Here is a 42,564-nt window from a genome sequence, read left to right as displayed (position 1 = left end):
CGGTCAGCGCGTCCGCGTCGACCAGCACCGGCACGTCGGCCGCCAGCACCTCGGGCAGCAGGTCCCGCACGCCCTCGCCGGAGCCGGGTCCGACCACCCAGGCCTGCACCCGGCCGGCCTCCGCGGGCCCGCCCGCGGTCACCAGCGCCTCCGGGAAGCGCCGCACCACCTCGGCCGCGGCCGTCCCCGCGTAGCGGACGGCGCCCGCCCCGCCGTGCAGCGCCCCGGCCACGGCCAGCACCGCCGCGCCCGGGTAGCGCGCCGAGCCCGCGGCGACGCCGACCACACCGCGCCGGTACTTGTCGCTCTCGGTGCCGGGCAGCGGCAGCAGCGCCGCCGCGTCCGCGTGCTGCAGCACCTCGACCGGCGCCGGCGGCAGCTCCAGGCCGATCCCGACCAGCTGGAGCACCCCCGCGTACGACGCACCGGGGTCGATCAGCAGTCCGGGCTTGTAGGTGCCGAAGCAGACCGTCACGTCCGCCCGCAGGGCCGCTCCCGGCACCTCGCCGGTGTCCGGGTCGACACCGCTCGGCACGTCCACCGCGACGACCCGGCCGCGCCGGGGCAGCGCCGCGTACGGCTGTGCCTCCGGCCGCAGCCCGCCGCGCCCGCCGATCCCGACGATGCCGTCCAGCACCAGGTCGGCCCGCTCGAACTCGCCCTGATCCGCCGTCACCCGGCCGCCGGCCGCGAGCAGCGCGGCGAGGCCGCCGGCGTGCGCCTTCTCCGGCGCGAGCAGCACCGCGGACACCCAGGCGCCGCGGCGGGCCAGCCGGGCCCCGGCGTACAGGGCGTCACCACCGTTGTCCCCGCTGCCCGTCAGCACCAGCACCCGGCTGCCGTACACCCGCGGCAGCAGCCGCGCGCAGGTCGCGGCGAGGCCGGCGGCGGCGCGCTGCATCAGCGTGCCCTCCGGCAGCCGGGCCATCAGGTCGGCCTCGGCGGCCCGGACCTGTTCGACGGTGTGTGCGCGGCGCATCGGCGGCCTCCCGTGGCGTTGGGGCGTGTCGCCCCCGGGCCGGTCGCGCTAGCCCTCGGCGATCACTACCGCCGACGCTACGCCCGCGTCGTGGCTCAGCGACACGTGCCACGACCGGACACCGAGGGCGGCGGCCCGCTCGGCGACCGTGCCGGTGACCTTGAGCACCGGCCGGCCGGAGTCCTCGGTGTGCACCTCGGCGTCCGTCCACCGCAGCCCGGGCGGCGCGCCCAGCGCCTTGGCCAGCGCCTCCTTGGCGGCGAACCGGGCGGCGAGCGAGGCGGTGCCCCGGCGCGCCCCGGACGGCAGCGTCAGCTCGGCCGCGGTGAAGAGCCGGTCCGCGAGGTGCGGGGTGCGCTCCAGCGACTCCCCGAACCGCGCGATCTCCGCGACGTCGATCCCGACCCCGATGATCACCCGTGGACTCCTTCTCCGACACCGGCCGCTGCCGGGGACTGTACGGCACACCTGCGAGTGAGAACCGCTGCGAGCCCCCTCCGGTACCGATCCGTACGCCTACCGTGTGCCCCTGCGCCGATCGGCAGGAGGGAGAAGGGCCATGGTTGCCATGCCGGCTGTCGAGCACCCGCTGCCTGCGGACGACCTGCTCCGGGCGTTCCTGGAGCTGGAGACTCCGCCGGGCTTCAAGGCCGAGCTCATCGAGGGGGAGATCGTCCTGACACCGCCACCGGACGGGGACCACGAGGACGCCGTCGCGCGATTCGCCCGGGCTGTCGCCCGGCACGCCGCGGAGGAGCTGTACGTCAGCGGCGGACGCGGGCTGATCACGCCCCACGGCAGATTCGTTCCGGACGCCGCCGTGGCGCCGGTCGGCACGTTCCGCGACCAGGGCCCGTGGACGGAACCCGCGGGTGTGGCGCTTGTCCTGGAGGTCACCTCGACCCACCCCCGGAGGGACCGCGAGGCCAAACGCCTCGGCTACGCCGCCGCGGGCATCCCCTGCTACCTGCTGATCGACAGTGACGAGGGCCGGGCCACGCTGTTCACCGACCCGGCGGACGGGGACCACACCGTCCACACCCAGGCGGCCTTCGGCAAGCCCCTCGACCTGCCCTCACCGTTCTCGTTCGCCCTCGACACGGAGCCCCTGCGGTAGCGCACGCCACCGCAGGGGCTCCGGGCGGAGCGGGCTCGGCTACTCGACGGTGACCGACTTCGCCAGGTTGCGCGGCTGGTCGACCTCGTGGCCCTTGGCGGTGGCCAGCTCGCAGGCGAAGACCTGCAGCGGGACGGTGGAGACCAGCGGCTGCAGCAGCGTCGGGGTCGCCGGGATGCGGATCAGGTGGTCCGCGTACGGGACGACGGCCTCGTCGCCCTCCTCGGCGATGACGATGGTGCGGGCGCCACGGGCGCGGATCTCCTGGATGTTGGAGACGATCTTGTCGTGCAGGATCGACCGGCCGCGCGGCGACGGGACGACCACCACGACCGGCAGGCCCTCCTCGATCAGGGCGATCGGGCCGTGCTTGAGCTCACCGGCGGCGAAGCCCTCGGCGTGCATGTACGCCAGCTCCTTGAGCTTCAGCGCGCCCTCCAGGGCGACCGGGAAGCCCACGTGGCGGCCGAGGAAGAGCACCGAGCGGGCGTCGGCCAGCGAACGGGCCAGCTCGCGGACGGGCTCCATGGTCTCCAGCACCTGCTCCACCTGCTTCGGCGCGTCGCCGAGCTCGCGGATGATGGTGAAGATCTCGTCGCCCCACTTGGTGCCGCGGACCTGGCCCAGGTACAGCGCGACCAGGTAGCAGGCGACCAGCTGGGTCAGGAACGCCTTGGTCGAGGCGACCGCGACCTCCGGGCCGGCGTGCGTGTACAGCACCGCGTCGGACTCGCGCGGGATGGTCGAGCCGTTGGTGTTGCAGATCGCCAGCACCTTGGCGCCCTGCTCGCGGGCGTGGCGCAGCGCCATCAGGGTGTCCATGGTCTCGCCGGACTGCGAGATGGCGATGACCAGGGTGCGGTCGTCCAGGATCGGGTCGCGGTAGCGGAACTCCGAGGCGACCTCGACCTCGCAGGGGATGCGGGTCCAGTGCTCGATCGCGTACTTGGCGATCATGCCGGCGTGGAAGGCGGTGCCGCAGGCCACGATGACGACCTTGTCGACCTCGCGCAGCACCTGGTCGGGGATGCGCAGCTCGTCGAGGGTGAGCCGGCCGTCGGTGCCGATCCGGCCGAGAAGGGTGTCGGCGACGGCCTTCGGCTGCTCGGCGATCTCCTTGAGCATGAAGTAGTCGTAGCCGCCCTTCTCGGCGGCGGAGGCGTCCCAGTCCACGTGGTACTCGCGGACCTCGGCCGGGTTGCCGTGGAAGTCGGTCACCGTGACGCCCTCGCGGCGCAGCTCGACCACCTGGTCCTGGCCGAGCTCGATCGCCTCGCGGGTGTGCGCGATGAAGGCGGCGACGTCGGAGGCGAGGAAGTTCTCGCCCTCGCCGCGGCCGACCACGAGCGGGGAGTTGCGGCGGGCGCCGACCACCACGTCCGGGGCGTCGGCGTGCACGGCGACGAGGGTGAAGGCGCCGTCCAGCTGCCGGCAGACCGTCCGCATGGCCTCGGCGAGGTCGCCCTGGTAGGCCTCGCCGAGCAGGTGGGCGACGACCTCGGTGTCGGTCTCGGAGCGCAGGGTGTGGCCGCGCTCGGCGATCTCGGCCCGCAGGGTGGCGAAGTTCTCGATGATGCCGTTGTGGACGACGGCGACCTTGCCGTCGTCGTCGAGGTGGGGGTGGGCATTGGCGTCCGTGGGGCCGCCGTGGGTGGCCCAGCGGGTGTGGCCGATGCCGGTGCTGCCCGCCGGCAGGGGGGTCTCGGCAAGGGACTTCTGGAGGTTGGCGAGCTTGCCGGCCCGCTTGTCGGTGGCGAGGCTCCACTGCCCGTCGAGCCCCTGGGTCTGCACGGCCACACCGGCGGAGTCGTACCCCCGGTACTCCAGCCGCTGCAGGCCTGCGATCACTACGTCGAGGGCCGACTGGGACCCCACATATCCAACGATTCCGCACATGCGTGCCAGCATATGCGGCGTTTCGTTCACCCAGGTCACGCTCATCACTCACCCCGGTCACGCCTTGCGGACACCGCGCGTGACCGATGCCACAGCATCCCGCCGCGCCCGGACGGACCACAATGGTGTTGTGCTGACCGAACTCTGTACGAGGGGCGCCGCCCAGGCGCCCACCCCCTCCCCGTACGTGGATCTGGACCGGGCCGAGTGGAGCGCGCTGCGCGAGCGCACCCCGCTGCCCCTGACCGCCGACGAGGTCGAGCGACTGCGCGGCCTGGGCACCGCACTGGACCTGGACGAGGTCAGGGACGTCTACCTGCCGCTGTCCCGGTTGCTGAACCTCTACATCCACGCGACGCACGAGCTGCGCGGCGCCCTGGGCACCTTCCTGGACACCCCGGACACCGAGCGCACCCGGACCCCGTTCATCATCGGCGTGGCCGGCTCGGTCGCGGTCGGCAAGTCGACGACCGCCCGACTGCTCCAGGCGCTGCTGGCCCGCTGGCCCGAGCACCCGCGGGTCGAGCTGGTCACCACCGACGGCTTCCTGCTGCCCAACGCGGAGCTGCGCCGGCGCGGCCTGATGGCCCGCAAGGGCTTCCCCGAGTCGTACGACCGGCGGGCGCTGATGCGGTTCGTCGCCGACGTGAAGGCCGGCAAGGAGCGGGTCACCGCCCCGGTCTACTCGCACCTGGTGTACGACATCGTGCCGGACGAACGGCTGACGGTGGAACGTCCGGACATCCTCATCGTCGAGGGCCTGAACGTCCTTCAGCCCGCCCTCCCCGGCACGGACGGCCGGACCCGGCTGGCCGTCGCCGACTACTTCGACTTCTCGATCTACGTCGACGCACGCACCGACGACATCGAGCGCTGGTACCTGGACCGGTTCCGCAAGCTCCGCGACACGGCCTTCCAGGACCCTAACTCCTACTTCCGGCGCTTCACCGAAGTCCCGGAGGAGGAGGCGATGGACTACGGCCGCCAGGTCTGGCGCACCATCAACAAGCCCAACCTGCTGGAGAACGTGCTGCCCACCCGCGGCCGGGCCACCCTGGTCCTGCAGAAGGGCCAGGACCACAAGGTCCGCCGCGCCCTGCTCCGCAAGCTCTGACGGCACCCTGACGGAGCGCCGCTCCTGACGGGGAACCACGAGGGGCGCGCGGGACCGGTTTCCGGTCCCGCGCGCCCCTCGGCGTTTCGGTGGGCCGTGTCAGCCCAGCTGGGTCTTCACCACGTCGGCGAGGCGCTCGGCGACGGCCTTCGCCTGCGCCTCGTCCGCGGCCTCCACCATGACGCGGACCAGCGGCTCGGTGCCGGACGGCCGCAGCAGCACCCGGCCGGTGCTGCCCAGCTCGGCCTCGGCCGCGGCGACGGCGGCGGTCAGCTCGGCGCAGGTGTCGACCCGGCCCTTGTCGACGCCCTTGACGTTGATCAGGACCTGCGGCAGGCGGGTCATCACGGCGGCGAGGTCGGCCAGCGGCTGCTTGGTGGCGGCCAGCCGCGCGCCCAGCATCAGGCCGGTGAGGGTGCCGTCGCCGGTGGTGGCGTGGTCGAGCAGGATGACGTGGCCGGACTGCTCGCCGCCGAGCGCGAAGCCGTGCTCCTTCATCGCCTCCAGCACGTAGCGGTCGCCGACCGCGGTCGCCACCAGGTCGATGCCCTCGCGCTCCATGGCCAGCTTGAAGCCCAGGTTGGACATCACCGTGGCGACCGCGGTGTTGCCGCGCAGCGTGCCCGCCTCCTTCATGGCGACGGCCAGGATGGCGATGATCTGGTCGCCGTCGACCTCGTTGCCGTCGGCGTCGGCGGCCAGGCAGCGGTCGGCGTCGCCGTCGAGGGCGATGCCGAGGTCCGCGCGGTGCTCCTTCATCGCGGCACGGAGCTTGTCGAGGTGGGTGGAACCGACACCGTCGTTGATGTTGAGGCCGTCGGGCTCGGCGCCCAGGGTGTAGACGACCTCGGCGCCGGCCCGGGCGAAGGCCTCGGGGGCGACCCGGGCGGCCGCGCCGTGGGCGCCGTCGATGACGACCTTGACCCCGTCCAGGCGGTTGGGCAGCACTGCGATCAGGTGGGCGACGTACTTGTCGAAGCCCTCGGTGTACTTGCGGACCCGGCCGACGGCGGCGCCGGTGGGGCGCTTCCAGTTCTCGTCGCCGACGCCGTAGCGGTTGTAGTGCTCCTCGATGGCGTCCTCGATGGCGTCGTCCAGCTTGTGGCCGCCGCGGGCGAGGAACTTGATGCCGTTGTCGGGCATCGCGTTGTGGCTGGCGGAGAGCATCACGCCGAAGTCGGCGCCGAGCGAGCCGGTGAGATAGGCGACGGCCGGGGTGGGCAGCACGCCGACCCGCAGGACGTCGACGCCGGCGCTGGCCAGGCCCGCGATGACGGCGGCCTCCAGGAACTCTCCGGAGGCCCGCGGGTCGCGGCCGACCACGGCCACCGGCCGGTGCCCCTCGAAGGCACCGGCGTCGCCCAGCACGTGCGCCGCGGCGACCGACAGGCCGAGAGCCAGTTCGGCGGTCAGGCCCTCGTTGGCCACACCGCGCACCCCGTCCGTACCGAAGAGTCGTCCCACTGTTCCCGTCCTTTTCGCCCTGCTCGTTGGTTCTTCACCCTCCCGCCGTCCGCACCGGGCGGGAGAGCACGACGCCCCGGAGTACACGAGGTACTCCGGGGCGTACGGGTTGCACCGGGGGTGCGCACCACCGGAGCGGCACGCACCCCCGGGGTGCAATTAGCGCTTGCTGTACTGCGGCGCCTTGCGGGCCTTCTTCAGACCGGCCTTCTTGCGCTCGACGGCGCGGGCGTCACGGGTCAGGAAGCCGGCCTTCTTGAGCGGGCCGCGGTTGTTGTCCACGTCCGCCTCGTTGAGGGCACGGGCCACGCCGAGGCGCAGCGCGTAGGCCTGACCGGAGACGCCGCCACCCGCGATGCGGGCCACGACGTCGTAGCGGCCGTCGAGCTCGAGGAGCTTGAACGGCTCGTTGACGGTCTGCTGGTGCACCTTGTTGGGGAAGTAGTTCTCCAGGGTGCGACCGTTGATCTTCCACTGGCCGGTGCCCGGGACGATGCGCACGCGGGCGATCGCCTCCTTGCGGCGGCCGAGGCCGGCGCCGGGGGTGGCCTCGCCGAAGCGGCCGGCCAGCGACTCGGTGGTGTACTCGGTCTCCGAGGTGTACTCCTCGACGTTCTCGTCGAAGTCGACCTCGAGGGTGTTCTCGATGGCAGTCTCGGCCACGGTGTTCCTCAGCTCTCGCTACTCAGTGATGGGGTCTGTCGGCCGGAATTACTGCGCGACCTGGGTGATCTCGAACGGCACCGGCTGCTGGGCAGCGTGCGGGTGCTGGTCGCCCGAGTAGACCTTGAGCTTCGAGAGCATCTGACGGCCGAGGCTGTTCTTCGGGATCATGCCCTTGATGGCCTTCTCGACGGCCTTCTCCGGGTTCTTGTCCAGGAGGTCGTCGTAGCGGACCGAGCGGAGACCGCCCGGGAAGCCGCTGTGGCGGTAGGCCATCTTCTGGGTCTTCTTGTTGCCCGACAGGTGAACCTTGTCGGCGTTGATGATGATGACGAAGTCACCAGTGTCAACGTGCGGCGCGTAGATCGCCTTGTGCTTGCCCCGCAGGAGGTTGGCGGCCTGGGAGGCCAGGCGGCCGAGCACGACGTCGGTCGCGTCGATGACGTGCCACTGACGCTGGACGTCGCCGGGCTTGGGGCTGTACGTACGCACGGTCGTAGCCTTCGCTTTTCAGTGAGTGGGTCCTGACAGGAGCACCGGACGAGGAGACCAGCCCGACCCACCTTGGACGCAATTCAAGGGGGGCCGCTGATCGTCAGCCTGATGTCTCCGGCGTACCGACGTCTCACGTGAGATAGAGCGAGCCAATACGCACAACAAGTGGTCAGCTTACCGGGCGCCCCGCAGGGGGTCAAAACGCCTCAGCGGTCGCGCACCACTCGCGTCTCGTCCCAGACCGGCTCGGGCGACTCGTACACCCGGCCGTCGGAGCCGAACACGAGGAAGCGGTCGAAGCTGCGGGCGAACCAGCGGTCGTGGGTGACGCACAGCACCGTGCCGTCGAACGCCTCCAGGCCCTGCTGCAGCGCCTCGGCGCTCTCCAGGTCCAGGTTGTCGGTGGGCTCGTCGAGCAGCAGCGCCGTCGCACCGGACAGCTCCAGCTTGAGGATCATCAGCCGGGCCTGCTGGCCGCCGGAGAGCGACTCGAACTTCTGCTCCTCCTGGCGGTCGAGCTCGTAGCGGCGCAGCGCGGCCATCGCGGCGCCGCGGCCGAGGGCGTGCTCCTCCTCCACGATGGTGCGGATCGTGCGGCCGAACAGCTCCGGGTGGGCGTGGGTCTGGCGGAAGTGGCCGGGCACCACGCGGGCGCCGAGCTTCCAGCTGCCGTCGTGCTTCACCGTGGCGTCGCCGGCCAGCATCCGCAGGAAGTGCGACTTGCCGGAGCCGTTCGAGCCGAGCACCGCGACCCGCTCGCCGTAGAAGACCTCCAGGTCGAACGGCTTCATCAGGCCGCTGAGCTCCAGGCGCTCCATGGTGAAGGCGCGCACGCCGGTGCGGCCGCCCTTGAGGCGCATGGTGATCGACTGCTCGCGCGGCGGCGCCTCCGGCGGGCCGGCGTCCTCGAACTTCTTGAGTCTGGTCTGCGCGGCGGCGTACCGGGAGGCCATCTCGTGGCTGACCGCGGCGGCCTGGCGGAGGGTGAGGACGAGCTTCTTGAGCTTGGCGTGCTCCTCGTCCCAGCGGCGGCGGAGCTCCTCGAAGCGCTCGAAGCGGGCCCGGCGGGCGTCGTGGAAGGAGTCGAAGCCGCCGCCGTGCACCCAGACGCTGCTGCCGGCCGCGCCGGACTCGACGCTGATGATCTTCTCTGCGGTGCGGGAGAGCAGCTCGCGGTCGTGCGAGATGAAGAGCACGGTCTTGCCGGTGGCCTTGATCGCCTCCTCAAGCCAGCGCTTGCCGGGCACGTCGAGGTAGTTGTCCGGCTCGTCGAGCAGTAGCACCTCCTCCGGGCCGCGCAGCAGCGCCTCCAGGACGAGCCGTTTCTGCTCGCCGCCGGAGAGGGTGTTCAGGCCGCGGAACTGGGCACGGTCGAAGGGCATGCCGAGGGCGGCGGTGGTGCAGACGTCCCAGACCGTCTCGTAGTCGTAGCCGTCGGCGTCGGCCCAGTCCGCGAGCGCCTGGGCGTAGCGCATCTGGGTCTTCTCGTCGTCCTGGGCGAGCATGGCGAGCTCGGCGGCGTCCACCGCGCGGGCGGCGGTGGCGATCCGCTCGGGGGCGACGGAGACCAGCAGGTCGCGGACGGAGGCGTCGGCGGGCAGGGCGCCCGGGGTCTCGCGCTGGTCCTCGCGGCCGGTGGTGCCGACGAACTGGCGCATCACGCCGAGGCCGCCGCTGACGGTGACGCTGCCGCCGTGCGGCTGGACGTCACCGGCGATCATGCGCAGCAGGGTGGTCTTGCCGGCGCCGTTGGCACCGACCAGGGCGACCGCGGCGCCCTCGCCGACCCGGAAGGACGCGTCGGCGAACAGCACCCGCCCGTCCGGCAGGTAGTACTCAAGGTGCGAAATCTCGACGTGTCCCATGGGTCGGATTGTGCTGCACGCCGAGGCCGGGGCCAAAACCCTTTTCGGCCCCGAACGGGGCCCTCGCCCCGGGCGCCGCACGGCCATGCCCTAGTCTTCGCGCACATGAACGATGGCTCGGAGACCACACCCGAATCCGGCGGACAGCAGCAGCCGCAGAACCCTGCTGCGCTTCCCTCCCAGGGCGCGGTACCCGATGCCGCGTTCCCGCCGCATCTGGCCCGGCAACCCGCCTACGGCTACCCGCCGCCCCAGGAACCGGGCCAGCCCGGCTACGGCTACCCGCAGAACGTCGGCGGCTACGGCTACCCGTTCGCGGCCGGCCCGGCCGAGCCGGACTGGCAGGAGCTGGCCGACCGGAACGAGCAGGCCCAGCGCCGGCGCAAGCGGCTGTTCCTGATCGGAGGCGGCGTGCTGGCGGCCGCGGCGGTGGCCGCGGCCGTGACGACCGCGGTGGTGATGTCCGGCGGCGACTCCGGCACGGGGGCGTCCGACCAGGCCTCGCCGTCGGCGGCCGCGTCCGACGCCTCGCCGTCGGCGAGCATCGCACCGCCGACAACACCGCTGGAACTGCTCAGCGACGCACGGCTGGACAAGGCCCCGGTCACCGTGAACACGCTCTTCCCGACGCCCACGCTCTCCGTCCAGGGGCGCCTGTACACGCTGCTCGGGACGGAGCTGGACAAGGGCTGCAAGGTCTCGCCGGTGAACGGCCTGGAGCAGACCGTGTCGGCGCTCGGCTGCTACAACGTCTACCGGGCGACGTACGTGAACGACAGCCACGTGCAGATCACCGTGGGCGTCGCCACCTTCGCCAGCGCCGCACGCGCGACCAAGGCGAAGTCCGGCACCAAGGGCAACGTCGCGCCGCTGGTGAAGGACCAGGCGAAGGACTTCTGCAAGACGGGCGTGAAGTGCGCGACCACCCAGTCGTCGCTGGGCCGGTACGCCTACTTCACGATCGCGGGGCCGGACAACGGCTCGGCGGTGGCGGCCGGCGACAAGGTCGCCATCCAGGCCGCCCGCGACATCTCCGGCTCGGTCTACGAGACCCTGCTGGAGCGCGGACGCACCGGGATGGCCAAGTACAACTGAGCCGGGCCGGCGCCCTGCCCGGTCAGTCCTGGCCGGGCAGGGTGCGCATCCGGCGGGCGAGCCGGTTGCGCTCGGCGAGTTCGCCGTCGGCCGGGTAGCCGACCTCCTCCAGGGTGAGACCGTGCGGGCGGACGACGTTGACCGCGGAGTTGCGGACCCGGCCGGCCAGCACCTGGCCGGGGAAGTCGAGCGGCCGGTGGCCGTCGCCGACCAGCAGCATCGCGCCGACCAGCGAGCGGACCATGTTGTGGCAGAAGGCGTCGGCGCGCACGGTCGCGACGGCGAGGCTGCCCTCCTGGGCGGCGTAGGTGTCGATCGGCACCCGCTCCCAGTGCAGTTCGAGCAGCGTGCGGATGGTGGTGGCGCCCTCGCGCTTCTTGCAGTAGGCGGCGAAGTCGTGCTCGCCGATCAGCAGCCGGGCGGCCTCGTTCATCTTCTCGACGTCGAGCGGGCGGTCGTGCCACAGGACGTGCCCGCGCAGCAGCGGGTCGACGCCACCGGGGTGGTCGGCGACCCGGTAGGCGTAGCGGCGCCAGATCGCCGCGAAGCGGGCGTCGAAGCCGTGCGGGGCCTCGGACACCCGGTAGACGCGGACGTCGGCGGGGAGGCGGCCGGCGAGCCGGCGCAGCAGCTTCTCGCCGTGTTCGGCCCACAGCTGCTCGGGGAGGTCGACGTGGGCGACCTGGCCGCGGGCGTGCACGCCGGCGTCGGTGCGGCCGGCCACGGTCAGCGGGAAGCCGATGGCGCTGCGGGTGACGATCTGCAGGGCGTTCTCGATCTCCTCCTGCACGGTACGGCGGCCGCGCTGGCGGGCCCAGCCGGAGAAGTCCGCGCCGTGGTAGGCGAGGTCGAGCCGGATCCGGCGGAAGCCCTCGGCCGGGCCGTCCTTGACGGGGGGCTGCTCGGCACAGTCGTTGGCCACTTCGTTCTCCTGGGAGGGCTGCCTGCGGGAAGTGCTCGGGCCCGCCCTCCCCACGGATGGGGAGGGCGGGCCCGGGTGACACCTTGGGGGCGTCAGGCCTCGGTGGTCTCCGCGGCCTCGGCCTCGTCGGCCTTGGTCTCCTCGACCTTGGCCTCCTCGGCCTCCTTGACCGCGCGCTTGGCGGCGGCCTCGGCCTCGGCGACGGTGGCCTTGGTGGCGATCTCGCCCTCGACCAGCTCGATCACGGCCATCGGGGCGTTGTCGCCGCGACGGGTGCCGATCTTGGTGATGCGGGTGTAACCGCCGGGGCGGTTCTCGAAGCGCGGCGCGATCTCGGTGAAGAGGGTGTGCAGCACCGAGACGTCGGTGATGGTCTTGCGCACCAGGCGACGGTTGTGGATGTCGCCCTTCTTCGCCTTGGTGATCAGCTTCTCCGCCAGCGGGCGCAGGCGACGGGCCTTGGCCTCGGTGGTGGTGATGCGGCCGTACTGGAACAGCTCACGGGCCAGACCGGCGAGCAGCAGGGGCTCGTGGTGCGGGCCGCCGCCGAGGCGGGCACCCTTGGTGGGACGCGGCATGGAATGACTCCTCGTATCTCCGACTGCGGCCGTACCAGGTACCGCAGCGGGCGTACGGGCACTGTGCCCGTACGACTTGCATGGTGACGGGGGCGGTCCGCTGGGGACCGCCCCCGGCCCAAATCCTTAGTACTGCTCGGTCTCCGCGTAGCCCTGGTCGTCCAGGTCGTCGGCGCCGAAGGCGTCGGCGGCGGCGGTCGGGTCGAACCCGGGCGGGCTGTCCTTGAGGGCCAGGCCCATGCCGGCCAGCTTCGCCTTGACCTCGTCGATCGACTTCGCACCGAAGTTGCGGATGTCGAGCAGGTCGGCCTCCGAGCGGGCGACGAGCTCACCCACGGTGTGGATGCCCTCGCGCTTGAGGCAGTTGTAGGAGCGGACGGTGAGCTCCAGCTCCTCGATCGGCAGCGCCAGGTCGGCGGCCAGGGCGGCGTCCGTCGGGGACGGGCCCATGTCGATGCCCTCGGCGTCGATGTTCAGCTCGCGGGCAAGGCCGAACAGCTCCACCAGGGTCTTGCCGGCCGAGGCCATGGCGTCGCGGGGACGCATGGCGGGCTTGGTCTCGACGTCGACGATGAGCTTGTCGAAGTCGGTCCGCTGCTCGACACGGGTGGCCTCGACCTTGTAGGTGACCTTCAGCACGGGGCTGTAGATCGAGTCGACCGGGATACGGCCGATCTCCTGGCCGGAGGCCTTGTTCTGGACGGCGGAGACGTAGCCGCGACCGCGCTCGACGGTCAGCTCCATCTCCAGCTTGCCCTTGCCGTTGAGGGTGGCGAGGACGAGCTCGGGGTTGTGCACCTCGACACCCGCCGGCGGGGCGATGTCGGCGGCGGTGACCACACCCGGGCCCTGCTTGCGCAGGTACATCACGACCGGCTCGTCGTGCTCCGAGGAGACGACCAGCTGCTTGATGTTGAGGATGAGGTCGGTCACGTCCTCCTTGACGCCCGGCACGGTGGTGAACTCGTGCAGGACGCCGTCGATCCGGATGCTGGTGACAGCGGCGCCGGGGATCGAGGAGAGCAGGGTGCGGCGGAGCGAGTTGCCGAGGGTGTAGCCGAAGCCCGGCTCCAGCGGCTCGATCACGAACCGCGAGCGGAATTCGTCGACGACCTCTTCGGTCAGCGAGGGACGCTGAGCGATCAGCATGAGAGGTGTTCCTCCAGTTGTCTTCGGCACCCACTATTTGATGCCGATGGACTCAAGCGTACGGCCTCCCGCACCAGGCGGGAGGCCGACGCACGTACTACTACGGACCCGTGGGGGCCTGCCGTGTGCCCGAAGGCGCTGCGTCAGACGCGGCGGCGCTTCGGCGGACGGCAGCCGTTGTGCGGGGTGGGGGTGACGTCCTGGATCGAGCCGACCTCGAGGCCGGTGGCCTGGAGGGAGCGGATCGCGGTCTCACGGCCGGAGCCCGGACCCTTGACGAAGACGTCGACCTTGCGCATGCCGTGCTCCTGCGCACGACGCGCGGCGGCCTCGGCGGCCATCTGCGCGGCGAACGGGGTGGACTTGCGCGAGCCCTTGAAGCCGACGTGGCCGGCAGAGGCCCAGGAGATCACGTTGCCCGAGGGGTCGGTGATCGAAACGATGGTGTTGTTGAACGTGCTCTTGATGTGGGCGTGCCCGTGAGCGACGTTCTTCTTCTCCTTGCGGCGGATCTTCTTCGCGCCGGCAGCCTGACGACCCTTGGGGGGCATAAGTCTGTTCTCCTGATGAGGTGGTCGGTCCGCTAACCCGCGGGCCGGAGGGATGTCCGGTTACGGGACGGACTACTTCTTGCCCGGCTTCTTCTTGCCGGCAATCGCGCGACGCGGGCCCTTGCGGGTACGCGCGTTGGTGTGGGTGCGCTGGCCGCGGACGGGCAGGCCGCGACGGTGGCGCAGGCCCTCGTAGCAGCCGATCTCGACCTTGCGGCGGATGTCGGCGGCGACCTCACGGCGGAGGTCACCCTCCACCTTGTAGTTGGCGTCGATGTACTCGCGCAGCTTGATGAGGTCTTCCTCGGAGATGTCGCGAACCCGGACGTCGGGGCTCACACCGGTCTCGGCGAGGGTCTGCTGGGCGCGGGTGCGGCCGATGCCGTACACGTACGTGAGGGCGATCTCGATCCGCTTCTCGCGGGGGAGATCAACGCCGGCGAGGCGTGCCATTCATGGCTCCTGTGGTTCTTCAGAGGTCTTGCGTGCCGCCTACTCCGTCGCCTCTCGGCGAGGGAGCCCCGGCCTCTGACCGGGGGTGGCAGTCCGTCCCTCAGGGGGGCGGATCGGGCAGCCCGCGTATGACGTTGTGCGCGTCGCGCGAAGTACTACGAGAAATGCTGGAGAGATCAGCCCTGGCGCTGCTTGTGGCGCAGGTTGTCGCAGATCACCATGACCCGGCCGTGGCGGCGGATCACCTTGCACTTGTCGCAGATCTTCTTGACGCTCGGCTTGACCTTCATGTTTCAGGTTCTCCGGGTCTAGATCTGACGGTTTGTTTACTTGTAGCGGTAGACGATCCGACCACGCGTCAGGTCGTAGGGGCTCAGCTCCACCACGACCCGGTCGTCCGGGAGGATGCGAATGTAGTGCATACGCATCTTGCCGCTGATGTGCGCGAGGACCTTGTGACCGTTCTGCAGCTCGACCTTGAACATGGCGTTCGGAAGAGACTCGATCACGGTGCCCTCGATCTCAATGGCGCCTTGCTTCTTTGCCATGAACTGCGAGATCCACCTTCCGGGGCCGGCTACCGCATGCGGCACGCTCGTGCGAGCCTGGGTCCACCCCACCCCTGCCTGGAAAAGCCCTCGCGGGGATTCCTGCTTGGGAAGAGGGCGTGCCGAAGCACGCTACGAGTGAGCCGACGCATCAGTCTACGACAGGCTCCAAGCGGACGCCAAAACGGCCCGGCCGGTCACCCTCAGTACTGGGCGGGCACCGGGACGACCGGCTGGACCACCGCGGTGCAGGCCGAGCAGCGGCGGGCCGCCTCGGGGATCTCGGTCAGGCATTCGGGGCAGGGGCGCTTCGGGGTCTTCGGCTTCTTCGGCATGTAGCGGGCGGTGGCCTTGGTCACCGGCAGCACGACGCAGAAGTACAGCACGGCGGCGGTCAGCACGAAGGCGATCAGGACGTTGAGGAACTGCCCGTACGGGAAGGTCACCCCGCCGACCGCGAACTTGTAGCTGGCGAAGTCGCCCGCGGCGCCGACCACCACGCCCACCAGCGGGGTGAGGAAGGCCGTGACGAAGCCGGTCACGACGGCGGTGAACGCCGCACCGATGACCACACCCACGGCCATGTCGACGACGTTCCCGCGCATCATGAAGTCACGGAAGCCCTTGAGCACTGTTCTCTCTCCTCCTCGTACGGCTGTCAGCTGACAAAAATAGGGCGAAGGACCCGGCGGGCGAAACCTCCGGGTCCTTCGCTCCTCGGTCTGCGGGTCAGGCCAGCGGGTCGGGCGCCGCGGTGACGCCCAGCTTCGCCAGCTCCGCCCGGCCGCCGTCGAAGGCGGTGAGCACCAGCGGGCCCTGCTCGGTGACGGCCACCGAGTGCTCCCAGTGCGAGGCCCAGCTCTTGTCGGTGGTGACGACCGTCCAGTCGTCCTCCAGCACGGCGGAGTGCGGGGTGCCGAGCGTCACCATCGGCTCGATCGCCAGCACGGTGCCCGGGATCAGCTTCGGGCCCTTGCCGCGGCCGGCCACGTAGTTCAGCACGTGCGGCTCCATGTGCATCGCGGTGCCGATGCCGTGGCCGCCGTAGCCCTCGACGATGCCCCACTTGCCCTTCGGGGGCAGCGGCTGGCGGCGGATGAACGACTCGATCGAACGGGAGACGTCGACCAGCCGGTTGCCCTTCTTCATCTGGGCGATGCCGGCCCACATCGAGCCCTCGGTGACCCGGCTCAGCTGGGTGTGCTCCGCGGCCACCTCGCCGACCGCGACGGTGATCGCCGCGTCGCCGTGCCAGCCGTCCAGGATCGCGCCGCAGTCGATGGAGATCAGGTCGCCCTCCTGCAGCACCCGCTCCCCCGGGATGCCGTGGACGATCTCGTCGTTCACCGAGGCGCAGATCACACCGGGGAACCAGAGGCCGCCGTGGTGGGCGCGGAAGTTGGAGGTCGCGCCGTGGTCGGTGATGACCTTGTCGGCGATGTCGTTCAGCTCCTGGGTGGTGATGCCCGGAGCGACCGCCTCCCGGCAGGCCTTGAGCGCCTCGGCGACGACCAGCCCGGCCGCCCGCATCTTCGCGATCTGCTCGGGGGTCTTGATCTCCACCATCTGGTCACGCCTTCCACTGTCGGTCGCCGCCCGGTCCTTGCCGGGGGCCGTGCACTCGCTACCACCGTACGACGCCGCAACGGCCGGGAGGCCCCGTCAGGGGGCTTCCCGGCCGTTGCGGGCCGTCTCAGGCGGTCTTCTTCTGCTCCAGAGCGCCGATCGCGCGCTCGGTCACCTCGCCCACCTTGCCGAGGGCGGAGATGGTGACCAGCAGGCCCTGGTCGGCGTAGTAGCCGATGATCGGCTCCGTCTTGGAGTGGTACTCCTCCAGGCGGACCCGCACGGCCTCCTCGGTGTCGTCCGAGCGCTGGTACAGCTCGCCGCCGCACTCGTCGCAGACGTCGTCGACCTTCGGCGGGTTGTACACCACGTGGAACACGTGGCTGCCGTCGTTGCGGCACAGCCGGCGGCCGGCGATCCGCTTGACGACCTCGTCCTCGGGGACCTCCAGGTCGAGCACGCCGTCGAGCACGATGCCCTGCTCGGCGAGGATCTCGTCCAGGGCCTTGGCCTGGCCCAGGTTGCGCGGGAAGCCGTCGAGCAGGAAGCCGTTCTCGGCGTCCGGCTGCAGCATCCGGTCCTTGGCCATGCCGATGGTGACCTCGTCCGGCACCAGCCGACCCGCGTCCATGTACGCCTTGGCCTCGAGCCCCAGCGGGGTGCCCTGGCTGATGTTGGCGCGGAACAGGTCGCCAGTGGAGATGTGCGGGATGGACAGGGTCTTGGCGAGCACGTGCGCCTGAGTACCCTTCCCGGCCCCGGGAGGTCCGACGAGGACGATACGCATCAGCGGAGGAACCCTTCGTAATTGCGCTGCTGGAGCTGGCTCTCGATCTGCTTCACAGTTTCGAGTCCGACGCCGACGACGATGAGCACGCTGGTGCCGCCGAACGGGAAGTTCTGGTTCGCGTTGAAGGCAACCAGGGCGATCATCGGGATCAGCGCGATAAGGCCCAGGTAGAACGATCCCGGCCACGTGATGCGGGTGAGCACGTAGTTCAGGTACTCGGCCGTCGGTCGGCCCGCCCGGATGCCCGGGATGAACCCACCATACTTCTTCATGTTGTCCGCAACTTCTTCGGGGTTGAAGGAGATGGCCACGTAGAAGAACGCGAAGAAGACAATCAGGACGAAGTAGGTCGCCATGTAGATCGGGTGGTCGCCCTTGACGAAGTGACCGCTGATCCAGTTCGCCCATCCGGCCTTGCTGTTGGTGAGCTGCACCACCAGCGCCGGGATGTAGAGCAGCGACGAGGCGAAGATGACCGGGATCACACCGGCCTGGTTGACCTTCAGCGGGATGTAGGTCGAGGTGCCGCCGAAGGCCCGGCGACCGATCATGCGCTTGGCGTACTGCACCGGGATCCGGCGCTGGGCCTGCTCGACGAAGATGACCAGGCAGACGACCACGATGCCGATCGCGATGACGCTGAAGAACTCGACCCAGCCGCCACCGATCTTGCCGGACTGCTTGATCGCCCACATCGAGCCGGGGAAGCCGGCCGCGATGGAGGTGAAGATCAGGATCGACATGCCGTTGCCGATGCCGCGGTCGGTGATGAGCTCGCCGAGCCACATGATCACCGTGGTGCCGGCGGTCATGGTGATGACCATCACGGCCACCCGGAAGACGCTGGTGTCCGGCACGACCTCGTTGGCGACCGAGCAGCCGGAGAACAGCGCGCCGCTGGAGGCCGTCGCGACGATGCCGGTGCCCTGGAGCACGGCGAGCGCGATGGTCAGGTAGCGGGTGTACTGCGTGATCTTCGCCGTACCCGCCTGGCCCTCCTTCTTCAGCGCCTCGAGCCGCGGGATCACGACCGTGAGGAGCTGGAGGATGATGCTGGCCGTGATGTACGGCATGATGCCGAGCGCGAAGATCGTCAGCTGCAGCAGCGCATTGCCGCTGAACAGGTTCACCAGGCCGAAGAGGCCACTGGACGAGGTGTCCTTGATGCACTGGTTGACGGCAACGAAGTTGACGCCCGGGATCGGGACGTGTGCGCCCAGCCGGAACAGCACCATGATGCCCAGCGTGAACAGCAGCTTCTTGCGCAGGTCGGGCGTCTGGAACGCCCGCGCGAACGCACTGAGCACGGTGCCTCCTGCGCCTCCCGCGCTTGACGGCGGGAGGGTCGGTCCTGATGGGGGGGTGTGGGGCTCTTGTCGGCTGCCGGACGACTGCACAGGCACGCCTGACCCGCAGCCTACAAGGGAACCCAACGGACTCTAACAGTGTGCGGCAACGGTCGAGAAGCGAGTGCCGGCCCCGGTACCGGCCGACCGGCCGGGATGCCCGGTTTTGGCCGGTGTTGAGCACACGTCAGATCCGCGGCCGACCCGGCGGGTCGGCGAACGGAACGGAGAAAAGCAGTGGGCCCGCACCTCCCGAGAGAGGTACGGGCCCACGTAGGTCAACGAGCTCAGAGGAGCTCGGTGACGGAGCCGCCGGCAGCGGCGATCTTCTCGGCGGCCGAGCCGGAGACGGCGTCGACCGTCACCTGCAGCGCGACCGAGACCTCGCCCTGGCCGAGGACCTTGACGAGCTCGTTCTTGCGAACGGCACCCTTGGCGACCAGGTCGGCCACGGTGACCTCGCCACCCTGCGGGTAGAGCTCGGCGAGCTTGTCCAGGTTCACGACCTGGAACTGCTTGTGGGCCGGGTTCTTGAAGCCCTTCAGCTTCGGCAGGCGCATGTGGAGCGGCATCTGGCCACCCTCGAAGCGCTGCGGAACCTGGTAACGGGCCTTGGTGCCCTTGGTACCACGACCGGCGGTCTTGCCCTTGGAACCCTCACCGCGACCCACACGGGTCTTCTCGGTCTTGGCGCCGGGGGCGGGCCGCAGGTTGTGGATCTTGATCGGCGAGTCCGCCATGTCAGTCCACCTCCTCGACCGTGACGAGGTGACGAACGGTGTGGACCATGCCGCGGATCTCCGGGCGGTCCTCCTTCACCACGGTGTCGTTCAGCCGCTTCAGGCCGAGCGAACGCAGGGTGTCACGGTGGTTCTGCTTGCTACCGATGTAGGACTTGGTCTGCGTGACCTTCAGGCGAGCCATCAGGCGCTCACCCCAGCCGCGCGGGCCCGCAGCAGAGCGGCGGGAGCCACGTCCTCCAGCGGCAGGCCACGACGGGCGGCGATCTCCTCGGGGCGCACGAGGCCCTTCAGAGCGGCCACCGTGGCGTGCACGATGTTGATCGCGTTGTCCGAGCCGAGCGACTTCGACAGGATGTCGTGAACGCCGGCGCACTCCAGGACGGCACGCACCGGGCCACCGGCGATAACACCGGTACCGGGGGACGCCGGCTTCAGCAGCACGACGCCGGCGGCCTTCTCGCCCTGAACGGGGTGCGGGATGGTGCCCTGGATACGGGGGACCTTGAAGAAGTTCTTCTTGGCCTCCTCAACGCCCTTGGCGATGGCGGCCGGAACCTCCTTCGCCTTGCCGTAACCGACACCCACGGTGCCGTCACCGTCGCCCACCACGACCAGCGCGGTGAAGCTGAAGCGACGACCACCCTTGACAACCTTGGCGACACGGTTGATCGCGACGACGCGCTCGACGTAAGCGGTCTTCTCGACGGCGGGGGCGTTGCCCCGGTCGTCACGCTTACGGTCACGCCGCTCGCCGCCGGTGCCGCCGCCGGCGCCGCTACCGCGGCGCTGGGGTCCAGCCATTGGAATTACCTCTCTCGTTTACGTCCGTCGACAGAGTCGACGAGCGGGCTTAGAAGTCGAGCCCGGCCTCGCGGGCCGCGTCCGCCAGGGCGGCGATGCGGCCGGCGTACCGGTTGCCCGCACGGTCGAAGACGACCGTCTCGACGCCGGCGGCCTTGGCGCGCTCGGCGACCAGGCTTCCGACCTTCTTGGCCAGCTCGGTCTTGTCGCCCTCGGTGCCGCGGATCGACACGTCGAGGGTGGACGCCGACGCCAGGGTGTGACCCTTGGCGTCGTCGATGACCTGGGCGACCATGTGGCGGTTCGAGCGGGTCACGACGAGGCGCGGACGCACCTCGGTGCCGGTGACGCGCTTGCGAACGCGGATGGCGCGGCGCTTGCGGGCGGCGTTCTTGTAGGCGTTGCCCTTGCCGATCTTGACAGAGACGCTCATCGCTTACTTACCACTCTTTCCGACCTTGCGGCGGATGACCTCGCCCGCGTACTTGACGCCCTTGGCCTTGTACGGGTCGGGCTTGCGCAGCTTGCGGATCTTGGCAGCGACCTCGCCGACCTTCTGCTTGTCAGTGCCGTCCACGTGGAACTTGGTGGGCGACTCGACCACGAAGGAGATGCCCTCCGGGGCCTCGACCAGGATCGGGTGGCTGTAGCCGAGCGAGAACTCCATGGCGGAGCCCTTCGCGGCGACTCGGTAACCAACACCGCTGATCTCCAGCGACTTGCGGTAGCCCGCGGTCACGCCGGTGATCATGTTCGCCACCAGCGTCCGCGACAGGCCGTGCAGGGCCTTCGACTGACGCTCGTCGTTCGGGCGGGTGACGACCAGGGTGCCGTCCTCGCCCTTGCTGATCTCGATCGGCGCGGCGACGACGTGGGTGAGGGTGCCCTTGGGGCCCTTCACCGAGACCGCCTGGCCATCGATGGTGACGTCCACGCCGGCGGGAACCGGGATGGGCAGCCGTCCAATACGCGACATTGCTGTACCTCCGTTTCCCGAATTACCAGACGTAGGCGAGAACTTCTCCGCCTACGCCCTTCTTGGCGGCCTGCTTGTCGGTGAGGAGACCGGAGGACGTGGAGATGATCGCCACGCCCAGGCCGCCGAGCACCTTCGGCAGGTTGGTGGACTTTGCGTAAACGCGCAGACCCGGCTTGCTGATGCGCTTGATGCCGGCGATGGAGCGCTCACGGTTGGGGCCGAACTTGAGCTCGATGGTCAGCTTCTTGCCGACCTCGCCCTCGGTCGGGTCCTCAACCTTGTAGGAGGAGATGTAACCCTCCTGCTGCAGGATCTCGGCGACGTGCGCCTTGATCTTGCTCGACGGCATCACGACGGAGTCGTGGTACGCCGAGTTCGCGTTCCGCAGACGAGTGAGCATGTCTGCGATCGGGTCGGTCATGGTCATGGTGGCCTCAGGCCTCTCTCGCCGTGGTTTCTCCGCGCCAGGTCCCCCTCCGCGCACTCCGGGGAGTGCGAAAGGGGCACAAGCGCAGGGGACCTGCGACGTAGTAAGACATGGGTGCGAGCCCTCACAAGAGAGCCGCGAGCACCTGTGGAGATGCCGCGGCAGGGGCCCGACCCCACCACCTTACGGGAATCCTGTCGGAAGCCCAAAAGCGGTGGAGTCGGGCACGCTGCTTCGCAGTGGTGTGCCTAGGGCGCCTGGATTACCAGGAGCTCTTGGTCACGCCCGGCAGCTCGCCGCGGTGCGCCATCTCACGGAGGCACACACGGCACAGGCCGAACTTGCGGTACACCGAGTGCGGACGACCGCAGCGCTGGCACCGGGTGTACGCCCGGACGCCGAACTTCGGCTTACGCTCGGCCTTTGCGATCAGGGCCTTCTTCGCCATGGCTCACGCCTCCTTGAACGGGAAGCCCAGAGCGCGCAGGAGCGCCCGGCCCTCATCGTCGGTCTGAGCGGTGGTCACGACGGTGATGTCCATACCGCGCTGACGGTCGACCTTGTCCTGGTCGATCTCGTGGAACATGACCTGCTCGGTCAGACCGAAGGTGTAGTTGCCACGGCCGTCGAACTGCTTCGGGGAGAGGCCGCGGAAGTCACGGATGCGCGGCAGAGCCAGCGACACCAGACGGTCCACGAACTCCCACATGCGGTCACCACGGAGGGTGACGTGGGCGCCGATCGGCTGGCCCTCGCGCAGCTTGAACTGCGCGATCGACTTGCGGGCCTTGGTCACGGCCGGCTTCTGACCGGTGATCGCGGTCAGGTCCTTGATCGCGCCCTCGATCAGCTTGCTGTCACGGGCGGCCTCGCCGACACCCATGTTGACCACGACCTTGACCAGGCCGGGGATCAGCATGACGTTCTCGTACGAGAACTGCTCCTGCAGCTGGCCCTTGACCTCGGAGTTGTAACGCTCCTTGAGGCGGGGGGCCACCTTCTCAACAGTCGTCTCAGACATCAGATGTCCTCACCGGTCCGCTTGGCAACGCGGATCTTGTTGCCCTGGTCGTCGAAGCGGTAGCCGACGCGGGTGACGACCTTCTTGCCGTCCTTCTCCACGACCAGCTGGACGTTGGAGACGTGCACCGGGGCCTCGACGGTCACGATGCCGCCCTGGGTGCCCGGGCCCGGCTTGGTGTGCTTCTTGACCCGGTTGACACCCTCGACGAGGACCTTGTTCTCAGCGGGGATGGCCTGGATGACCTTGCCCTGCTTGCCCTTGTCCTTGCCGGTGATGACCTGGACCAGGTCACCCTTCTTGATCTTCATGCTGTTCGCCATGAGATTAGAGCACCTCCGGCGCCAGCGAGATGATCTTCATGAACTTCTTGTCGCGCAGCTCGCGGCCCACGGGGCCGAAGATGCGGGTACCGCGGGGGTCACCCTCGGTGTTCTTGAGGACGACGGCGGCGTTCTCGTCGAACCGGATGTAGGAACCGTCCGGACGACGGCGCTCCTTCACGGTGCGGACGATGACGCACTTGACGACGTCACCCTTCTTCACCGAACCGCCGGGGATCGCGTCCTTGACGGTGGCGACGATGACGTCCCCGATACCGGCGTAGCGGCGACCGGAGCCACCGAGAACGCGGATGCAGAGAATCTCCTTGGCACCCGTGTTGTCGGCGACACGCAGTCGCGACTCCTGCTGGATCACAGCTTTCTCCTGATCGTCAACGAGAGTCGACGGGCCGGCCGCTGCTCACACCTGCGCCCCTGCGGGGCCTGGTGCACATACGGCCGTACCTCATCGGCTTCGTTACTTGGCCTTCTCGAGGATCTCGACGACGCGCCAGCGCTTCGTCGCGGACAGCGGCCGGGTCTCCATGAGGAGGACACGGTCGCCGACACCGCACGCGTTCTGCTCGTCGTGCGCCTTCAGCTTGTTCGTACGGCGGATGACCTTGCCGTACAGCGCGTGCTTGACGCGGTCCTCGACGGCGACGACGACGGTCTTGTCCATCTTGTCGCTGACGACGAGACCCTCACGGGTCTTGCGGAAACCGCGCGTCTCGTTGGTGTTCTCAGTCATCAGGCGTTCTCCACCGTCTCGATGCCCAGCTCGCGCTCGCGCATCAGGGTGTAGATCCGCGCGATGTCCTTACGGACCAGCTTCAGCCGGCCGTGGTTGTCGAGCTGCCCGGTCGCCGCCTGGAAGCGGAGGTTGAACAGCTCCTCCTTGGCCTCACGCAGCTTGGCAACGAGGCCCTCGTTGTCCAGCTGACGAAGCTCAGCAGCCTTGGTAGCGGCCGACATCAGCTCTCACCGTCCTCGCGCCGGACGATCCGGCACTTCATCGGCAGCTTGTGCGCGGCACGGGTGAGCGCCTCGCGAGCAACCTTCTCGTTCGGGTACGACAGCTCGAACATGACCCGACCCGGGTGCACGTTCGCGATCCACCACTCCGGCGAACCCTTACCGGAACCCATGCGGGTCTCGGCCGGCTTCTTGGTGAGCGGGCGGTCCGGGTAGATGTTGATCCAGACCTTGCCGCCACGGCGGATGTGACGGGTGATCGCGATACGAGCGGACTCGATCTGACGGTTCGTCACGTAGGCCGGGGTCACGGCCTGGATGCCGAACTGGCCGAACGCCAGCTCGGTGCCGCCCTTCGAAGCGCCGCGACGCTTCGGGTGGTGCTGCTTGCGGTGCTTGACCCTACGGGGGATCAGCATGGGGGTCAGGCCTCCGTTCCGGTGTTCTCGGCAGCCGGAGCCTCGACCGCAGCGGCCGCGGGGGCCTCAGCAGCGGCGGGACGACGGCCGCGGCCACCGCGCTCGCCACCACGGCGCTCGCCACCGCGGGCGGGACGACCACCCTCGGGACGGGCCGGGCGGTTGCCCGAGCGGGCAGCGGCGTTCTCAGCGCGGACCTCGGCGATGTTCTTGACGTCGCCCTTGTAGATCCAGACCTTCACGCCGATGCGGCCGAAGGTGGTCTTGGCCTCGAAGAAGCCGTAGTCGACGTTCGCGCGCAGGGTGTGCAGCGGCACGCGACCCTCGCGGTAGAACTCCGAACGGCTCATCTCGGCGCCGCCGAGACGACCGGAGCACTGGACCTTGATGCCCTTGGCGCCGGACTTCATGGTGCCCTGCATCGACTTGCGCATGGCACGGCGGAAGGAGACGCGGGAGGACAGCTGCTCCGCGACGCCCTGAGCCACGAGCTGGGCGTCCAGCTCGGGGTTCTTGACCTCGAGGATGTTCAGCTGGACCTGCTTGCCGGTCAGCTTCTCGAGGTCGCCGCGGATGCGGTCGGCCTCGGTGCCGCGCCGGCCGATGACGATGCCGGGGCGAGCGGTGTGGATGTCCACGCGGACGCGGTCGCGGGTGCGCTCGATCTCGACCTTGGAGATGCCGGCGCGCTCCATGCCCTTCGTCATCATGCGACGAATGGCGACGTCTTCCTTGACGTAGTCCTTGTACAGCTTGTCGGCGTACCAGCGGGACTTGAAGTCCGTGCTGATGCCGAGGCGGAACCCGTGCGGGTTAACCTTCTGGCCCATTACCGGGTCCCTTCCTTGCTGCTGACGACCACGGTGATGTGGCTGGTCCGCTTGCGGATCCGGTAGGCACGGCCCTGGGCGCGCGGACGGAACCGCTTCAGGGTCGGGCCCTCGTCAACGTACGCCTCGGAGATGTAGAGGTCGTCCACGTTGGAGTGGTTGTAGTTGTGCGCGGCGTTGGCGATGGCGCTGTCGAGCACCTTGCCGACCGGCACGGTGGCGGCCTGCGGAGCGAAACGCAGGACGGCCTGGGCCTCCGTGGCCGGAAGGCCGCGGATGAGGTCCACCACGCGGCGGGCCTTCATGGGCGTGACGCGGATGTACCGCGCCTGGGCCCTGGCTTCCATGGTTGTCCCCTTAATGGAGTAAGTCACTTAAGTCTGTCTGGCGCTGAGCTCAAGCCCGCGGAGCGACTAGCGACGCTTCGACTTGCGGTCTTCCTTCACGTGCCCCTTGAAGGTGCGCGTGGGAGCGAACTCGCCGAGCTTGTGGCCGACCATCGACTCGGTGACGAACACCGGGACGTGCTTGCGGCCATCGTGAACCGCGATCGTGTGGCCGAGCATGGCCGGGGAGATCACGGAACGACGGGACCAGGTCTTGATGACGTTCTGCGTGCCCGCCTCGTTCTGCACGTCCACCTTCTTCTGAAGGTGGTCGTCGATGAAGGGGCCCTTCTTGAGACTGCGCGGCATCTGACCTGCTCCTAGCGCTTCTTGTTGGTCTTGCGGCGGCGCACGATGAGCTTGTCCGACGCCTTGTTCGGGCGACGGGTACGGCCCTCGGGCTTGCCCCACGGCGAGACCGGGTGGCGACCACCGGAGGTCTTACCCTCACCACCACCGTGCGGGTGGTCGATCGGGTTCATGGCGACACCACGCACGGTCGGGCGGACGCCCTTCCAGCGCATGCGGCCGGCCTTGCCCCAGTTGATGTTCGACTGCTCGGCGTTGCCGACCTCGCCGACGGTCGCGCGGCAGCGCGCGTCAACCAGGCGGATCTCGCCGGAGGGCATGCGCAGGTGCGCCATGCGGCCCTCACGGGCGAGCAGCTGGATGCCGGAACCGGCGGAGCGGGCCATCTTGGCACCGCCACCGGGACGCAGCTCCACCGCGTGGATGGTGGTACCGACCGGGATGTTGCGCAGCGGCAGGTTGTTGCCCGGCTTGATGTCGGCCCCGGGGCCGTTCTCGATCCGGTCACCCTGCGCGACGCCGCGGGGGGCGATGATGTAGCGCTTCTCGCCGTCCGCGTAGTGCAGGAGCGCGATGCGCGCGGTGCGGTTGGGGTCGTACTCGATGTGAGCGACCTTGGCCGGCACGCCGTCCTTGTCGTGACGACGGAAGTCGATCACGCGGTAGGCGCGCTTGTGACCGCCACCCTGGTGGCGGGCGGTGACACGACCGGCGTTGTTACGGCCGCCCTTGCTGTGCAGCGGGCGAACCAGCGACTTCTCCGGCGTGGACCGCGTGATTTCGACGAAGTCGGCCACGCTGGAGCCGCGGCGGCCCGGCGTAGTCGGCTTGTACTTGCGGATACCCATTTTCGTCCTCGTCCTTAACGACGATCACGTTCTCCGTCAGGCGGAGACCGGACCACCGAAGATGTCGATGCGGTTGCCCTCGGCCAGCGTCACGATGGCGCGCTTGGTGTCCTTGCGCTTGCCGAAACCGGTGCGGGAGCGCTTGCGCTTGCCCTGGCGGTTGAGCGTGTTGACGGCCTCGACCTTGACCGAGAAGACCGCCTCGACGGCCTGCTTGATCTGGGTCTTGTTGGCGTCCGGCGACACGACGAACGTGTACTTGTTCTCGTCGAGGAGCGAGTAGCTCTTCTCCGAGATGACCGGCTTGATCAGGACGTCACGGGGGTCCGTGTACGTCTTGCTCGTGATCTCCGCAGCCATCAGGCGGCGCTCCCTTCGAGCTCGCCCTCAGAGGCGACAGCCTTGGCGGACGCGGCCGGACCGGCCACGAAGCGCTCGAAGGCGGCCTGGGTGAAGACCACATCGTCGGAGACGAGCACGTCGTAGGTGTTCAGCTGGCCGGCGTCCAGGATGTGGACGTTCGGCAGGTTGCGAGCGGACTTGAGGCCCAGCTCGTCCTCGCGCTCGACGACCAGGAGGACGTTCTTGCGCTCGGAGATCTTGCCGAACAGGCTCTTGGCGGCCTTGGTCGACGGCGCATCGGTCGCGGTCACCGCGGTGATCACGTGGATGCGCTCGTGGCGAGCCCGGTCGGTGAGCGCACCGCGGAGGGCGGCAACGATCATCTTCTTCGGGGTCCGCTGCGAGTAGTCGCGCGGCACGGGGCCGTGCACGACGCCACCGCCGGCGAACTGCGGCGCACGGGTCGAGCCCTGACGGGCGCGGCCGGTGCCCTTCTGGCGGTACGGCTTCTTGCCGCCACCACGGACCTCGCCGCGGCGCTTCACCTTGTGCGTGCCCTGGCGGGCAGCGGCGAGCTGCGCGACGACGACCTGGTGCATCAGCGGGATGCTGACCTTGGCGTCGAAGATCTCGGCGGGCAGCTCGAGGCTGCCGGCCTTGTCGCCGGCCGGCGACAGGATGTCAATGGTGGTCATATCCTTCACAGCCCCTTCGCCGCGGTGCGGACGAGGACGAGGCCGCCGTTCGGGCCCGGGACGGCGCCCTTGATGAGCAGCAGGCCCTTCTCCGCGTCGACCGCGTGCACGGTCAGGTTCTGGGTGGTCACACGCTCGTGGCCCATCCGACCCGCCATGCGCAGGCCCTTGAACACGCGGCCCGGGGTGGCGCAGCCACCGATGGAACCGGGCGAGCGGTGCTTGCGCTGGGTGCCGTGACCGGCGCCGAGGCCCTTGAAGTTGTGACGCTTCATGACACCGGCGAAGCCCTTGCCCTTGGAGGTGCCGGTCACGTCGACCTTGACACCCGCCTCGAACAGCTCGGCGGTGATCTCCTGGCCCAGGGTGTACTCGGACGCGTCCGAGGTACGCAGCTCGACCAGGTGGCGGCGCGGGGTGACACCGGCCTTGGCGAAGTGACCCGCGAGGGGCTTGTTCACCTTGCGGGGGTCGATCTCGCCGAAGCCGATCTGGACGGCGTCGTAGCCGGCCGGGCTGTCGGCGGTGTGGACCTGGGTCACGACATTCGGCCCGGCCTTGACGACGGTCACCGGAACGATCCGGTTGTTCTCGTCCCAGACCTGGGTCATGCCGAGCTTCTCGCCCAGGATGCCCTTAATCTGCTTAGCCATCTTCGGTGCGCCTCTCAGAGCTTGATCTCGATGTCGACACCGGCCGGCAGGTCGAGACGCATGAGCGAGTCAACCGTCTTCGGCGTGGGGTCGAGGATGTCGATCAGACGCTTGTGAGTACGCATCTCGAAGTGCTCGCGCGAGTCCTTGTACTTGTGCGGCGAGCGGATGACGCAGTACACGTTCTTCTCAGTGGGCAGCGGCACCGGGCCCGCGACCTGCGCACCAGTACGAATCACCGTCTCGACGATCTTCTTCGCCGAGGAGTCGATGACCTCGTGGTCGTAGGCCTTGAGCCGGATGCGGATCTTCTGTCCCGCCATGGCTACTCAGTAGTCCTTCTGTCGTCTGCTGCTTCCACGACCGGACCCGTCCGAGCGGACTGGTCCGGCGGCGCCCCCGGATGGTTACCCTCTCCGACCCCCGCGGTCGGGCGTGTCGCCCTGTCGCTTGCAAAAAACCAAAGAGGTCGCCCTCTTCGGTTCCCGCTCTCGGTCGGTGAGGTCTTGCACCCACCAGGCGCCGGGTCGAGGCCCCGCCCACGCTTCCCGGAAGATTCCCGTACGTCCGCCCCGCAGCTGCCGCGGTGTCGCTTACACACCACTGCGCCCACACGCCCACCGCAGAGCAGTGAACGCGGACGCATGAACGGCCATCACGGGAACGACGAGTACGTGGGACTCGCTTCCGGTCCTCCCGGCGGGAGGCGCGCAGCATCGGCACTCAACCGAGCAACTTGGACATACTGCCACACGGAGCAGGCGTAACGCCAATCGGGAGGCGGCTCCGACATGGACCCGGCCTGCTCACTCGCCCCTGCTGCAGAGCATTCGCTCACCGGTACGATGCAGCACGCACACCCGAACCCACCGTTGGGCCACCCATGACTCGCCCTGTTCACGCGGCCGCCCGCGGGCCGGTCCGCACAGCTCCGCCGGAGCCCACCGCCGCACGGTCCCGGGGGAACTCCCGGGGTGCACGCGCCCGCTCCGCCCGGCTGCTGTGGAACCCCTGGCTCGTTCCGGCCCTCGTCACCTTCGCCCTGGGGACGTACGGGGCGAGCCGCCCGGGAATGTGGCAGGACGAGCTGGCGACCTGGGCCTCGGCCTCGCGCAGCACCCGGGACCTGCTCGGCATGCTGCACAACGTGGACGCCGTTCACGGCGCGTACTACCTCCTGATCCACGAATGGATCCGGGCGTTCGGCGATTCGCTCACCAGCATGCGCATGCCGGGAGTGCTGGCGGTCACCGGAGCCGCCGTCTGCGTCGCGCTCACCGGGCAGCGGCTCTTCGGGCCCCGCTCCGGGCTCGCCGCGGGCCTGCTGTTCGCGGTGATCCCCGCCGTCAGCAGATATGCGCAGGAGGTTCGCTCGTACGCCCTGGTGGCGGGCGCCGTCGCGGCCGCCACGCTGTTCCTGTTCCGCGCACTGGAGCAGCCGACCTGGCCGAGGTGGCTCGGCTACGTCTCCTGCCTCAGCGCCGCCGGGGCGTTCCACCTCGCCTCGCTGACCTTCCTGTCTGGACATGCGGTCGTTGTGCTGCTGCGTTGGCGGGACGGACGGGACGCGCGCCTGCCGCTTCGATGGCTGGTCTCGGTCACGGCTGCGGCGGCGAGCCTGCTGCCCCTCGTTCTGCTCGGCCAGCGGCAGCTCCACCGACAGCTGGGCTGGATCGAGCGGCCCACGTTCGCCAAGACGTGGCGGATGTGGCCCGAGCTGTTCTACTCCACGCCGGCGAGTCTCGTCCTGCTGGTGCTGGCGCTCCTCCCCCTGTTGCAGCGCCGGCGGCGGCCCGCCGTCGAGGCCGCGCTGCTGGCAGTCCTCCCGCTGGTCGTGCTGTGGGCGGTCTCCCACGGCGAGATCTCCTACTGGCTGAACCGCTACCTCTTCTTCACCGTGCCGGCCTGGGCGGTGCTTGCCGGTGCGGGCGCGGCGGCGCTCAGGCCCCGGCTGCTGACCGTGGGCGCCCTCGTCCTGGTCACGGCGGTGGGAGTGCCCGACCAGCGCTTCGTGCGGCAGGCGGATTCGCACAGCTGGTACAGCTATCCGATGGCCGTGCCGTACGGCGGATCGCCTTCGACGCCCGACTTCATGGGCGCGGGTGCGGTGATCGCGCAGGGCCGGCGCCCCGGAGACGGGATCGTCTACTCGCGCGGGCCGTGGTTCGACCACTACCTGGATGCCGGGGTGCGGTACGCGCTCCCCCGGTCCCTCGACATGCGCGATGTCTTCCTGGCGGAGAGCGCCGCGCACCGCCGCGATCTGTGGACACTGGAGTGCAGCAACAGTGCCAAGTGTCTCGGCGACGAGCCTCGGCTGTGGGTCGTCACCCTGGGCTCGGTCCCGGAGCGCGCGGACCGCCGGCTCGACGGGTCCGACATCAAGCTGATCAAGCCCGAGATCGACGCGCTGAACCAGGCCTACGAGGTCGAACGAATCGTTCAACTGCGCGATGTTACGGTCACCCTCATGGTTCGGCGGTGACGGCGGGGTGAGGCGACCCCGCTCCTGCACGGCCCCGCGGTGCTCTCTGCACGCACCGCGCCAGTCCGCCGGCGCGACCGACCTCAACCCACGATCGGAAGAGACCTGTTCATGTCCGCCCTCGCTGTGAGAGCGCGCCTCTCGTCACTCCCCACGCTGGCCGACGTGTGGTCGGGCCGCCGGAACGGTTTCGGACTCCTGCGGCTCGTCTTCTCGGTCGGCGTCATCATCGAGCACGCCAGGCCGCTCGGTTTCCACCAGCCGGAGCCGCTGAAGTCGCTGAGCCGCCACCAGGTGGACCTGGGCGCCCTGTGCGTTGCCGGTTTCTTCCTGTTGTCCGGCCTCCTCATCACCCGCAGCGCCATGCGCACGGACCTGCGGCGGTTCCTCTGGGCGCGCGCCGTCCGGATCCTGCCGGGTTTCTGGGCCTGCCTCCTGGTGACCGTGCTGGTCGTCGGCCCGATCGTCGCCTGGCGTTCCGGGATGTCGTTGCACGACTACTTCACGCACTCGGAGGGGCCCTGGAGGTATCTCCGCAAGAACTGCGCACTGGCGATGAACCAGTTCGGGCTGTCCGGGCTGCTGGCCGACAACCCGTATCCGAAGGCGTTCGACGGCTCGCTGTGGTCCCTGTCGTCGGAGGTCTTCTGCTACCTCGTGGTCGGCGGCCTGGCGGCGCTCGGCATTCTGCGCCGCAACCGGGCCGTCGTCCTGGTGATGCTGGCCGGCGCCTTCCTGTTCATGGCCTCCCTCGCCGTGAAGGCCCCCCACCTGCGGGCGAACATCTACGCGGAGACCGGCCACGGCGCCTACATCCTGCCGCTGATCGGCTGGATCTCCTTGAACAACCTGCTTCCGCTGATGTTCATGTTCGGCCTGGGCGCAGCGGCCGAGCTGTACCGGGAGCGGCTGCCGATCCACTGGGCGATCGCAGCCGTCTGCGCAGTGCTCTTCGGCGGGTCGATGCGGTTCGGCGGCTTCACGCTCGTCGGACTGCCCGCGCTGGCCTACCTGATCGTCTGGGCAGCCGTCAGGACGCCTTCCCCGCTGACCCGGATCGGAGCGAAGGCCGACTTCTCGTACGGCCTGTACATCTACGCCTTCCCCGTGCAGCAGACCCTCGTGCTGTTCCACGGCACGCGGTGGGGCTTCTGGCCCTACGTGGCACTGTCGACGGTTGTCGCCCTCGGAATGGCCGCCTGCTCGTGGTACCTGGTGGAACGGCCCACCCTCCGGCTCAAGGACAAGAACCTGGACGACCTGACACCTCCGTTCCTGCGGCGGCGCCGGAAGGCGGGGGACGTGGTCGCGGGAACGGCGCCGGAAGCCCAGTTGCAGGAAGCGTGAACGTCGAAGCCGCCGGGGCGCTGCCCCGGCGGCTTCGACGTTCGTGGACTTCAGCCCTTCAGGGCCAACTCACGTACGGGCGACTCGTCCTTCGACTCCGCGATGGCCCGCAGGTTGTCCGGCATCCTCCGGATCATCGCGAGCAGCAGGACCAGCCCGGCCCGGGCCAGGTAGATCATGGCCTTGAACGGCGAGGCGCTCGGTCGTCCGGTGGTCCGCTCCCGCATGGCCACCGGGACCTGGCGGACGGTGAAACCACAGCGGGCGGCGCCGACCATGCTCTCCACGGTGTCGCCGAGGTACTCCACCGGGTACCAGGTGGCGAAGAACTCGATGAGCTTGCGGTTGCAGGCGCGGAAGCCCGAGGTCGTGTCGGTCAGCCTGGTGCGCGTGATCCGGGAGAGCACCGTGGACAGCAGCCCCATGGCCCACTTCCGGGGGCCGCGCACCTTGTAGTCGCCCTCGCCGTCGAACCTGGCGCCGATGACCAGGTCGGCCTCGTTCAGCTTCTCCAGCAGCAGCGGGACGTAGGACGGGTCGTGCTGGCCGTCCGAGTCGATCTGGATCGCGACGTCGTAGCCGTGCAGGTGGGCGTATCGGTAGCCGAGCCGCATGGCCCCGCCGACGCCCAGGTTGTAGGGGAGCCTCGCGACGGCCGAACCCGCCGCGGCGGCGACCTCGGCCGTGCGGTCGGTCGAGCCGTCGTCGACCACCAGTGTGTCAACGCCGGGCAGTTGGGACCGTATCTCACCCAGGATGCCGGGCAGGCCCTCGGCCTCGTTCCAGGCCGGCAGGATGACAAGTATCTTGCGCCCGTCCATCACGCCCCGACCTCCGAATCGACCGAACCCTCGACCTGCGCCTGCGGGCGGGGCTCCGGGTAGCCGTGGTGCGCGACCAGGTGGGCGCGCAGCAGCGCCACTTCCTCGGACAGCGTGCGGGTCTCGGCCTCCAGCCTGCTCGCCTCCCAGCTGAGGTGGAGGCAGACGAGCAGCACGAGCACGAAGCCGGCGAAGAGCACGAGGCTCACGCCCGACGCGATTCCGAGCCGCCGTGCGGTGGAGTCGAGCACCCGGGGAACGAAGCCCAGCGGGGCCACTACCAGACCGATGCCGAGCCATATCGCCGCGTACTTCTCCCGGAGCTGCTGCCGACGCAGCAGTTCGAGGATGTACACGAGCACCAGTACACCGGTGATCGATGTGATGACAGTGAGTTGCACGACGAGAGACGCCTTTCAGCCGCGGTGGCGAGGGCCATCGTAGCCGCCGCCGGAGAACGGACGACAGCGGCCGCCGGTCTGCTCCGGAGCCGTCTCCGGAGCCGGGGCTGGAGCCTGCGGCGCGGGAGTCGTGGGCTACTCTCGCCGGATGTCTCTCACCTCCCGGGCGCGGCCCCGGCCTGACCTGTCAGGCTCTGCCGAGGCGCCGGTCGCCTCGCCAGGCAGTCGGCTCGGCTGGCTGGATCTGCTGCGCGGTGTCGCCGCGCTGACCATCGCGGGCGAGCACTTCGTGCAGATGGTGGTCCCGGAGCTGTACGCCCGGATCACCCACCACTTCGACGTCGCGTCCTTCGGTGTCTTCCTCTTCTTCCTGGTGAGCGGCTACATCGTGCCCGCCTCCCTGGAGCGGCGCGGGAGCGTACGCGGCTTCTGGATCAGCCGGTTCTTCCGGATCTACCCGCTCTGCCTCGTGGTGGTGCTGGCGGGCATCGCTGTCTGGACGGTGGGTGCCTACACGGTGCTTTCCCCGGTCAGCCCGTTCCCGGCGAAGCATCCCGCCGTCGCAGCGCTCGCCAACCTGACGATGCTGCACGACTTCGTCGGGGTGGGGGGATCGCTGTTCGTCATGTGGACCCTCTCCTACGAGATGGCGTTCTACCTCTTGGTGGCGGGCCTCTTCGTGCTCGGGCTGCACCGGCGCAGCGCGGAGATCTCGGCGGGTCTCGCCCTGATCGGCGCGTTGGCCGCGGGTCTGTTCCCGGTGCTGCTGTTCTCGCGCGATCTGCACAGCACCAAGGTCACCGTGGCGGTGTCCGCTGCGGTCATGGTGGCGGGCCTGATCTGTCTGCTGTCCCGACGCCGTGCCCTGTCGGTCACGGGCGCCGTTCTGCTCACGGGGTTGGCGCTCGTCCTGGTCACGGTCAACGGGCGGATGCCCGGGTGGTACGGGCTGTCGATCCTGGCCACCATGTTCGCCGGCACGGCGATCTACCGAGCCGAGCAGGGGCAGATCAGCCGTCGGAAGTGCGCCGTCGCCTGCGTGGTGGCGCTGGGTGCGGTCGTGGCGGCCGGTGCGTGCTGGGACGAGCATGCGAGGTTGACGCACCACGTCCAGTGGCAGTGGGTTGCGGCGATGCTGGCCACCTGGGCGGTCTTCGGTCTGGGATTGCTCCTCCGCGGCCGTGCGGTTCCGCGGTTCCTGACCTGGCTGGGGTCGGTCAGTTATTCGATCTATCTGGTCCACGCGGTGCTGCTGTGCGTTCTGCTCTGGTTGATCAGCCCCACTGCGGTGAGGGACATCCCGCTGTGGTCACGTTTCGGGATCGGCATCGTCTTCATCGCCGTGGTCCTGGTGGTCAGTCAGCTGACCTTCACCCTGGTCGAACAGCCTGCTCAGCGGCTGGGTCGGCGGGTCACCGCCTTCGTCGAGCGTCGGGCCGACGGCGGCGTCTGACGGCTGAGCACCCCTCCCCCGGACGCATTCGGGCCCGACGTGCGGTGCGCGTCGGGCCCGAATGCGTCATGCGACCGGTGCTGCGGCCTCCGAAGCGGCAGGAACGTCGCCGGCGTCCGCCGGTGCCGCGCGGAAGCGGCGCAGCAGCGACCACAGCATCAGCCCGGCGGTCGCAGCGGATCCCGCGAGGTAGCCGAGTTCGGCGCGGGTGCCGACGTCGCCGGGGAGCAGCGTGACCGCGGCGAGGACGGCCGTGCCGACCGCCCAGGCGACGAGCTGCCGCTGGTGGCGGCCCAGGGCCATGAGCGCCTGGCCGACGACGGTCGCGACCATGTAGCAGAGGGTCCCGAGGACCAGCCAGAGGAAGTCGGCCGCGCCCAGGACGTCCTGGGCGTTGAACATCGTCCTGATGATCCAGGGTCCGAGGAGGACGGCCGGCACCCCGCCGGCGAGGCACATCGCGCAGACGACGGCGACGGTGCGCACCAGCACCTTGCGGAACTCCGCGTGCCGGCCGGAGGCCGCGGCCCCCGACAGGGCGGAGACCAGGGAGGCCTGGATGGCCGCGTAGGCGAAGAGCGGGACGCGGGCGATGACCACGGCGTTCAGCAGGGCTGCGACGAGCGCGGTCGAGGCGGGCGAGAGCAGCTGGACGCTGACCACGGCGGCGTTGACCATCAGCTGGGCGAGCAGGGTCGAGGCGGCGAGCAGGCCGAGGCCCCGGGTCAGCCCGGGCCAGGGCACCGCGGGGCCCGGTCGGCGGTCCCGCAGGGTGGAACGCAGGCCGATGAGGGAGGCCGCCAGCGGCGACACCACGAGGATCAGGCTGAACGCCAGCACCGAGTGCAGGCCGAGCGCCGGGACGGCGGCCGCGAGGCCGATCCGCAGGCCGCCGTCGACGGCCAGTTGGGTGCCGTAGGCCCTGAAGTTGCCGAGGCCGGCGAGGGCGCCGCGGGTGAGCGAGCTGACGGCGAGTCCGACGAGCGCCCCGCCCAGGCCGGCCACCAGGGTGAGGTCGCCGTGGAAGAGGCGGTCGGCGATCGGCCGGGCGGCCGCGGCGAGCAGCGCGAGGACGGCCAGCAGCACCGCACCGGTGAGCAGGGCCGTCCGGCGCAGCGCCTCCCGCGGGCCCTGGCCGCCGACGTTGCGGGCGGCGACCAGGCGGTTCAGCTCCAGCTCCACCGGCGAGAAGAGCCCGTACCCGACGGACATCACGACCGTCCAGAGCACGGAGACGCCGGCGAGGGAGGTGGCGTCCAGCGTGTGGCCGGCGAGGGCGAGGTAGATGTACGAGGAGATGCCGAGGACGACCGTGCCGCCCAGCACCAGCCGGGTGCCGGGCGGCAGCGCGTCGAACAGTCGGGCCAGCGGGTTCGCGCGGCCGCCCGCCCGGTCAGCCACGCAGCGCGGCCTTGCTCTTCAGCGGCTCCCACCAGTCGCGGTTGTCGCGGTACCAGGCGATCGTGGCGGCGAGGCCGTCCTCGAAGCGGACCTGCGGGGTGTAGCCGAGCTCCTCGCTGATCTTGGTGATGTCGAGCGAGTAGCGCAGGTCGTGGCCCTTGCGGTCGGCCACCGGCTCGACCATGTCCCAGTCGGCCCCGGCGGCCTCCAGGAGCAGGCCGGTGAGCTCCTTGTTGGTGAGCTCGGTGCCGCCGCCGATGTTGTAGACCTCGCCGGCGCGGCCCTTGCGCATGGCGAGCTCGATGCCGCGGCAGTGGTCGGAGACGTGCAGCCAGTCGCGGATGTTGCCGCCGTTCCCGTAGAGCGGGACCTTCCTGCCGTCGAGCAGGTTGGTGGTGAACAGCGGGATGACCTTCTCGGGGAACTGGTAGTGGCCGTAGTTGTTCGAGCACCGCGTGACCACGACGTCCATGCCGTGGGTGCGGTGGTAGGCCAGCGCCAGCAGGTCCGAGCCGGCCTTGGAGGCGGAGTACGGGGAGTTGGGGGCCAGCGGCCACTCCTCCGTCCAGGAGCCCTCGGCGATCGAGCCGTAGACCTCGTCGGTGGAGACGTGCACGAAGCGGCCGACGCCGTGCTTGCGGGCCGCGTCGAGCAGGACCTGCGTGCCCACGACGTTGGTCAGGACGAACGGCCCGGCGCCCTCGATCGACCGGTCGACGTGCGACTCGGCGGCGAAGTGGACGACCACGTCGTGGCCGGGCATCACCTGCTCGACGGTCTCGGTGTCGCAAATGTCACCCCGGACGAACCGGTAGCCGGGGTGTCCGGCGACCGGTGCGAGGTTGGCCTCGACGCCCGAGTAGGTGAGTTTGTCGAGGACGGTGACCTGGGCGGACTCGTCGGCGCCCAGCAGGGAGCGGACGAACTCGGATCCGATGAAGCCGGCGCCGCCGGTGACGAGGATGCGCATAGTAGGGCGCAGTCTACCCAGACCTGTTCGAAGACCCGCCCTGCCCCACGACCCCGCCGGGGGCCTCGCATAAGCTGCCCGTCATGCGTGGAATTCTCTTGGCGGGCGGCACCGGATCGCGCCTGTGGCCGCTGACCCGGGCGGTGTCGAAGCAGCTGCTCCCCGTCTTCGACAAGCCGATGGTCTACTACCCGCTGTCCACGTTGGTGATGGCGGGCATCAGCGAGATCCTCATCATCACGACCCCGCAGGACCAGGAGCAGTTCCAGCGCCTGCTCGGCGACGGCTCCCAGCTCGGGCTGCGCCTGGAGTACGCGGTGCAGGAGCGTCCGGAGGGGATCGCCCAGGCCTTCGTGCTCGGCGCCGACTTCATCGGGGACGAGCCGGTCGCGCTGATCCTCGGCGACAACATCTTCCACGGCAGCGGCCTGGGCACCCGGCTCGCCCAGCACACCCGGCCGGAGGGCGGACGGGTGTTCGCCTACCCGGTGGCCGATCCGCGCGCGTACGGCGTGGTGGAGTTCGACCCGCAGGGCCAGGTCATCTCGATCGAGGAGAAGCCCGAGCAGCCGAAGTCGCGGTACGCCGTGCCCGGCCTGTACTTCTACGACAACCGGGTCGTCAAGATCGCCGAGAACCTGGAGCCCAGCGCCCGGGGCGAGTTGGAGATAACGGCGGTCAACGAGGCCTACCTGCGCAACGGTGAGCTGCAGGTCACCGTGCTCGACCGCGGTACGGCCTGGCTGGACACCGGCACGTTCGTGTCGATGGTTCAGGCCTCCGAGTTCGTCCGGGTGATCGAGGAGCGCCAGGGCTTCAAGATCGGCTGCATCGAGGAGGCGGTCTGGCGCGCCGGCCTGATCGACTCGGCGCAGCTGCGCGAGCTGGCCGAGCCGCTCCGCAAGAGCGGGTACGGGGAGTACCTGCTGGACCTGCTCGTCGAGGAGGGCAACCGATGAAGTTCCGCGAGCTGTCGATCGCCGGCGCGTTCGAGATGACTCCGCAGCAGCACGGCGATCCGCGCGGGCTGTTCATGGAGTGGTACCGCTTCGACCGCCTCTCCGAGGTGGTGGGCCACCCGCTCCGGCTGGCCCAGGCCAACCTCTCGGTGTCGTCCAGCGGTGTGGTGCGGGGCATCCACTTCGCCGACGTGCCGCCCGGGCAGGCCAAGTACGTCACCTGCGTACGCGGGGCGGTGCTCGACGTGGTGGTGGACCTGCGGGTCGGTTCGCCGACCTTCGGCCGCTGGGACTCCGTCCGGCTGGACGACGTGGACCGCCGGGCCGTGTACATCCCGGAGGGGCTCGGCCACGGCTTCTGCGCGCTGACGGACGACGCCACGCTCTCGTACGTCTGCTCCGAGACCTACAACCCCGCGGGTGAGCACACCGTGCACCCGCTGGACCCGGACCTCGCCATCGACTGGGGCACGGCGGCGCCGCAGCTGTCCGCGCGCGACGAGGCGGCTCCCTCCCTGGCCGAGGCGAAGGCGTCCGGTCTGCTGCCCGAGTACTCGGTCTGCGAGGCGTACACCGCCGGGCTCCGCTCGGTCTGAGCGCCGGTCGGGTGCCGTCCGCGGACGGCACCCGACCGAATGACCGGCATGTCGGTCATATGATGTGGCCGCCACGTCCGTGGCCGTGCTCCGTACCGGGGCAGCCGCCCCCAACCACCGGATAGCCGCCATGACCACTCTGGATGTCCTGCTCCCCTACTACGGCGACGTGGCACTGATGCAGGCCGCGGTGCGCAGTGTCCTGGCGCAGACCGACCGGGACTGGCGGCTGACGGTCGTCGACGACGGTCGCGAGCCGGGCGTGCCGGAGTGGTTCGCCGAGCTCGGGGACCCCCGGGTCCGGTACCTGCGCAACGAGCAGAACCTCGGCGTCACCGGCAACTACCGCAAGTGCCTCGGCCTGGCCGAGCACGAGTACCTCGTCTTCATGGGCACCGACGACATCATGCTGCCCAACTACATCGAGACGATCCGCGGCGTGCTGTCGGCCCACCCGGGCGTGGCCATGATCCAGCCGGGCGTCGAGGTCATCGGCAGCGACGGTGCGGTCAGCCGCACGCTGGCGGACGAGGCCAAGCGGCGGCTGTACGCGCCGCGGACCCGCGGCCTGGAGCTGATGGGCGGCGAGGAGCTCGCCGTCAGCCTGCTGCGCGGCAACTGGCTGTACTTCCCGTCGATCTGCTGGCGCACCGACGCCGTCCGCACCATGGGCTTCCGCGACAACCTGGAGATCATCCAGGACCTCGCGCTGATCGTCGACCTGCTCCAGGCCGGCGAGCAGATGGCGGTGAGCGACACCCTCTGCTTCCAGTACCGCCGGCACACGGTCAGCATCTCCTCGAAGTCCGCCTTCAGCGGCAGCCGGTTCACCGAGGCCCGCCGCTACTTCCTCGACGTCGCGGACCGGCTGGACGCCCACGGCTGGCCGCGCGCCGCGAAGGCCTCGCGCCGCCACCTTTCGGCCCGGATCCACGCCCTGACGCTGGTGCCCGGTGCCGTGCGCAACCGCCAGTGGGACGGTGCCCGAACCCTGCTGCGCAACGCCTCCGCCACCGGCAGGGCCCGCTGATCCCGCGGTACCCGGTTCCCCTCTCCTCAAGGAGCGCTCCGCCATGAGCACCCCGCACACACCGCCCCGCGTCGCCGTCCTCGGCGGCACCGGTTTCATCGGCCGGGCCGTCACGGCACGGTTCCAGGCGCTGGGGAGCGAGGTCCTCACGCTGGCCCGCAAGCCTTCCGCGACGCCCGTGGCCGGCCGCTTCGTCCCCTTCGACCTGACGAGCGCCCCGGCGTCCGAGCTGGCCGCCCTGCTGGAGCGCGAGCGCACGGACGTCGTCGTGAACGCGGCGGGCGGCATGTGGGGGCTCGACGACGAGCAGATGCACACCGCCAACGTCGTCCTGGTGGACCGGCTCGTCGAGGCGATCGGCTCGACGGCCGCCCCCGCCCGGCTGGTCCACCTCGGCACCGTCCACGAGTACGGCCTGGTGCCCGTCGGCGTCAGCCAGCACGAGGACGACGTCCCGGCTCCGGTGATGGCCTACGGCCGGCTGAAGCTGGAGGCCACCGAGCGTGTGGTGTCCGCGGTACGGAGCGACGGCCTCGACGCGGTGGTCCTCAGGCTGGGGAACGTGACCGGCGCGGGCCAGCCCGGGCACAGTCTGCTGGGCGTCATGGGTGCCAAGCTCGCCGCCGCCCGGGCGGCGGGCGAGGTCGCCGAATTGTCCCTGGCTCCGCTGACCGCGCAGCGCGACTTCGTGGACCTGGACGACACGGTGGACGCGATCGTCTCCGCGGCCGGTACCCGGACGGCCCGTTCCGTGCTCAACATCGGCACCGGGAGCGCTGCGCCGGCCCGCCGCCTGGTCGACCTCCTCGTCGAGGTGAGCGGCGTCCCGGTCACGGTCACCGAGGTACCTGCCCCCGAGGGGACGGGCCCCGAGTCGGAGTGGCAGCAGCTCGACATCTCCGCGGCCCGCGAACAGCTGGGCTGGGTACCGCAGCGCACGCTGCGGCAGTCGGTCGAGTCGCTGTGGGCGGACCGTCTGAACGGCTGACCGTCAGCGCCCGGTAGCCCTCCCACAGCAGGGTTCCCCTCAGCGGATGCAAGAGGTCGCATGCGTGCATGGAGCTGGAGCAAGTCCCACGGCGGGCTCGCCGAGTCGCTGGGGCGGGCGAACGCCTTCGGTGCCCTCCGTCTAATGCTCGCCGGGGCCGTCCTCGTCTCGCACCTCTTCCCGCTCGGTTACGGCCGGCGGGACCCGTTGTGGGCCGCGAGCGGCGGGCAGACGGACCTGGGCAGACTCGCGGTGACCGGTTTCTTCGTCCTCTCTGGCTTCCTCATCACGGCCAGTGGCCGCCGTACCCGGCCCTTGCGGTTCCTCCGGAACCGGGCGTTGCGCATCGCCCCTGGACTGCTGGCGGCCGTCCTGGTGACCGGCTTCGTGATCATGCCTGTCCTGTACTGGCAGGAACACGGAGGCCTGGGAGGGTTCTGGGAGCACCCCCACGGTCCGCTGCGCTACCTCCTCGGGGCATCTCCCACCGACGGCAGCTGGGACGTCTCGGACGTCCTCGTCGAGGGCATCGAGCGCGGCACCAACCACAACGCGAACATCAACGGCGCCCTCTGGTCGCTGAAGTACGAGGCTCTCTGCTATCTCCTGGTGGCGCTGTTCGCCGTCGCAGGGGTGCTGCGGCGGGCACCGGCGATGCTGGCGGTGCCCGCCGCCCTGCTCTGGGTCGCCGAGTCGGCCGGATGGCTGTTCGGGCGGAGCCTCGGGGGCGGCCCCTTCCACCTCGCCGTTCCGGTGGTCGGCGAGGTGTCGCTGGGCCTGGCGGTCGACCTCGCGTACGCCTTCCTGCTCGGTGCCGCCGCACAGGTCCACCAGCGCCGCCTGCCGGTGCACGACGGCCTCGCGGTGGTCTGCGCGACGGCCCTTGCGGCCTCCCTGTGGTGGGGCGGTCTGCTCCCCGTGGGCTTCCCGGCGCTGACCTATCTGACGCTGTGGCTGGCCGTACGCCTGCCCGAGCCGTTCCGAAGGATCGGTCGCCGGCAGGACTACTCCTACGGTGTCTACATCTACGGCTTCGCGGTGGAGCAGGGGCTGGCCGTGTTCGGCGTTCCGCGAGCGGGCCTGTTCTGCTACCTCGTCTCGGCCGCAGTGACGACCGCGGGACTGGCCCTCCTCTCGTGGCACGTCGTGGAGGCGCCGGCCTTGCGGCTCAGGGGCGGGTTCCACCGCCGGCCGAAGGAGCCGTCCACCTCCTGAGCGGCGCGGTCCTGCGCAGCGCGGCCCCGCTGCACCACGCGCAGCCGCGCGCCGACGCAGTGGCAGAGGCAGTAGCCCTCCATCGGTGCCCGGCCCCGGCCACATGCGAGACCTTCGAGGTCCGGTACCGGGCCAAGGACAACCCAGTGGTGTTCTCCCGCGGCCGTCCTTCACGTACGAGGCCGTCCGATGCGGTGAACACCCGGCTCAGAGCGGTCCGCCAGCTCCTCAAGCCGTCAACGACACCTCAAGGGCCGGCGCGACCTGGAACGGCACGATGGGCAGGCGTTCGAGGGCTTGCGCGCCGGGTCGCTCGGCACGTCCCGGCGATGGCCGCAGCGCTCCGGAACGGCCACGACCACCGCCTCACTCACCGAGCCGCCAGCGGCACGCCCGCTCGACGCGAAGCGCTGGTCTAGGGCGCCATCGGCGCGTACAGAACGGATGCCGTCCTCGTTCCCGACCCGTTGAGGTCCCGGTCCAGACGTTCGGCGACCTGCTTGTCCCCCACGAGAAGGGTGGGCGGGACCGGCGACCGGCCGATGGCGGTCCGGAG

The 42,564-nt window shown here is 69.9% G+C and carries 55 protein-coding genes (1 of these 55 only partly in view); 11 read left to right on the top strand and 44 right to left on the bottom strand.

Translation table 11 applies throughout. The features are described 5' to 3' along the window. Together KSNIM_RS22490 and KSNIM_RS22485 are read right to left on the bottom strand one after the other, a co-directional pair. A partial coding sequence (locus tag KSNIM_RS22490) for an NAD(P)H-hydrate epimerase (protein ID WP_263104968.1) occupies window positions 1-979 on the bottom strand: 979 nt, incomplete at its 3' end. Window positions 980-1,027: 48 nt separating this feature from the next. Continuing rightward, on the bottom strand, window positions 1,028-1,396 hold the full coding sequence (locus tag KSNIM_RS22485) for a holo-ACP synthase (protein WP_263104967.1): 369 nt from the start codon (window positions 1,394-1,396) through the stop codon (window positions 1,028-1,030). A gap of 151 nt (window positions 1,397-1,547) precedes the next feature. Between KSNIM_RS22485 and KSNIM_RS22480 the strand changes: the two genes are divergently transcribed. Next, window positions 1,548-2,096: a Uma2 family endonuclease gene (locus KSNIM_RS22480; protein ID WP_263108063.1), complete on the top strand. Its 549-nt coding sequence runs from the start codon at window positions 1,548-1,550 to the stop codon at window positions 2,094-2,096. Between the two features lie 39 nt (window positions 2,097-2,135). Here the strand turns inward: KSNIM_RS22480 and glmS are convergent, their stop codons facing one another. After that, window positions 2,136-3,992 (bottom strand): glutamine--fructose-6-phosphate transaminase (isomerizing), encoded by a 1,857-nt coding sequence (gene glmS / locus KSNIM_RS22475; protein WP_263104966.1) that lies wholly within the window; start codon window positions 3,990-3,992, stop codon window positions 2,136-2,138. A gap of 130 nt (window positions 3,993-4,122) precedes the next feature. Between glmS and coaA the strand changes: the two genes are divergently transcribed. After that, window positions 4,123-5,106: a type I pantothenate kinase gene (gene coaA, locus KSNIM_RS22470; protein ID WP_263104965.1), complete on the top strand. Its 984-nt coding sequence runs from the start codon at window positions 4,123-4,125 to the stop codon at window positions 5,104-5,106. A 99-nt stretch (window positions 5,107-5,205) separates the two neighbouring features. On the opposite strand, the gene glmM is transcribed toward coaA, so the two are convergent. From glmM to KSNIM_RS22450, 4 genes are all read right to left on the bottom strand, one after another. Beyond that, complete coding sequence (gene glmM, locus KSNIM_RS22465) at window positions 5,206-6,570, bottom strand: phosphoglucosamine mutase (RefSeq protein ID WP_263104964.1); 1,365 nt, start codon at window positions 6,568-6,570, stop codon at window positions 5,206-5,208. A gap of 159 nt (window positions 6,571-6,729) precedes the next feature. Further along, window positions 6,730-7,233 (bottom strand): 30S ribosomal protein S9, encoded by a 504-nt coding sequence (gene rpsI / locus KSNIM_RS22460; protein WP_263104963.1) that lies wholly within the window; start codon window positions 7,231-7,233, stop codon window positions 6,730-6,732. Window positions 7,234-7,281: 48 nt separating this feature from the next. Further along, window positions 7,282-7,725 (bottom strand): 50S ribosomal protein L13, encoded by a 444-nt coding sequence (gene rplM, locus KSNIM_RS22455; protein ID WP_030263432.1) that lies wholly within the window; start codon window positions 7,723-7,725, stop codon window positions 7,282-7,284. Window positions 7,726-7,934: 209 nt separating this feature from the next. Continuing rightward, window positions 7,935-9,593, bottom strand: coding sequence for an ABC-F family ATP-binding cassette domain-containing protein (locus KSNIM_RS22450; protein WP_263104962.1), 1,659 nt, complete (start codon window positions 9,591-9,593; stop codon window positions 7,935-7,937). A 105-nt stretch (window positions 9,594-9,698) separates the two neighbouring features. Between KSNIM_RS22450 and KSNIM_RS22445 the strand changes: the two genes are divergently transcribed. Beyond that, window positions 9,699-10,688, top strand: a complete 990-nt coding sequence (locus KSNIM_RS22445; protein WP_263104961.1) for a hypothetical protein — start codon at window positions 9,699-9,701, stop codon at window positions 10,686-10,688. A 22-nt stretch (window positions 10,689-10,710) separates the two neighbouring features. Here the strand turns inward: KSNIM_RS22445 and truA are convergent, their stop codons facing one another. The 32 genes from truA to rpsJ form a co-directional block, all read right to left on the bottom strand. Continuing rightward, complete coding sequence (gene truA / locus KSNIM_RS22440) at window positions 10,711-11,610, bottom strand: tRNA pseudouridine(38-40) synthase TruA (protein ID WP_263104960.1); 900 nt, start codon at window positions 11,608-11,610, stop codon at window positions 10,711-10,713. Window positions 11,611-11,702: 92 nt separating this feature from the next. Further along, the gene (gene rplQ / locus KSNIM_RS22435) at window positions 11,703-12,188 is read right to left on the bottom strand and encodes a 50S ribosomal protein L17 (RefSeq protein WP_263104959.1); all 486 of its coding nucleotides are present in this window, start codon (window positions 12,186-12,188) and stop codon (window positions 11,703-11,705) included. A gap of 126 nt (window positions 12,189-12,314) precedes the next feature. After that, entirely contained in the window at window positions 12,315-13,337 is a 1,023-nt protein-coding gene (locus KSNIM_RS22430; protein ID WP_030263446.1) for a DNA-directed RNA polymerase subunit alpha, read from the bottom strand. A gap of 143 nt (window positions 13,338-13,480) precedes the next feature. Then, complete coding sequence (rpsK, locus tag KSNIM_RS22425) at window positions 13,481-13,888, bottom strand: 30S ribosomal protein S11 (RefSeq protein WP_014136257.1); 408 nt, start codon at window positions 13,886-13,888, stop codon at window positions 13,481-13,483. A 72-nt stretch (window positions 13,889-13,960) separates the two neighbouring features. After that, complete coding sequence (gene rpsM, locus KSNIM_RS22420; RefSeq protein ID WP_030263448.1) at window positions 13,961-14,341, bottom strand: 30S ribosomal protein S13; 381 nt, start codon at window positions 14,339-14,341, stop codon at window positions 13,961-13,963. A 176-nt stretch (window positions 14,342-14,517) separates the two neighbouring features. Then, a complete protein-coding gene (gene rpmJ, locus KSNIM_RS22415) occupies window positions 14,518-14,631 on the bottom strand; it encodes a 50S ribosomal protein L36 (protein WP_003956441.1) in 114 nt (37 codons plus the stop codon). Between the two features lie 36 nt (window positions 14,632-14,667). Next, the gene (gene infA, locus KSNIM_RS22410; protein WP_003956442.1) at window positions 14,668-14,889 is read right to left on the bottom strand and encodes a translation initiation factor IF-1; all 222 of its coding nucleotides are present in this window, start codon (window positions 14,887-14,889) and stop codon (window positions 14,668-14,670) included. Window positions 14,890-15,092: 203 nt separating this feature from the next. Beyond that, window positions 15,093-15,521, bottom strand: coding sequence for a large conductance mechanosensitive channel protein MscL (mscL, locus tag KSNIM_RS22405; protein ID WP_263104958.1), 429 nt, complete (start codon window positions 15,519-15,521; stop codon window positions 15,093-15,095). A 97-nt stretch (window positions 15,522-15,618) separates the two neighbouring features. After that, window positions 15,619-16,455: a type I methionyl aminopeptidase gene (gene map / locus KSNIM_RS22400; RefSeq protein WP_263104957.1), complete on the bottom strand. Its 837-nt coding sequence runs from the start codon at window positions 16,453-16,455 to the stop codon at window positions 15,619-15,621. Between the two features lie 127 nt (window positions 16,456-16,582). Next, on the bottom strand, window positions 16,583-17,242 hold the full coding sequence (locus KSNIM_RS22395) for an adenylate kinase (RefSeq protein WP_263104956.1): 660 nt from the start codon (window positions 17,240-17,242) through the stop codon (window positions 16,583-16,585). Next, window positions 17,242-18,552, bottom strand: coding sequence for a preprotein translocase subunit SecY (gene secY, locus KSNIM_RS22390; protein WP_263104955.1), 1,311 nt, complete (start codon window positions 18,550-18,552; stop codon window positions 17,242-17,244). The genes KSNIM_RS22395 and secY overlap by 1 nt, the downstream gene beginning before the upstream one ends. A gap of 326 nt (window positions 18,553-18,878) precedes the next feature. After that, window positions 18,879-19,331, bottom strand: coding sequence for a 50S ribosomal protein L15 (gene rplO, locus KSNIM_RS22385; RefSeq protein ID WP_095874457.1), 453 nt, complete (start codon window positions 19,329-19,331; stop codon window positions 18,879-18,881). Window position 19,332: 1 nt separating this feature from the next. Next, on the bottom strand, window positions 19,333-19,515 hold the full coding sequence (gene rpmD / locus KSNIM_RS22380; RefSeq protein WP_014136270.1) for a 50S ribosomal protein L30: 183 nt from the start codon (window positions 19,513-19,515) through the stop codon (window positions 19,333-19,335). Continuing rightward, the gene (gene rpsE / locus KSNIM_RS22375; RefSeq protein WP_263104954.1) at window positions 19,515-20,135 is read right to left on the bottom strand and encodes a 30S ribosomal protein S5; all 621 of its coding nucleotides are present in this window, start codon (window positions 20,133-20,135) and stop codon (window positions 19,515-19,517) included. The genes rpmD and rpsE overlap by 1 nt, the downstream gene beginning before the upstream one ends. Before the next feature lie 49 nt (window positions 20,136-20,184). Next, window positions 20,185-20,568: a 50S ribosomal protein L18 gene (gene rplR / locus KSNIM_RS22370; RefSeq protein WP_030263465.1), complete on the bottom strand. Its 384-nt coding sequence runs from the start codon at window positions 20,566-20,568 to the stop codon at window positions 20,185-20,187. Window positions 20,569-20,571: 3 nt separating this feature from the next. After that, the gene (gene rplF, locus KSNIM_RS22365; protein ID WP_263104953.1) at window positions 20,572-21,111 is read right to left on the bottom strand and encodes a 50S ribosomal protein L6; all 540 of its coding nucleotides are present in this window, start codon (window positions 21,109-21,111) and stop codon (window positions 20,572-20,574) included. Between the two features lie 22 nt (window positions 21,112-21,133). Continuing rightward, on the bottom strand, window positions 21,134-21,541 hold the full coding sequence (gene rpsH, locus KSNIM_RS22360; RefSeq protein WP_030263474.1) for a 30S ribosomal protein S8: 408 nt from the start codon (window positions 21,539-21,541) through the stop codon (window positions 21,134-21,136). 262 nt (window positions 21,542-21,803) lie between these two features. After that, window positions 21,804-21,989 carry a type Z 30S ribosomal protein S14 gene (locus tag KSNIM_RS22355; RefSeq protein ID WP_030263476.1) on the bottom strand — a complete coding sequence of 62 codons (186 nt, stop codon included), beginning with the start codon at window positions 21,987-21,989 and terminating at the stop codon, window positions 21,804-21,806. Between the two features lie 3 nt (window positions 21,990-21,992). Next, window positions 21,993-22,562 carry a 50S ribosomal protein L5 gene (rplE, locus tag KSNIM_RS22350; RefSeq protein ID WP_030263480.1) on the bottom strand — a complete coding sequence of 190 codons (570 nt, stop codon included), beginning with the start codon at window positions 22,560-22,562 and terminating at the stop codon, window positions 21,993-21,995. Then, entirely contained in the window at window positions 22,562-22,873 is a 312-nt protein-coding gene (gene rplX, locus KSNIM_RS22345; RefSeq protein ID WP_033214113.1) for a 50S ribosomal protein L24, read from the bottom strand. Before rplX ends, rplE begins: the two co-directional genes overlap by 1 nt. Before the next feature lie 16 nt (window positions 22,874-22,889). Further along, complete coding sequence (gene rplN / locus KSNIM_RS22340; RefSeq protein ID WP_145790774.1) at window positions 22,890-23,261, bottom strand: 50S ribosomal protein L14; 372 nt, start codon at window positions 23,259-23,261, stop codon at window positions 22,890-22,892. Window positions 23,262-23,363: 102 nt separating this feature from the next. Further along, window positions 23,364-23,636, bottom strand: coding sequence for a 30S ribosomal protein S17 (rpsQ, locus tag KSNIM_RS22335; protein WP_014136278.1), 273 nt, complete (start codon window positions 23,634-23,636; stop codon window positions 23,364-23,366). Continuing rightward, window positions 23,636-23,860 (bottom strand): 50S ribosomal protein L29, encoded by a 225-nt coding sequence (gene rpmC / locus KSNIM_RS22330; RefSeq protein WP_030263491.1) that lies wholly within the window; start codon window positions 23,858-23,860, stop codon window positions 23,636-23,638. The genes rpsQ and rpmC overlap by 1 nt, the downstream gene beginning before the upstream one ends. Continuing rightward, a complete protein-coding gene (rplP, locus tag KSNIM_RS22325) occupies window positions 23,860-24,279 on the bottom strand; it encodes a 50S ribosomal protein L16 (protein ID WP_030300385.1) in 420 nt (139 codons plus the stop codon). The genes rpmC and rplP overlap by 1 nt, the downstream gene beginning before the upstream one ends. Window positions 24,280-24,284: 5 nt before the next feature. Then, on the bottom strand, window positions 24,285-25,109 hold the full coding sequence (rpsC, locus tag KSNIM_RS22320) for a 30S ribosomal protein S3 (RefSeq protein ID WP_030280775.1): 825 nt from the start codon (window positions 25,107-25,109) through the stop codon (window positions 24,285-24,287). Then, window positions 25,109-25,456: a 50S ribosomal protein L22 gene (gene rplV, locus KSNIM_RS22315; protein ID WP_095874452.1), complete on the bottom strand. Its 348-nt coding sequence runs from the start codon at window positions 25,454-25,456 to the stop codon at window positions 25,109-25,111. Before rplV ends, rpsC begins: the two co-directional genes overlap by 1 nt. A 66-nt stretch (window positions 25,457-25,522) precedes the next feature. After that, entirely contained in the window at window positions 25,523-25,804 is a 282-nt protein-coding gene (rpsS, locus tag KSNIM_RS22310; protein ID WP_014136283.1) for a 30S ribosomal protein S19, read from the bottom strand. Window positions 25,805-25,815: 11 nt separating this feature from the next. Then, window positions 25,816-26,652 carry a 50S ribosomal protein L2 gene (gene rplB, locus KSNIM_RS22305; protein ID WP_030263511.1) on the bottom strand — a complete coding sequence of 279 codons (837 nt, stop codon included), beginning with the start codon at window positions 26,650-26,652 and terminating at the stop codon, window positions 25,816-25,818. 36 nt (window positions 26,653-26,688) lie between these two features. Further along, window positions 26,689-27,012, bottom strand: a complete 324-nt coding sequence (gene rplW, locus KSNIM_RS22300; protein ID WP_411543755.1) for a 50S ribosomal protein L23 — start codon at window positions 27,010-27,012, stop codon at window positions 26,689-26,691. Further along, complete coding sequence (gene rplD, locus KSNIM_RS22295) at window positions 27,012-27,689, bottom strand: 50S ribosomal protein L4 (RefSeq protein ID WP_263104952.1); 678 nt, start codon at window positions 27,687-27,689, stop codon at window positions 27,012-27,014. The genes rplW and rplD overlap by 1 nt, the downstream gene beginning before the upstream one ends. A gap of 5 nt (window positions 27,690-27,694) precedes the next feature. After that, the gene (rplC, locus tag KSNIM_RS22290) at window positions 27,695-28,342 is read right to left on the bottom strand and encodes a 50S ribosomal protein L3 (RefSeq protein ID WP_030263524.1); all 648 of its coding nucleotides are present in this window, start codon (window positions 28,340-28,342) and stop codon (window positions 27,695-27,697) included. A 14-nt stretch (window positions 28,343-28,356) separates the two neighbouring features. Then, window positions 28,357-28,665: a 30S ribosomal protein S10 gene (rpsJ, locus tag KSNIM_RS22285; RefSeq protein ID WP_012785157.1), complete on the bottom strand. Its 309-nt coding sequence runs from the start codon at window positions 28,663-28,665 to the stop codon at window positions 28,357-28,359. A gap of 560 nt (window positions 28,666-29,225) precedes the next feature. Between rpsJ and KSNIM_RS22280 the strand changes: the two genes are divergently transcribed. Then, window positions 29,226-30,827, top strand: a complete 1,602-nt coding sequence (locus KSNIM_RS22280) for a glycosyltransferase family 39 protein (RefSeq protein ID WP_263104951.1) — start codon at window positions 29,226-29,228, stop codon at window positions 30,825-30,827. A gap of 111 nt (window positions 30,828-30,938) precedes the next feature. Then, window positions 30,939-32,174 (top strand): acyltransferase family protein, encoded by a 1,236-nt coding sequence (locus KSNIM_RS22275; protein WP_263104950.1) that lies wholly within the window; start codon window positions 30,939-30,941, stop codon window positions 32,172-32,174. Window positions 32,175-32,224: 50 nt separating this feature from the next. On the opposite strand, the gene KSNIM_RS22270 is transcribed toward KSNIM_RS22275, so the two are convergent. Together KSNIM_RS22270 and KSNIM_RS22265 are read right to left on the bottom strand one after the other, a co-directional pair. Further along, window positions 32,225-32,995, bottom strand: a complete 771-nt coding sequence (locus KSNIM_RS22270) for a glycosyltransferase family 2 protein (protein WP_263104949.1) — start codon at window positions 32,993-32,995, stop codon at window positions 32,225-32,227. After that, entirely contained in the window at window positions 32,995-33,396 is a 402-nt protein-coding gene (locus tag KSNIM_RS22265) for a DUF2304 domain-containing protein (protein WP_263104948.1), read from the bottom strand. The genes KSNIM_RS22270 and KSNIM_RS22265 overlap by 1 nt, the downstream gene beginning before the upstream one ends. A 148-nt stretch (window positions 33,397-33,544) precedes the next feature. On the opposite strand from KSNIM_RS22265, the gene KSNIM_RS22260 reads away from it, so the two are divergent. Then, the gene (locus KSNIM_RS22260) at window positions 33,545-34,849 is read left to right on the top strand and encodes an acyltransferase family protein (RefSeq protein WP_263104947.1); all 1,305 of its coding nucleotides are present in this window, start codon (window positions 33,545-33,547) and stop codon (window positions 34,847-34,849) included. A gap of 66 nt (window positions 34,850-34,915) precedes the next feature. Here the strand turns inward: KSNIM_RS22260 and KSNIM_RS22255 are convergent, their stop codons facing one another. Both KSNIM_RS22255 and rfbB read right to left on the bottom strand, forming a co-directional pair. Beyond that, a complete protein-coding gene (locus tag KSNIM_RS22255) occupies window positions 34,916-36,250 on the bottom strand; it encodes a lipopolysaccharide biosynthesis protein (protein ID WP_263104946.1) in 1,335 nt (444 codons plus the stop codon). Next, on the bottom strand, window positions 36,243-37,220 hold the full coding sequence (gene rfbB, locus KSNIM_RS22250) for a dTDP-glucose 4,6-dehydratase (RefSeq protein ID WP_263104945.1): 978 nt from the start codon (window positions 37,218-37,220) through the stop codon (window positions 36,243-36,245). Before rfbB ends, KSNIM_RS22255 begins: the two co-directional genes overlap by 8 nt. Before the next feature lie 83 nt (window positions 37,221-37,303). Here rfbB and rfbA point away from each other — a divergent pair, with 83 nt between their 5' ends. The 5 genes from rfbA (at window position 37,304) to KSNIM_RS22225 (ending at window position 42,008) form a co-directional block, all read left to right on the top strand. Next, window positions 37,304-38,179 carry a glucose-1-phosphate thymidylyltransferase RfbA gene (rfbA, locus tag KSNIM_RS22245; RefSeq protein ID WP_263104944.1) on the top strand — a complete coding sequence of 292 codons (876 nt, stop codon included), beginning with the start codon at window positions 37,304-37,306 and terminating at the stop codon, window positions 38,177-38,179. Next, window positions 38,176-38,775: a dTDP-4-dehydrorhamnose 3,5-epimerase gene (rfbC, locus tag KSNIM_RS22240; protein WP_263104943.1), complete on the top strand. Its 600-nt coding sequence runs from the start codon at window positions 38,176-38,178 to the stop codon at window positions 38,773-38,775. The genes rfbA and rfbC overlap by 4 nt, the downstream gene beginning before the upstream one ends. A 130-nt stretch (window positions 38,776-38,905) precedes the next feature. Then, window positions 38,906-39,805 (top strand): glycosyltransferase family 2 protein, encoded by a 900-nt coding sequence (locus KSNIM_RS22235; RefSeq protein WP_263104942.1) that lies wholly within the window; start codon window positions 38,906-38,908, stop codon window positions 39,803-39,805. A gap of 43 nt (window positions 39,806-39,848) precedes the next feature. After that, on the top strand, window positions 39,849-40,793 hold the full coding sequence (locus KSNIM_RS22230; protein WP_263104941.1) for an NAD-dependent epimerase/dehydratase family protein: 945 nt from the start codon (window positions 39,849-39,851) through the stop codon (window positions 40,791-40,793). Between the two features lie 60 nt (window positions 40,794-40,853). Then, window positions 40,854-42,008, top strand: coding sequence for an acyltransferase family protein (locus KSNIM_RS22225; protein WP_263104940.1), 1,155 nt, complete (start codon window positions 40,854-40,856; stop codon window positions 42,006-42,008). 415 nt (window positions 42,009-42,423) lie between these two features. Here the strand turns inward: KSNIM_RS22225 and KSNIM_RS22220 are convergent, their stop codons facing one another. Beyond that, on the bottom strand, window positions 42,424-42,564 hold the final stretch of the coding sequence (locus KSNIM_RS22220) for a hypothetical protein (RefSeq protein WP_263104939.1). It continues 1,755 nt past the right edge of the window; the window shows 141 of its 1,896 coding nt (coding positions 1,756-1,896); its start codon lies beyond the right edge, outside the window; the stop codon is at window positions 42,424-42,426.

Origin of the sequence: Kitasatospora sp. DSM 101779 (assembly GCF_025655475.1) — a bacterium.
Classification (GTDB): domain Bacteria; phylum Actinomycetota; class Actinomycetes; order Streptomycetales; family Streptomycetaceae; genus Kitasatospora.
This window is presented reverse-complemented; position numbering and strand designations above follow the sequence as displayed.

Coding starts and splice junctions, on each gene's coding strand:
- KSNIM_RS22270 (WP_263104949.1), bottom strand. CDS start 32,995: ATGGACGGGCGCAAGATACTTGTCATCCTGCCGGCCTGGAACGAGGCC.
- map (WP_263104957.1), bottom strand. CDS start 16,455: ATGGTGGAGATCAAGACCCCCGAGCAGATCGCGAAGATGCGGGCGGCC.
- rplQ (WP_263104959.1), bottom strand. CDS start 12,188: ATGCCGCGTCCCACCAAGGGTGCCCGCCTCGGCGGCGGCCCGCACCAC.
- rplO (WP_095874457.1), bottom strand. CDS start 19,331: ATGGCGGACTCGCCGATCAAGATCCACAACCTGCGGCCCGCCCCCGGC.
- rplF (WP_263104953.1), bottom strand. CDS start 21,111: ATGTCGCGTATTGGACGGCTGCCCATCCCGGTTCCCGCCGGCGTGGAC.
- KSNIM_RS22430 (WP_030263446.1), bottom strand. CDS start 13,337: ATGCTGATCGCTCAGCGTCCCTCGCTGACCGAAGAGGTCGTCGACGAA.
- rplC (WP_030263524.1), bottom strand. CDS start 28,342: ATGGCTAAGCAGATTAAGGGCATCCTGGGCGAGAAGCTCGGCATGACC.
- KSNIM_RS22235 (WP_263104942.1), top strand. CDS start 38,906: ATGACCACTCTGGATGTCCTGCTCCCCTACTACGGCGACGTGGCACTG.
- KSNIM_RS22480 (WP_263108063.1), top strand. CDS start 1,548: ATGCCGGCTGTCGAGCACCCGCTGCCTGCGGACGACCTGCTCCGGGCG.
- rpsE (WP_263104954.1), bottom strand. CDS start 20,135: ATGGCTGGACCCCAGCGCCGCGGTAGCGGCGCCGGCGGCGGCACCGGC.
- rpsK (WP_014136257.1), bottom strand. CDS start 13,888: ATGCCCCCCAAGGGTCGTCAGGCTGCCGGCGCGAAGAAGATCCGCCGC.
- rpsQ (WP_014136278.1), bottom strand. CDS start 23,636: ATGACTGAGAACACCAACGAGACGCGCGGTTTCCGCAAGACCCGTGAG.
- KSNIM_RS22355 (WP_030263476.1), bottom strand. CDS start 21,989: ATGGCGAAGAAGGCCCTGATCGCAAAGGCCGAGCGTAAGCCGAAGTTC.
- rpmJ (WP_003956441.1), bottom strand. CDS start 14,631: ATGAAGGTCAAGCCGAGCGTCAAGAAGATCTGCGACAAGTGCAAGGTG.
- rpmC (WP_030263491.1), bottom strand. CDS start 23,860: ATGTCGGCCGCTACCAAGGCTGCTGAGCTTCGTCAGCTGGACAACGAG.
- rplV (WP_095874452.1), bottom strand. CDS start 25,456: ATGGAAGCCAGGGCCCAGGCGCGGTACATCCGCGTCACGCCCATGAAG.
- KSNIM_RS22275 (WP_263104950.1), top strand. CDS start 30,939: ATGTCCGCCCTCGCTGTGAGAGCGCGCCTCTCGTCACTCCCCACGCTG.
- KSNIM_RS22230 (WP_263104941.1), top strand. CDS start 39,849: ATGAGCACCCCGCACACACCGCCCCGCGTCGCCGTCCTCGGCGGCACC.
- rpsC (WP_030280775.1), bottom strand. CDS start 25,109: ATGGGCCAGAAGGTTAACCCGCACGGGTTCCGCCTCGGCATCAGCACG.
- rpsM (WP_030263448.1), bottom strand. CDS start 14,341: ATGGCACGCCTCGCCGGCGTTGATCTCCCCCGCGAGAAGCGGATCGAG.
- rplB (WP_030263511.1), bottom strand. CDS start 26,652: ATGGGTATCCGCAAGTACAAGCCGACTACGCCGGGCCGCCGCGGCTCC.
- rfbA (WP_263104944.1), top strand. CDS start 37,304: ATGCGTGGAATTCTCTTGGCGGGCGGCACCGGATCGCGCCTGTGGCCG.
- rpsH (WP_030263474.1), bottom strand. CDS start 21,541: ATGACCATGACCGACCCGATCGCAGACATGCTCACTCGTCTGCGGAAC.
- rpsJ (WP_012785157.1), bottom strand. CDS start 28,665: ATGGCGGGACAGAAGATCCGCATCCGGCTCAAGGCCTACGACCACGAG.
- rplP (WP_030300385.1), bottom strand. CDS start 24,279: ATGCTGATCCCCCGTAGGGTCAAGCACCGCAAGCAGCACCACCCGAAG.
- KSNIM_RS22450 (WP_263104962.1), bottom strand. CDS start 9,593: ATGGGACACGTCGAGATTTCGCACCTTGAGTACTACCTGCCGGACGGG.
- rplE (WP_030263480.1), bottom strand. CDS start 22,562: ATGTCTGAGACGACTGTTGAGAAGGTGGCCCCCCGCCTCAAGGAGCGT.
- infA (WP_003956442.1), bottom strand. CDS start 14,889: ATGGCAAAGAAGCAAGGCGCCATTGAGATCGAGGGCACCGTGATCGAG.
- rplD (WP_263104952.1), bottom strand. CDS start 27,689: ATGACCACCATTGACATCCTGTCGCCGGCCGGCGACAAGGCCGGCAGC.
- rfbC (WP_263104943.1), top strand. CDS start 38,176: ATGAAGTTCCGCGAGCTGTCGATCGCCGGCGCGTTCGAGATGACTCCG.
- rplW (WP_411543755.1), bottom strand. CDS start 27,012: ATGGCTGCGGAGATCACGAGCAAGACGTACACGGACCCCCGTGACGTC.
- KSNIM_RS22260 (WP_263104947.1), top strand. CDS start 33,545: ATGTCTCTCACCTCCCGGGCGCGGCCCCGGCCTGACCTGTCAGGCTCT.
- KSNIM_RS22225 (WP_263104940.1), top strand. CDS start 40,854: ATGCGTGCATGGAGCTGGAGCAAGTCCCACGGCGGGCTCGCCGAGTCG.
- KSNIM_RS22280 (WP_263104951.1), top strand. CDS start 29,226: ATGACTCGCCCTGTTCACGCGGCCGCCCGCGGGCCGGTCCGCACAGCT.
- rpmD (WP_014136270.1), bottom strand. CDS start 19,515: ATGGCTCGCCTGAAGGTCACGCAGACCAAGTCCTACATCGGTAGCAAG.
- rfbB (WP_263104945.1), bottom strand. CDS start 37,220: ATGCGCATCCTCGTCACCGGCGGCGCCGGCTTCATCGGATCCGAGTTC.
- KSNIM_RS22445 (WP_263104961.1), top strand. CDS start 9,699: ATGAACGATGGCTCGGAGACCACACCCGAATCCGGCGGACAGCAGCAG.
- rplX (WP_033214113.1), bottom strand. CDS start 22,873: ATGAAGATCAAGAAGGGTGACCTGGTCCAGGTCATCACCGGCAAGGAC.
- rplR (WP_030263465.1), bottom strand. CDS start 20,568: ATGAGCGTCTCTGTCAAGATCGGCAAGGGCAACGCCTACAAGAACGCC.
- glmS (WP_263104966.1), bottom strand. CDS start 3,992: ATGTGCGGAATCGTTGGATATGTGGGGTCCCAGTCGGCCCTCGACGTA.
- KSNIM_RS22395 (WP_263104956.1), bottom strand. CDS start 17,242: ATGCGTATCGTCCTCGTCGGACCTCCCGGGGCCGGGAAGGGTACTCAG.
- rpsS (WP_014136283.1), bottom strand. CDS start 25,804: ATGCCGCGCAGTCTCAAGAAGGGCCCCTTCATCGACGACCACCTTCAG.